The 56,252-nt window shown below is 67.4% G+C and carries 51 protein-coding genes, 1 tRNA gene and 1 pseudogene (2 of these 53 only partly in view); 28 read left to right on the top strand and 25 right to left on the bottom strand.

Going from position 1 to position 56,252, the window contains the following annotated elements; all coding sequences use genetic code 11:
* The 9 genes in view from V7S63_RS08115 to V7S63_RS08075 are tightly spaced (at most 18 nt apart) and all read left to right on the top strand, a layout consistent with a single transcriptional unit that may run on beyond the window.
* Positions 1–684 carry the 3' portion of an FAD binding domain-containing protein gene (locus tag V7S63_RS08115; RefSeq protein ID WP_336529847.1) on the top strand. Its footprint begins 138 nt before the window's first position, so only the last 684 of its 822 coding nucleotides appear in the window; the start codon falls outside the window, past its left edge; its stop codon occupies positions 682–684.
* Between the two features lie 10 nt (positions 685–694).
* Positions 695–1,177 carry a (2Fe-2S)-binding protein gene (locus tag V7S63_RS08110; protein WP_091838479.1) on the top strand — a complete coding sequence of 161 codons (483 nt, stop codon included), beginning with the start codon at positions 695–697 and terminating at the stop codon, positions 1,175–1,177.
* 11 nt (positions 1,178–1,188) lie between these two features.
* Positions 1,189–2,952 carry a xanthine dehydrogenase family protein molybdopterin-binding subunit gene (locus V7S63_RS08105; RefSeq protein WP_336529846.1) on the top strand — a complete coding sequence of 588 codons (1,764 nt, stop codon included), beginning with the start codon at positions 1,189–1,191 and terminating at the stop codon, positions 2,950–2,952.
* A 1-nt stretch (position 2,953) separates the two neighbouring features.
* Positions 2,954–3,997, top strand: coding sequence for a xanthine dehydrogenase family protein molybdopterin-binding subunit (locus tag V7S63_RS08100; RefSeq protein WP_336529845.1), 1,044 nt, complete (start codon positions 2,954–2,956; stop codon positions 3,995–3,997).
* Between the two features lie 4 nt (positions 3,998–4,001).
* Complete coding sequence (locus V7S63_RS08095) at positions 4,002–4,886, top strand: AAA family ATPase (RefSeq protein ID WP_336529844.1); 885 nt, start codon at positions 4,002–4,004, stop codon at positions 4,884–4,886.
* Positions 4,883–5,998: a vWA domain-containing protein gene (locus V7S63_RS08090; RefSeq protein ID WP_336529843.1), complete on the top strand. Its 1,116-nt coding sequence runs from the start codon at positions 4,883–4,885 to the stop codon at positions 5,996–5,998. Before V7S63_RS08095 ends, V7S63_RS08090 begins: the two co-directional genes overlap by 4 nt.
* Complete coding sequence (locus V7S63_RS08085; protein WP_336529842.1) at positions 5,995–6,876, top strand: amidohydrolase family protein; 882 nt, start codon at positions 5,995–5,997, stop codon at positions 6,874–6,876. Before V7S63_RS08090 ends, V7S63_RS08085 begins: the two co-directional genes overlap by 4 nt.
* Positions 6,877–6,894: 18 nt before the next feature.
* Complete coding sequence (locus V7S63_RS08080) at positions 6,895–7,743, top strand: N-acyl homoserine lactonase family protein (protein ID WP_126111056.1); 849 nt, start codon at positions 6,895–6,897, stop codon at positions 7,741–7,743.
* Between the two features lie 12 nt (positions 7,744–7,755).
* Positions 7,756–9,390 (top strand): isochorismatase family protein, encoded by a 1,635-nt coding sequence (locus tag V7S63_RS08075; RefSeq protein ID WP_336529841.1) that lies wholly within the window; start codon positions 7,756–7,758, stop codon positions 9,388–9,390.
* A gap of 21 nt (positions 9,391–9,411) precedes the next feature.
* On the opposite strand, the gene V7S63_RS08070 is transcribed toward V7S63_RS08075, so the two are convergent.
* The 4 genes from V7S63_RS08070 to V7S63_RS08055 form a co-directional block, all read right to left on the bottom strand.
* Positions 9,412–10,083 carry a GDSL-type esterase/lipase family protein gene (locus V7S63_RS08070; RefSeq protein ID WP_336529840.1) on the bottom strand — a complete coding sequence of 224 codons (672 nt, stop codon included), beginning with the start codon at positions 10,081–10,083 and terminating at the stop codon, positions 9,412–9,414.
* A gap of 82 nt (positions 10,084–10,165) precedes the next feature.
* Complete coding sequence (locus V7S63_RS08065; protein ID WP_336529839.1) at positions 10,166–11,020, bottom strand: ABC transporter permease; 855 nt, start codon at positions 11,018–11,020, stop codon at positions 10,166–10,168.
* Positions 11,017–11,970 (bottom strand): ABC transporter permease, encoded by a 954-nt coding sequence (locus V7S63_RS08060; protein ID WP_336529838.1) that lies wholly within the window; start codon positions 11,968–11,970, stop codon positions 11,017–11,019. Before V7S63_RS08060 ends, V7S63_RS08065 begins: the two co-directional genes overlap by 4 nt.
* A 65-nt stretch (positions 11,971–12,035) precedes the next feature.
* Positions 12,036–13,616 (bottom strand): ABC transporter substrate-binding protein, encoded by a 1,581-nt coding sequence (locus V7S63_RS08055; RefSeq protein ID WP_336529837.1) that lies wholly within the window; start codon positions 13,614–13,616, stop codon positions 12,036–12,038.
* A gap of 148 nt (positions 13,617–13,764) precedes the next feature.
* On the opposite strand from V7S63_RS08055, the gene V7S63_RS08050 reads away from it, so the two are divergent.
* Positions 13,765–14,682 carry a LysR family transcriptional regulator gene (locus V7S63_RS08050; protein ID WP_336529836.1) on the top strand — a complete coding sequence of 306 codons (918 nt, stop codon included), beginning with the start codon at positions 13,765–13,767 and terminating at the stop codon, positions 14,680–14,682.
* 30 nt (positions 14,683–14,712) lie between these two features.
* Here the strand turns inward: V7S63_RS08050 and V7S63_RS08045 are convergent, their stop codons facing one another.
* A complete protein-coding gene (locus tag V7S63_RS08045) occupies positions 14,713–15,606 on the bottom strand; it encodes a LysR family transcriptional regulator (RefSeq protein ID WP_336529835.1) in 894 nt (297 codons plus the stop codon).
* Positions 15,607–15,777: 171 nt separating this feature from the next.
* Here V7S63_RS08045 and V7S63_RS08040 point away from each other — a divergent pair, with 171 nt between their 5' ends.
* The gene (locus V7S63_RS08040) at positions 15,778–16,872 is read left to right on the top strand and encodes a YeiH family protein (protein WP_336529834.1); all 1,095 of its coding nucleotides are present in this window, start codon (positions 15,778–15,780) and stop codon (positions 16,870–16,872) included.
* A 328-nt stretch (positions 16,873–17,200) separates the two neighbouring features.
* On the opposite strand, the pseudogene V7S63_RS08035 reads toward V7S63_RS08040, so the two are convergent.
* A pseudogene (locus V7S63_RS08035) lies at positions 17,201–17,608 on the bottom strand (amino acid ABC transporter permease); the annotation flags it as partial.
* A gap of 38 nt (positions 17,609–17,646) precedes the next feature.
* Here V7S63_RS08035 and V7S63_RS08030 point away from each other — a divergent pair.
* The gene (locus V7S63_RS08030) at positions 17,647–18,096 is read left to right on the top strand and encodes an RrF2 family transcriptional regulator (RefSeq protein ID WP_100959541.1); all 450 of its coding nucleotides are present in this window, start codon (positions 17,647–17,649) and stop codon (positions 18,094–18,096) included.
* 120 nt (positions 18,097–18,216) lie between these two features.
* On the opposite strand, the gene V7S63_RS08025 is transcribed toward V7S63_RS08030, so the two are convergent.
* The 5 genes from V7S63_RS08025 to V7S63_RS08005 all read right to left on the bottom strand — a co-directional run bounded on the left by V7S63_RS08025 (position 18,217) and on the right by V7S63_RS08005 (position 23,670).
* Positions 18,217–19,224, bottom strand: coding sequence for a DUF2891 domain-containing protein (locus V7S63_RS08025; RefSeq protein ID WP_336529832.1), 1,008 nt, complete (start codon positions 19,222–19,224; stop codon positions 18,217–18,219).
* 464 nt (positions 19,225–19,688) lie between these two features.
* Complete coding sequence (locus V7S63_RS08020; protein WP_336529831.1) at positions 19,689–21,221, bottom strand: hypothetical protein; 1,533 nt, start codon at positions 21,219–21,221, stop codon at positions 19,689–19,691.
* A 1-nt stretch (position 21,222) separates the two neighbouring features.
* Complete coding sequence (locus V7S63_RS08015; RefSeq protein WP_336529830.1) at positions 21,223–21,972, bottom strand: ABC transporter ATP-binding protein; 750 nt, start codon at positions 21,970–21,972, stop codon at positions 21,223–21,225.
* A 383-nt stretch (positions 21,973–22,355) separates the two neighbouring features.
* Positions 22,356–22,430: transfer RNA gene (locus V7S63_RS08010), tRNA-Glu, on the bottom strand.
* 121 nt (positions 22,431–22,551) lie between these two features.
* Positions 22,552–23,670: an alkene reductase gene (locus V7S63_RS08005; RefSeq protein ID WP_336529829.1), complete on the bottom strand. Its 1,119-nt coding sequence runs from the start codon at positions 23,668–23,670 to the stop codon at positions 22,552–22,554.
* Positions 23,671–23,849: 179 nt separating this feature from the next.
* Here V7S63_RS08005 and V7S63_RS08000 point away from each other — a divergent pair, with 179 nt between their 5' ends.
* From V7S63_RS08000 to V7S63_RS07970, 7 genes are all read left to right on the top strand, one after another.
* On the top strand, positions 23,850–24,650 hold the full coding sequence (locus V7S63_RS08000) for a ComF family protein (protein WP_336529828.1): 801 nt from the start codon (positions 23,850–23,852) through the stop codon (positions 24,648–24,650).
* A 47-nt stretch (positions 24,651–24,697) separates the two neighbouring features.
* On the top strand, positions 24,698–24,958 hold the full coding sequence (grxC, locus tag V7S63_RS07995; RefSeq protein ID WP_091836122.1) for a glutaredoxin 3: 261 nt from the start codon (positions 24,698–24,700) through the stop codon (positions 24,956–24,958).
* Between the two features lie 10 nt (positions 24,959–24,968).
* On the top strand, positions 24,969–25,832 hold the full coding sequence (locus V7S63_RS07990; protein ID WP_336529827.1) for a carbon-nitrogen hydrolase family protein: 864 nt from the start codon (positions 24,969–24,971) through the stop codon (positions 25,830–25,832).
* 66 nt (positions 25,833–25,898) lie between these two features.
* Positions 25,899–26,390: a DUF1178 family protein gene (locus V7S63_RS07985; RefSeq protein ID WP_336529826.1), complete on the top strand. Its 492-nt coding sequence runs from the start codon at positions 25,899–25,901 to the stop codon at positions 26,388–26,390.
* Between the two features lie 204 nt (positions 26,391–26,594).
* Positions 26,595–26,993: a MarR family winged helix-turn-helix transcriptional regulator gene (locus V7S63_RS07980; RefSeq protein WP_100959549.1), complete on the top strand. Its 399-nt coding sequence runs from the start codon at positions 26,595–26,597 to the stop codon at positions 26,991–26,993.
* Between the two features lie 47 nt (positions 26,994–27,040).
* Positions 27,041–28,354 carry an MFS transporter gene (locus V7S63_RS07975; RefSeq protein ID WP_336529825.1) on the top strand — a complete coding sequence of 438 codons (1,314 nt, stop codon included), beginning with the start codon at positions 27,041–27,043 and terminating at the stop codon, positions 28,352–28,354.
* Positions 28,355–28,368: 14 nt separating this feature from the next.
* The gene (locus V7S63_RS07970; RefSeq protein ID WP_336529824.1) at positions 28,369–29,061 is read left to right on the top strand and encodes an SDR family NAD(P)-dependent oxidoreductase; all 693 of its coding nucleotides are present in this window, start codon (positions 28,369–28,371) and stop codon (positions 29,059–29,061) included.
* Positions 29,062–29,068: 7 nt separating this feature from the next.
* On the opposite strand, the gene V7S63_RS07965 is transcribed toward V7S63_RS07970, so the two are convergent.
* Positions 29,069–29,740: an RraA family protein gene (locus V7S63_RS07965; protein WP_336529823.1), complete on the bottom strand. Its 672-nt coding sequence runs from the start codon at positions 29,738–29,740 to the stop codon at positions 29,069–29,071.
* Positions 29,741–29,771: 31 nt separating this feature from the next.
* Positions 29,772–31,004, bottom strand: coding sequence for an aminotransferase-like domain-containing protein (locus V7S63_RS07960; protein WP_336529822.1), 1,233 nt, complete (start codon positions 31,002–31,004; stop codon positions 29,772–29,774).
* Positions 31,005–31,196: 192 nt separating this feature from the next.
* On the opposite strand from V7S63_RS07960, the gene V7S63_RS07955 reads away from it, so the two are divergent.
* The gene (locus V7S63_RS07955; protein WP_336529821.1) at positions 31,197–33,182 is read left to right on the top strand and encodes a protein meaA; all 1,986 of its coding nucleotides are present in this window, start codon (positions 31,197–31,199) and stop codon (positions 33,180–33,182) included.
* Positions 33,183–33,552: 370 nt separating this feature from the next.
* Entirely contained in the window at positions 33,553–34,557 is a 1,005-nt protein-coding gene (locus tag V7S63_RS07950; protein ID WP_100959555.1) for a trypsin-like serine peptidase, read from the top strand.
* Positions 34,558–34,739: 182 nt separating this feature from the next.
* Here the strand turns inward: V7S63_RS07950 and V7S63_RS07945 are convergent, their stop codons facing one another.
* Together V7S63_RS07945 and V7S63_RS07940 are read right to left on the bottom strand one after the other, a co-directional pair.
* Positions 34,740–35,609, bottom strand: coding sequence for an urea carboxylase-associated family protein (locus tag V7S63_RS07945; RefSeq protein ID WP_442896437.1), 870 nt, complete (start codon positions 35,607–35,609; stop codon positions 34,740–34,742).
* Positions 35,610–35,681: 72 nt separating this feature from the next.
* A complete protein-coding gene (locus V7S63_RS07940; protein WP_336529820.1) occupies positions 35,682–36,365 on the bottom strand; it encodes a J domain-containing protein in 684 nt (227 codons plus the stop codon).
* Between the two features lie 287 nt (positions 36,366–36,652).
* Between V7S63_RS07940 and V7S63_RS07935 the strand changes: the two genes are divergently transcribed.
* Entirely contained in the window at positions 36,653–36,916 is a 264-nt protein-coding gene (locus tag V7S63_RS07935; protein ID WP_091837072.1) for a BolA family protein, read from the top strand.
* Positions 36,917–36,919: 3 nt separating this feature from the next.
* Here V7S63_RS07935 and V7S63_RS07930 read toward each other — a convergent pair whose 3' ends face one another.
* The 5 genes from V7S63_RS07930 to V7S63_RS07910 all read right to left on the bottom strand — a co-directional run bounded on the left by V7S63_RS07930 (position 36,920) and on the right by V7S63_RS07910 (position 41,872).
* Positions 36,920–38,113, bottom strand: coding sequence for an MFS transporter (locus tag V7S63_RS07930; protein WP_336529819.1), 1,194 nt, complete (start codon positions 38,111–38,113; stop codon positions 36,920–36,922).
* A gap of 61 nt (positions 38,114–38,174) precedes the next feature.
* Positions 38,175–39,344, bottom strand: a complete 1,170-nt coding sequence (locus V7S63_RS07925; RefSeq protein WP_091837074.1) for an acetyl-CoA acetyltransferase — start codon at positions 39,342–39,344, stop codon at positions 38,175–38,177.
* A gap of 220 nt (positions 39,345–39,564) precedes the next feature.
* The gene (locus V7S63_RS07920; protein WP_091836147.1) at positions 39,565–39,951 is read right to left on the bottom strand and encodes a DUF4087 domain-containing protein; all 387 of its coding nucleotides are present in this window, start codon (positions 39,949–39,951) and stop codon (positions 39,565–39,567) included.
* Positions 39,948–40,901, bottom strand: coding sequence for a glycoside hydrolase family 19 protein (locus V7S63_RS07915; RefSeq protein WP_336529818.1), 954 nt, complete (start codon positions 40,899–40,901; stop codon positions 39,948–39,950). The genes V7S63_RS07920 and V7S63_RS07915 overlap by 4 nt, the downstream gene beginning before the upstream one ends.
* 68 nt (positions 40,902–40,969) lie before the next feature.
* Positions 40,970–41,872: an EamA family transporter gene (locus V7S63_RS07910; protein WP_336529817.1), complete on the bottom strand. Its 903-nt coding sequence runs from the start codon at positions 41,870–41,872 to the stop codon at positions 40,970–40,972.
* Positions 41,873–42,058: 186 nt separating this feature from the next.
* Here V7S63_RS07910 and V7S63_RS07905 point away from each other — a divergent pair, with 186 nt between their 5' ends.
* The 4 genes from V7S63_RS07905 (at position 42,059) to V7S63_RS07890 (ending at position 46,887) form a co-directional block, all read left to right on the top strand.
* Positions 42,059–43,612 carry a D-alanyl-D-alanine carboxypeptidase family protein gene (locus V7S63_RS07905; protein WP_336529816.1) on the top strand — a complete coding sequence of 518 codons (1,554 nt, stop codon included), beginning with the start codon at positions 42,059–42,061 and terminating at the stop codon, positions 43,610–43,612.
* 14 nt (positions 43,613–43,626) lie between these two features.
* Positions 43,627–44,535: a DMT family transporter gene (locus tag V7S63_RS07900; protein ID WP_336529815.1), complete on the top strand. Its 909-nt coding sequence runs from the start codon at positions 43,627–43,629 to the stop codon at positions 44,533–44,535.
* 15 nt (positions 44,536–44,550) lie between these two features.
* Complete coding sequence (locus V7S63_RS07895) at positions 44,551–45,681, top strand: CobW family GTP-binding protein (protein ID WP_336529814.1); 1,131 nt, start codon at positions 44,551–44,553, stop codon at positions 45,679–45,681.
* 120 nt (positions 45,682–45,801) lie between these two features.
* Positions 45,802–46,887 (top strand): GNAT family N-acetyltransferase, encoded by a 1,086-nt coding sequence (locus V7S63_RS07890; RefSeq protein WP_336529813.1) that lies wholly within the window; start codon positions 45,802–45,804, stop codon positions 46,885–46,887.
* On the opposite strand, the gene V7S63_RS07885 is transcribed toward V7S63_RS07890, so the two are convergent.
* From V7S63_RS07885 to V7S63_RS07875, 3 genes are all read right to left on the bottom strand, one after another.
* The gene (locus V7S63_RS07885) at positions 46,859–48,475 is read right to left on the bottom strand and encodes an acyl-CoA synthetase (protein ID WP_336529812.1); all 1,617 of its coding nucleotides are present in this window, start codon (positions 48,473–48,475) and stop codon (positions 46,859–46,861) included. The genes V7S63_RS07890 and V7S63_RS07885 overlap by 29 nt on opposite strands.
* A gap of 124 nt (positions 48,476–48,599) precedes the next feature.
* On the bottom strand, positions 48,600–49,664 hold the full coding sequence (locus V7S63_RS07880; protein WP_336529811.1) for an ABC transporter substrate-binding protein: 1,065 nt from the start codon (positions 49,662–49,664) through the stop codon (positions 48,600–48,602).
* 185 nt (positions 49,665–49,849) lie between these two features.
* Entirely contained in the window at positions 49,850–50,323 is a 474-nt protein-coding gene (locus V7S63_RS07875; RefSeq protein ID WP_336529810.1) for an Lrp/AsnC ligand binding domain-containing protein, read from the bottom strand.
* 113 nt (positions 50,324–50,436) lie between these two features.
* Here V7S63_RS07875 and putA point away from each other — a divergent pair, with 113 nt between their 5' ends.
* Positions 50,437–53,529, top strand: coding sequence for a bifunctional proline dehydrogenase/L-glutamate gamma-semialdehyde dehydrogenase PutA (putA, locus tag V7S63_RS07870; protein WP_336529809.1), 3,093 nt, complete (start codon positions 50,437–50,439; stop codon positions 53,527–53,529).
* 156 nt (positions 53,530–53,685) lie between these two features.
* Here putA and V7S63_RS07865 read toward each other — a convergent pair whose 3' ends face one another.
* Both V7S63_RS07865 and V7S63_RS07860 read right to left on the bottom strand, forming a co-directional pair.
* Entirely contained in the window at positions 53,686–53,949 is a 264-nt protein-coding gene (locus V7S63_RS07865; RefSeq protein ID WP_100959565.1) for a hypothetical protein, read from the bottom strand.
* Positions 53,950–54,268: 319 nt separating this feature from the next.
* Positions 54,269–54,613: a hypothetical protein gene (locus V7S63_RS07860; protein ID WP_336529808.1), complete on the bottom strand. Its 345-nt coding sequence runs from the start codon at positions 54,611–54,613 to the stop codon at positions 54,269–54,271.
* Between the two features lie 866 nt (positions 54,614–55,479).
* Between V7S63_RS07860 and V7S63_RS07855 the strand changes: the two genes are divergently transcribed.
* Positions 55,480–56,252, top strand: partial view of an ATP-dependent nuclease gene (locus V7S63_RS07855; protein WP_336529807.1) — the start only. The gene runs 934 nt beyond the window's last position; only the first 773 of its 1,707 coding nucleotides appear in the window; it begins with the start codon at positions 55,480–55,482; its stop codon lies off the right edge, out of view.

The following is a 56,252-nucleotide window of genomic DNA, read 5'->3' as shown; positions in this document are numbered from 1 at the left end:
GTGCGCGTCACCGATCCGGCCTTCCGCCAGATAAGCGCTGGCGGCGCCCGCATCGAACTCGGCGCCGGGGTGACCATGGCGATGGTGCTGGCCAATCGCGAGCTCGCCTTTTTGCATGCCGCGGCGCGCGCCATCGGCGGCCCGGCGGTCCGGACGATGGCGACGATAGGCGGCAATCTCTTCGCCGCGGCGCCCTATGGCGACTTCACAGTGGCACTGCTGGCGCTCGATGCGCAGGTCGTGCTGCAATCCGGCTACGGCTCGGGCCGGGCGGTGGCTCTGGAGGATTTCCTCAGCGCCCGCGAGCGCGGCGGCCAGGGGCTGGTGACGGCTGTGCAGTTCGCCCGGCCGCAGAACCCGGCCGAGTTCCATTTCCGCAAGATCAGCCGGGTGAAGCCGAAGGGCATCTCGCTGCTCTCGATCGCGGCGCATCTGCCGCTTGCGGGCGGCCGGATCGCGCAGGCGCGCGTCGCCTATGGCGCGATGGCGCCGACCCCGATCCGCGCCCGCGGCGTCGCGCGCGCGCTCGACGGCAAGCCGCTCGACCAGAGCGCGATCCAGGCGGCGAAGCAGGCGGCGCTCGAAGGTTGCCGCCCGGCGACCGACGCGATCGCCAGCGAGTGGTATCGGCGCGAGATCCTCCCCGTCCATCTCGGCCGGCTGCTCGCCGGCGAGCCGCGCTGAGGAGGCGCCGATGGCCAAGCTCCCCATCCAGTTCCGCCTCAACGGCAGCGACCGCGCCACCTTCGTCGACCCGGCGAGCAACCTGCTCGATACGCTCCGGCGCGGACTCGGCGATTTCGGCCCGAAATATGGCTGCGGCCAGGGCACTTGCGGCGTCTGTACCGTGCTGGTCGACGGCGAGCCGCAGCTCGCCTGCTTGACCCTCGCCGTGTCCTGCGAGGGTCGCCAGATCGAGACCACCTCCGGCATGGCCGATGGCCCGAACCTGCACCCGCTGCAGGACGCCTTCATGGATCATTTCGCCGCCCAATGCGGCTTCTGCACGCCGGGCATGCTGACCGCGGCGCGGGCCCTGCTGGCGAAGAACCCGCAGCCGAGCCGGGAGGAGGTCGTCGAGGCGATCAGCGGCAATATCTGCCGCTGCACCGGCTACGAGCCGATCATCGCCGCTATCCTCGCCGCGGCGAACGCGCCCGGCGCGCGCCGGGCTTGAGGGAGGCCGTCATGCTAGAACTCCGCAAGGACCTCTTCGCCGACGAGCGCGACGACAATCTCAACGTCATCGGCAAGGGCGTGCAGCGCCAGGACATGCCGGGCCATGTCACGGCGCGCACCCGCTTCTTCGACGATCACGCCTTCGACGGCATGCTGCATCTCAAGGTGGTGCGCAGCCCGCACCATCATGCCCGCATCCGTTCGATCGACACCTCGGCGGCCGAGCGCGCGCCCGGCGTCAAGCGCGTGCTGCGCGGCGCCGACGTCCCGGTCAACAAGAACACGCTGCTCAGCCTGATCAATTTCGGTAAGGACGACGAGCCCTCGCTGGCGGTGAGCAAGGTCAGTTACAAGGGCGAGCCGGTCGTCGCGATCCTCGCCGACAGCGAGGCGCAGGCGCTGGCCGCGCGCAAGCTGGTGCGCATCGACTACGACCCGCTTCCGGCCGTCTTCGATGTCGAGGAGACGCTGAAGCCTGGCGCGCCGGTGGTCAACGAGACCTATCCCGGCAACTACTTCGAATATCACGAGCGCTTCGACCATCAGAAGCTGCGCTTCGGCGACGTCGAGCGCGGCTTCGCCAGCGCCGATATCGTGATGGAACATCGCTACCAGATGTCGCCGATCGAGCACGCGCCGACCGAGACCAATGGCTCGATCGCCGCGCCCGAACAAAACGGCCGCTATGTCGTGCACTCCTGCGCCCAGGGCCTGTTCTTCGCGCTGGGCACGACCGCCAAGATCGTCGACGTGGAGTCGAACCAGCTACATTTCATCGGCGGCACGGTCGGCGGCGGCTTCGGCGGCAAGGTCGACTCGCTGACCGAGCCGCTCGCCGTGCTCGGCGCCATGCTGACCGGCCGCCCGGTGCGCTTCGTGCTCGATCGCGAGGAGGAGATGCTCTACGGCTCGCCGCGCGGGGCCGAGCGCATCTACATCAAGGACGGATTGATGCGCGACGGGCGGATTGTTGCCCGCCATATCCGCAGCTATTTCGACGCCGGCGCCTATACGCGCCTGTCGAGCTACGCCGCGATCAAGTGCACGGCGCATGTGCCGGGGCCGTACTGGATCCCCAACGTCGCCTCCGACATCTACGTCTCCTACACCAATCGCTGCCCCTCGACCGCGATGCGCGGCTTCGGCGTCACCGCGGTCGACTTCGCGCTCGAGGTCCAGATGGACCGCCTCGCTGAGGCCGCCAGCATGGACCCGATGGAGTTCCGGATTCTCAACGCCTATCGCGATGGCGACATGAAACCGCATCGGCGCGCCGCCAAGAACACGGCGCTGGTCGAATGCGTGCAGGTCGCGGCCGAGAAGGCGAACTGGCCGCTGTCCGAGCAGGCGAAGCGGGCGTCTTCGCTGATCGGCGGCGGCGCCGGCGAGCGCGCGCAGATCCCGGCGACCCAGCTCGATGCCCGCGGCCAGATCGGCCGGCCGGACACGCGCAGCGGGCCGGTGACGCAGGTTCTGCCTGCTGGGACGAGCCGGATCGCGCCGAGCAAGCAGCCGGTGATGGAGGGCGCGCGCGACGGCCGCGCGACGCCGACGCAGGTGCCGCGCTACGAGCCGCAGCGGCCGGCAGCGCCACCGCCACCTCCGGCCTACCAGCCGGCGCCGCCGCCCTATCAGCCGGCCAGTTCGTATTCGCCGGCGCCCGGCCACCAACCGGCGAGCCCGCCGCCTGCCTCGCCACCGCCGGCCGCACCCGCGCAGACCCAGCATGGCGCGGTGCGGTTCTCGTCGGTCTTCGGCACGAGGAGGCGCTGAGATGGCACGTCACGAAGGCCGCGGCATGGCCTCGGTCAACTACCCGATCGGCATGAACCTGGGCGGCGATCCGAGCCAGGCGCTGATCCATTCCAACCCGGACGGCAAGTTCACCGTCGCGCTCTCGGCGATCGATCTCGGCCAGGGCATGAAGCAGGTCTCGCGCCAGATCGCGGCCGAGACGCTCGGCGTGCCCATAGAGGATGTGTATGTCGACACCGCCGACAGCGACACCGGCCCGCACGACATGGGCTCCTTCGCCTCGCGCGGCACGCACCGCATGGGGAACGCCATCATCGTCGCCGCCCGCGAGGCCCGCGGCGTGCTGCTCGAAGCGGCGGCCGAGGAGCTCGAGGTCAATGCCGCCGACCTCGTCACCGATGGGCGCGGCAACATCCATGTCCGCGGCGCGCCCTCGCGCAGCATCACGGTCAAGGCGACGGCGCAGGCGGCGCAGTTCAAGCAGGGCAAGACCATTGCCGGGCGCGGCATCTTCCTGATCCCGCTCTCGGCGGTCGATGCCGAGACCGGCGAGATGAACCCGAACACCGCCTTCGCCCATGCCTGCCTCGTCGCGGATGTCAGCGTCGACGACGAGACCGGCGAGGTCGAGGTGCTCCGGATGACCAGCGCCTACGAGCTCGGCCGCGTCATCAATCCGCGCATGGTCGAGCAGCAATTGGTCGGCGGAGCCTGGATGGGCATCAGCCACGCCCTCTATGAGACGCCAGAGCCGTACTATCCCAGCCCCGACCACGGCCCGCGCGACTTCAACGAATACCTGATGCCGGGACCGGGCGATGTCGCGCCCTATCACGTCACGGTGCTGGAGCGACCGGCGCCGGACGGCCCGTTCGGCGGCAAGGGCCCGGGCGAGATGTGCGCCAACCCGGTGCTGCCGGCCATCGCCAACGCCGTCTACAACGCCGTCGGAGTCAGGGTCGACGAGTTGCCGATCACGCCGGAGAAGATCCTGCGCGGTCTCAAGGCCAATGGTGGCGCCAAGCCCGGTCCGCGCCGCGGCGGCCCGGTGAACTGGCGGTGACGCGATGGCGCTGAGGACGACCGTCGCCGGCATTTCCAGCCCCGAGGACCTCGCCGAGGCCCTGCAGGCGGCGATGTATCTCGCCGATGACGGCATCGCGACGGCCGGTTACCTCTCGCTCGCGCTCGGCAAGCCGCTGCTGCTCGAAGGCGCACCCGGCGTCGGCAAGACCGAGGCCGCCAAGGCGCTCGCCGGCATCCTCGGCCGCCAGCTCATCCGCCTGCAATGCTTCGAGGGCATCGATGCGGCCGCCGCGCTCTACGAATGGAACTATCCACGCCAGATGCTCGCCATCCGGCAGGCGAAGGACGGCGAGCAGCTCGACATCTACCGCGACGATTTCCTGATCGAGCGGCCGATGCTGACGGCGCTGCGCCGGCCAGACCAGGTCGTGCTGCTGATCGACGAGATCGACCGCTCCGACCATGAATTCGAGGCCTTCCTGCTCGAATTCCTCTCGGATTTCTCGATCTCGATCCCCGAGCGCGGCACTTTGCGCGCGCCCGAGCGGCCGGTGGTGATCCTGACCTCGAACCGCACCCGGGAATTGCACGAAGCGCTGCGGCGGCGCTGCGTCTACCATTACATCTCCTATCCCGAGCCCGAGCGGGAGGCGCAGATCATCATGCTGCGTTCTTCCGCCGTCGCCGAGGGTACGGCCCGCGCCGTCGTCCATGCGGTCGGCCTGCTGCGGCAGGAGCCGCTCGCCAAACCGCCGGGTGTCGCCGAGGCGGTCGACTGGGCCGAGGCTGCGACGGCGCTGGCCCAGAGCGGCGCTCCGTGGCCGGAGGCCTTCCGCCGCTCGCTCGGCGCTGCGATCAAGGACGAGGAAGACCTCGCCCATCTGCGCCCGCGCCTGCCGCTCTTCATCCCTGGGCTGGCGGCATGATCGCGCCTCTGCCCCCTGCCATCCGGCTTTTCGTCGCCTTCCCGGCGCTGCTGCGCGAGCACGGCATCGCGGCCGCGCCCGAGCAGACGACCAGCTTCCTGATGGCGATCGAACTGCTCGGTCCGCGCAGCGTTGAAAATATCCGCAAGGCCGCGCTTGCGACTCTTGCGCCCCATCCCGAGCAGCGCGCGCTCTTCGATGCCCTGTTCGACTTCCATTTCCTCGGCGGCGCCCTGGCCGAGCCCGGCGACGATGATTTCGCGCCGGACGAGGACATGTCCATCCAGGAGGATTCCGGTTCGCGCGAGGTGCTGATCGGCGACGAGGCCAACGAGACCGGCCAGGCCGCGACCGGCGCGGAAGCCCTCTCGATCCGCCAGCTGAAGCCGCTCGACGACAGCGAGACCTTGCGCCGCTTCGGCCGGGCGCTGCCGGCCGCCCTGCCCCGTAGGCGCGGCTATCGCCACCGGGCTGCGCGACGCGGGCCGATGGTCGATCTTGCCCGCAGCCTCAAGGATGCGATCCGCCATGACGGCGAGGTGATGAGCCTGAAGCGGCTCAAGCGCGAGACGCGGCCACGGCCGATCCTGCTGCTGATCGACGTCTCCGGCTCGATGAAGCAGCGCAGCGACGCCAATCTCGCCCTCGCCCATACGATCGTCCACGCGACCCGGCAGGTCGAGGTCTTCACTTTCGGCACCCGCCTCACCCGCGTAACGCGGGCGCTGCGACGCAAGCGCCGCGAGCAGGCGCTTGCGGAAGCATCCGGACTCGTCGCCGACTGGGATGGCGGCACCCGCATCGGCGATGCGCTCCAGGCCTTCCTCGCCGTGCCGCGCTTCGCTGCTTACGCGCGCGGCGCGGTGGTCGTCGTGCTCTCGGATGGCCTCGAACGCGGCGATCCCTCGGCGCTGGTCACGGCGATCGCGAGGCTGGCGCAGCGCGCCCACCGCATCGACTGGCTGACGCCCTTGGCGGCCGATCCCGGCTACCGGCCGGAGACCGAAGCGCTCCGGCTGATCGCGCCGCGCCTTGCCAGCCTGTCGAACGGCGGCAGCACGGCGCGGATCTGCCGGCACATCCTGTCACTCGGAGGCTCGCTGGCGGCATGACCGGTCTCGTCGATTCCCATTTCCACATCTGGCGGCAGGCCGATCTGCCCTGGCTGCTCGGCCCGATGCAGCCGCGCATCTTCGGCCCCTACGAGCCGATCCGGCGCGACTATCCGATCGCCGAATATCTCGGCGACTGCCGGCCCGCGGGCGTGACGCAGGCCGTCTATGTCCAGGCCAATTGGGCGACTGATCGCTATCTCGACGAGGTGACTTACGTCTCGCAGGCCTCGGAGGAATCCGGCTTCCCGATCGCCATCGTCGCCTATGCCGACATGCTGGCCGCGGATGTCCGCCCGCAACTCGATGAGCTTGCGCGCAACGCCCGGGTGCGCGGCGTGCGCATGCAACTGCACTGGCACGAGAACACGCTCTACCGCTTCGCCAGCGGACCCGATCTCGCCCGCGATCCCCGCCTGGTCGCCAATGTCGGGCGGCTGGCGGAGTATGGCTTCAGCTTCGACCTCCAGGTCTTCGCCGGCCAGATGGCGGGCGCGGCCGAGCTCGCCGCCGCCTGCCAGAACGTGACCTTCGTGCTCCAGCATGCCGGCATGCTGGAGGACCTGTCGCCGGACGGCATCGCCGCCTGGCGCGAGGGCATGACGCTGCTCGCAGCCCAGCCCAACATCGTGAGCAAGCTGTCCGGCCTCGGCACCTTCCTGCGCCGGAACGATCCAGAGGCGATCGCCTTCATCATCGGCGAGACGCTCGCGCTGTTCGGACCGGAGCGCTGCCTGTTCGGCTCGAATTTCCCGATCGAAAAGCTCTGGACGTCCTATGCCGAGCTGGTCGACGCGCATCGCGCCGCCGTGCCGCAAGCCGCGCAGGAAGCCGTGTTCAACGACACCGCGAGGCGGGTCTACCGCCTCGGCCGATAATCAAAGGGGAGGACGTTCATGGCCCTCGAAATCAAGATCCTCGACTATGGCGACATCGAGCTGGAATCGAGCTTCCTCGTGCTCGGCCGCGATTGCGGCCGCACCCGCCGCGTGCCGACCTATGGCTTCCTGATCCTCGGCGGACCATGGCCGGTGGTGGTCGACACCGGCTACCGCCACAACCAGATCATGGAGAGCCTCGGCATGCGCGGCCTCCAGTTCCACGAGAACATGATCGAGAACCAGCTCGCCAAGCACGGCGTGCGAATGGGCGACGTGCGCTATGTCATGCACACCCATCTCCATATCGACCATGCCGGCAAGGACGAGCTCTTCCCGATGAACACGACGGTGCTCGTCAATCGGCGCGAGCTCGAATACTCGGTCTCCGGGCTGATGCACCCACAATACCCGGCGCCCGACATCAAGCACCTGATCGACCGGCTGCACACGCGCGATGCGCTGCGCTTCGAAGACCTCGAACTGTCGGGGATGATCGAGCTCTTCCCCGGATGCTATCTCGAGGCCGCCGGCGCCCATACCGAAGGCTCGATGAACGTCCATGTCGACACCAATGAAGGGCGCGCCATCATCTGCGGCGACGTGATCTACGATTTCAACGACCAGATCGTCTCGCCCTTCCATGAGTTGCACGCCAACGAGCCGCGCACCACCGGCAATCACGGCGTCTCCAAGCGCGAGGAGAAGGCGGCGATCAAGAAGCTGCTCGCCAACGGCGCCTTCCTGCTGCCGGTGCACGACAAGCCGGCGAAGATCGCCCATGGCCAGGTCGTCGGCCGCATGGACATGGCGGTGCCGGGCCCTGTCGTGCAGTCGCTGCCGGCGCGCAACTGGTTTGCGGCCTGACGGAGGTCGCCCATGACCACTCACACCGCCGTCCAGCCCGGCTTCGCCGACCTGATCGACCTCTGGGCGCCGGTCCGCCAGCTCGGCACCGGCTTCGAATTCTCGGAGGGGCCGATCTGGCATCCGCAGGAGCAGCATCTGCTGTTCTCGGACATGCCGGGCGACGTTCGCCGCCGCTGGGACAGGAACGGCGTGCGCGAGGTCAGGCGGCCGGCGAACAAATGCAACGGCATGACCTATGATGCCGGGCTCGACCTGATCGTCTGCGAGCACGCGACCTCTTCGCTGGTGCGCGAGCGGCCGGACGGCCGGCGCGAGGTCATCGCCTCGCATTTCGAGGGCATGGAGCTCAACAGCCCGAACGACGTCGTGGTGAAGTCGGACGGATCGATCTATTTCTCAGACCCCTGGTATGGCCGCATGCCGGTGTTCGGGGTCGAGCGGCCGCGCCAGCTCGGCTTCCAGGGCGTCTATCGTATTCCTCCGGAGGGTGGCGCGCCGCAGCTGCTGGTCGATCGCTATCTCTTCGACCAGCCGAACGGGCTCTGCTTCTGCCCCACGGAAGACCGGCTCTTCGTCAACGACACCGTCCAGCACAATATCCGCGTCTTCGAAATCAAGCCGGATGGCCGGCTCGGCCCCGGCCGCATCTTCGCCACCGGCATCGTCGGCTCCGAGCCCGGCGTCCCCGACGGGATGAAATGCGATGCGCAGGGCAATATCTGGGTGACCGGCCCCGGCGGCGTCTGGGTCTATTCGATCAAGGGCGAGCTGATCGGCAAACTGCGCGTGCCCGAGCTCGTCGGCAATCTGACCTGGGGCGGACCGGACTGGCGCACGCTCTTCCTCACCGCGAGTCATTCGCTCTATGCGGTCGAGACCAAGGTCGGGCCACGCCTTGAGCCCTACATGAAGGCGGGTACGGCCGGCGCCGGGAGTTCCAGCCATGGCCGCGCTGCGGCAGAGCGACCGGCCGCACACGCCAGCTCCGCCGCTTCCGTCTCGGCAAACGGCACCAAGAAGGCCGCCTCCGGCTACCAGCTCGATCCGTCGCGCTGCGCCCTGATCATCCAGGACATGCAGAACGACGTGGTGATGGAGGGCGGCGCCTTCGCCAGTTCGGGCTCGCCGGAGCATTGCAAGCAGCAGAACGCGATCGCCAACGGCGCCCGCCTCGCACAGGCGGCGCGGGCGCGCGGCATCCCGGTGATCCATGTCTGGTTCATCGTCGAGGCCGGCGCGCCCGGCGTCACCATGAACGCGCCGTTGTTCGAGGGGCTCGCCGATGCCAAGGCGCTGGTGCGTGGGACATGGGGTGCTGCGCCTGTGCCCGGCCTGGAGGCACAAGGCGGCGACCATGTCGTCGAGAAGCAGCGCATGAGCGCCTGGGAGGGCACGCGGCTGGAGACCGTGCTCAGGGCGCTCGGCCGCGACATCGTCATCGTCACCGGCGCCTGGACCAACATGTCGATCGAGCACACCGCCCGCACCGGCGCCGACAAGGGCTATTTCATGCTGGTGCCGGAGGATGCCTGCTCGACGATGAACGCCGAATGGCACACGGCCTCGGTCAACTACGCCATGCAGAACGTCTGCGTCGTGACGGATGTCGACGCGGTCATCGCGGCGACGGACGCAGGGGCGTAACGGCTGCCATCAGGCAGGCGATCAACTCGCCTCTTCGCTGGACAGCCCCACGGCACCGGCAAGCACGCTCGCCCAGAGCGCATAGCCCGCCGCATTCAGATGGACGCCGTCGGCCTCGTAGTAGCGTCCCATCGGCCGACCGTTCCGCCCGATCAGGCAGCTGCCGACATCGACATACCCACCAGCCTGATCGCCTGCGTGGCTGTCCCTGAGCATCGCGTTGAAAGCGTCGAACTCGCCGGCATGGAGCCAGCGTCCGGGGCTCTGCTTGATCGAGAGGCGGTGGATCGGGATGCGGCCGAACTTCTCCCGAAGCCGCTGCGTCAGCCGCTCCAGTGCTTCAAAGGCCGAGCCGGCGTCGAGCCCGTCATTGGCGATGTCGTTCTCGCCGAAATAGAGCACGATCCGCCCGGGCTCGACGAGATCGAGCAGAGCGTCGCAATAGCGCAGGCCGCTCTCGGCGGTGCCGCCGCCGAAGCCGAGATTGGCGACCTCGAGCGAGCCGAAATCCTCGGCCATCCGATCCCAGTAGCGGAAGGAGGACGAGCCGAAGAAGACGACCGGCTTGCCGGCGAAGCGCCGGCGCATGATCTGGCCGCGTACGGCGAGCACGTCGTCGTCATAGCGCGTGGTGGTCCATTCCGCCGCCACGAGCGACGGAGCAACGGGAGAGATCGAGGGATGCCGGTTCACGGAACGGGCCTCATGAGCAGGGAAAGGCGGCAGGAAAGCCGGTGATTACCAAGATCCGGGGGAGCGCCTCGACGGGTCCTCATCATGCCCTCCTCCCCGAAAGGCGAGGGTCGATGCGCTCGCGCAGGGCGTCGCCGAGCACATTGATCGCGATCACCAGCAGCGACAGGAACAGGCCGGGAAAGGCGATGATCCAGGGCGCCACGCGGAAGAACTGGCGGCCGCCGGCCATGACGTTGCCCCAGCTCGGCAGGTCCGGCGAGATGCCGACGCCGATGAAGCTGAGGATGGCTTCGGCGAGGATCGCCGAGGCGCAGACGAAGGTCGCCTGGACCACCAGCGCCTCGGTCGCATTCGGCAGGATATGCCGCCGCAATATGCGCGGCGTGCTCGATCCGATCGCGATCGCCGCGTCGACATAGGGCATCTCGCGCAGGCTCAGCACCACGCCGCGCATCAGCCGCGCCGTCCGCGGGATTTCCGGCACGCTGATCGCGATCATCACGGTCAGGAGTCCGCCGCCGAGCAGCGACGCCAGCGCGATCGCCAGCAGCACGCCCGGAATGGCCATCAGCCCATCCATGATGCGCATCAGCACCGTGTCGGCCAGTCGGACATAGCCGGCCACGAGCCCGATCAGGCCGCCGGCCAGCAGCGTCAGCACGGAGACGCCGAGCCCGACCATGAGCGAGGTCCTGGCGCCCGACAGCGTCCGCACGAAGATGTCGCGGCCGAGATTGTCTGTCCCGAACCAGTGGGGCGAGCCGGGCGGCTGCAGCGCCTCGCCCATGTTGAGATCGCTGCTGTAGCCGAGGATCGGCGGCGCCAGCAGCGCGCAGGCTGTAACCATCGCGACGATGGCGAAGCTCAGGCCGATCACGACCGTCGACGCCTTGAGGGAGCGCCCGGCGCGGGCCGTCTGCGGCTGCGCGCTCATGAGCGCATGTCCTGCCGGATGCGGGGGTCGAACAGCGCATAGCTGAGATCGACGAGCAGATTCACCACGACCAGCACGAAGGCGAAGACCAGCATCACCCCCTGCACAACCGGATAGTCGCGCGACAGGATGGCATCGACGGTCAAGCGCCCTATCCCCGGCAGGTTGAAGACGGATTCGGTGACGACCACTCCGCCGAGCAGGGCGGCGAAGGAGGTGCCGACGACGGTCACCACGGGCACGCCGATATTCTTCAGCGCATGCGTCGCGACCACCTTGCGCTCGGGCAGCCCCTTGGCCCGCGCGGTCCGGATGTAGTCCTCGGACAGGACGTTGAGCAGCGTTGCGCGCGTGATCCGGGCGACGAGCGCGGCGAAGAGCAAGGTGAGCGCGACGGTCGGCAACGTCAGGCTGCGCAGGCTGTTCCAGAGGCCGCTCGCCAGCGGCCGATAGCCCTGCACCGGCAACCACCCGAGCTCGATCGCGAAGACCTGCATCAGCGCATAGCCGATCACGAAGACCGGGATCGAGAAGCCGGCGACGCAGAGCGCCATGACGACATAGTCGGTGACCAGGCCGAGGCGCCGGGCGGCGAACACGCCCGCCGGCACCGCGACGAGAACCGACAGCAGCGTCGTGGTCAGTGCCAGCATCAGGGTCGGCTCGGCCCGCTGCAGGATCATCGTCGAGACGGGTCGGCCCGAATAGACGGACACGCCGAGGTCGAACTGCGCCAGTTGGTGCAGATAGATCAGGAATTGCACCACCAGCGGCTGGTCGAGATGCAGCCGCTGGCGAATCTGCGCGATCTGCTCGGCGCTGGCATTGTCGCCCGCCATCGCCGCCGCCGGGTCGCCCGGCCCGATATGCAGGAGCATGAAGACGACGACCAGGACCGTCAGCATGACTGGTAGCGTCGCCAGGAGCCGCGAGAACAGAAAGCGCGCCATGAGCAGACCTTGAAGGCACGGGCCGGATATTCACCCTGGCCCGCCGAGCAGGAGATGCGGCAGGATCAGTCGGACTTGCGCACGTTCCAATAGGTCAGGGTCGGCCCCGCAACGAAGCCCGACACGCTTTTGCGCCAGGCCGAGAGGTCGTTGAACTGCCCGAGCGGGATATAGGTCACGATCTCGTTCGAGCGCGCCTGCATCTCGACCGCGATCGCCTTGCGCGCGGCGTCGTCGGAGGCCAGCAGGAATGTCTGCCAGAGCTCCTGCAGGGGCTTGTCGCAGGGCCAGCCGACGAAGGCCTTCTCGCAGGCGCCGGTGACGTAAGGGTTGGTCAGCGGGTCCATCAGCGCATCGCCGGCAAAGCCGGTGATGAAGACGTTCCAGCCGCCCTGCTTCGGCGGATTCTTGTTGGTGCGGCGCGTGAACATCGTCGCCGTGTCCATGTGCACGTCCTCGACGGTAAAGCCGGCCTTGCGCATCGCATTGACCATCACCGTGCCGACGTCGCGCTGGACCTTGGCGTCCATCGGATGGAGATAGACGATCGGCGTCCCGTCATAGCCGGCCTCCTTCAGCAGAGCCTTCGCCTTCTCGAAGTCCTGCTTCATGAAGCGCTCGCTGCCGACATCGGTCTCGTAAGGGCTGCCGCACATGAACAGCGCCGGGCAGAGCTGGTAGAGGTCCTTGCGGCCGCCGAAGACGGCCTGCATCGAATCCGACTGGCTGATCGCGTATTGCAGGGCCTGCCGGACCTTCACGTTGTCCATCGGCGGCTGGGTGTGGTTGATCACCACCTGGAAGTTCTTGCCGAGGATGGGCGCCTTGGCGACCTGGATCGACTTGTCCTTCTCCAGCACCGGCAGCATTTCGGCCGGCACCTCGGCGACATAGTCGATCTCGCCGGCCAGTAGCGCGTTGACCGCGCTGAGATCGTCGCTGAACTGGATGCGCTCGATGCGATCGACCCCCGCGGTCTTTCCGCCGGCAAGACCGCTCGGCGCCTCGCCGCGCGGCTTGTAGCCCCCATGCCTGGCGACGACGAACTTGACGCCCGGGACCCACTCGTCCGGCAAGAGCTTGAACGGACCGGAGCCGACGAACTCCTTCAGTTCGGTCGTCGCCGGCGTCCGGGCGAGCCGCTCCGGCATGACGAACAGCGGATAGGCGGTCATGCGGGCGAAGCCGTCGATCAGGCGGGCGAAAGGCTCCTTCAGCCGGACCTCGAACGCGGTCGCATCGATCGCCCTGATCACGTCGAGCCGCTTATCGATCTCGGCCCCCAGGCTGTCCTTCTTCATCCAGCGCTCGATCGAGGCGATGCAGTCCGCAGCCGTGACGGGCTTGCCGTCATGGAAGGTCAGGCCCTGGCGCAGCTTGAAGACATAGGTCTTGCCGTCCTCGGAGAGGGTGTGGCTCTCGACCATCTGCGGCTGGGCGCGATAGTTGCCGTCGAGCGAAAACAGGGTGTCGTAGATCAGATAGGCCATGTCCCGGACCGGATAGGCCGAGGTGAAGAGCGCATCGAGCTGCTTGATGTCGCCGGTGTTCTTGATCTTGAGAACGGTTTCGGCCCTGGCTGGGCCGATGGACGCCGCAAGGCAGAGCGACCCGGCCAGCCAGGCCGCCATCACGGTTCTCAGCATCGTCTCTCTCCCGGCATGTCCCAGTGCCGCCCGGTGCTCGCCGGGCCTGTCGTTGTGCGCCGAAGCTAGCGAAGCTTGCCGCTTGCACCTAGGCCCGGAGTTGTGTTTCAGATATAGCAAATTGTTATATCCGGAAGGCATAACCGGAGTGAAGCTGCGGCAGCTCAAGAACTTCCTGGTGATCGCCGAGACCGGCAGCCTGATGAAGGCCGCCCTGCATCTGGGCGTGGCGCAGCCTGCGCTCAGCCGGGACCTGCGCCTGCTGGAGGAAGAGCTCGCGACCCGCCTGTTCCACCGCGACGGGCGCGGCGTCTCGCTGACGCGCGACGGGGCGGCGTTCCAGGCTGCGATCGCCCCGCACATCGCCGGGCTCGATGCGGCGAAGCAGGCCCTGGTCGGCCGGCGCCCCGGCCATGCCGGCTCGATCCGCCTCGCCTGGACCGGCACGATCAGCATCCCGCTGGCGACGCCGATCATTTCGGCCTTCACCCAGCGCTTTCCCGAGACCGAACTGCACGCCCGCGGCGGATCGAGCCTCCAGATCGCCGAATGGGTGGCGCGCGACGAGATCGATATCGGCATCTTCAATTCGGAGCGCCCGGCGAACGGGGCGCTCGTCGAGACGCTGGCCCTTGCGCCCCTGTTCCATGTCGCGCGGGCCAAGGGGCCGGTGCCGCCGACCATCACCTTCGCGGAAGCCGCCGCCGGCCCCCTCTTCGTCCACAGCCGGCAGAATGCGCTCGGGCGCATCGTCGAGGCCTGCGCCCGCGAGCACGACATCCCCTTGAAGATCTATGCCGAGGTCGACGATTTCCTGGCGGTCCGACCGATGATCGAGGAGGGGCGAGCGGCGGCGATCGTGCCGCGCAGCCTGCTCTCCGGCGACGACTCCACAAGGCTCGCCGTGCGGCGCGTGACGGAGCCGGAGCTCACCTTGTACTTCCACCTCGCCGTCTCAAAGGTGAAACGCAGCCGCCCCGCCGTTCTGAGCCTGGCGGATGTGATCAGGTCCGCGGTTGCTGGTGCAACCCAGGCCGGGCAGTTCGACGGCGAGTTCCGGAATTGAATCGATACGATATCCGTGGGCCAGAGCGAGCTACCGAGCCGCAGGCTCCTCGGCGAGCAGCGCGCGAAAAGCCTGCGCGGGCCGGCCGACATAGCGTTCCTTGTGCCGCAGCATGACGAAACGGCGGGACGGGATGTCGGTGGCGACCTCCGCAAGCAGGCCCGAGCGCAAGGCGTTGGCGACGACGAGCCTCGACATCAGCGCTGCGGCGGATCCTGCATCGACGGCGGTACGCACGGCTTCGTTGGCGGGCAGCTCCAGCAGGACGTCGAGATCGGCGACCGAACGACCGGCGCCGGCGAGAACCGCTTCGAGAGCTTGCCGGGTGCCTGAACCGGGCTCGCGCAGGACCCAGCGGCTTTCGACGAGCTCCGCTGGAGCGACGCGCTCCTTCCCCGCCCAGGGATGGCCGGGCGCGACGACGATCGCGAGGTCGTCTTTCGCGACAGTCTCCTGCGCCAGGAGCGGGTCGTCGATCTCGCCTTCGACGAAGCCGATATCGGCGAGCCCATCATGGATGGCGGCCGCGACCGTCTCGGTATTGCCGATCACCAGCGGTGTCTCGATACCCGGGTGCCGTACCCGAAACAGAGCGAGCCTCCGCGGCAGCCAGTAATTGCCGACCGTCTGGCTCGCCGCCAGGGACAGCCGCCCGCGCTTCAGCCCTGCAAGATCCGACAGGACACGCTCGCCCGTCGCAGCGCGTGCGAGGATCGCGCGAGCCTCGTTCAGGAACAGGCGCCCGGCATCCGTCAGCACGATCCGGCGCCCGACGCGGTCGAAGAGCTTCACGGCATGGCGATGCTCGAGCGCCGCGATCGCCGCACTCGTCGCCGATTGCGTCAGGTTCAGCTCCGCGGCAGCGCGCGTGACATGCTCGCGCTCGGCCACCGCGACAAAGATGCGAAGCTGTTCAAGCGTCATGAGCGCCGACCATTCCACGCCCGGACAGGCTCTGACCGGCCTAAATTTCAGACCGCCAGGGGGCTCGGCGAAGACTGATCGATACTATCGATCGAAACAAGCGAAACAACACGTTGGATCGCTTAAGCAAACAAGGTCAAAAGCCGGCACATCGCATTGCCGGGTATCGTGATGACCCCTGAAAGCCCAGATCGGACCGGTTTGATTGCCCGCATAGCCTCGGGCGCAAAGCGCATCGGCCCGGGCCTGCTGCTGTGCCTGGCAGTGTCGGTTGTCGCGCTCGCCGCCGAGCATCTCGAAGCCCTGTTCTTTGGGCGCGCCTGGCTCGAAGCGCTCGTCCTGGCGATCCTGTTGGGAACCGCGATCAGGACGCTCTGGAAGCCCGACAGCCGCTGGCGCTCCGGCATATCCTTCTCGGCGAAGACGCTGCTGGAGATTGCGGTCGTGCTGCTCGGCGCTTCCCTGAGCGCCGCCACCGTCGCCGCCACAGGCGGCCCGCTGCTCCTCGGCATCGCCGCCGTCGTCTTCCTCGCAATCGGCCTGAGCTATGGCATCGGCCGCCTGCTGGGGCTGTCGAAGCGCATGGCGATCCTCGTTGCCTGCGGCAATTCCATCTGCGGCAATTCGGCGATCGCCGCCACGGCCCCGGTCATCGGCGCAGATGGCGAGGACGTCGCCGCCTCGATCGCCTTCACCGCGGTGCTCGGCGTCGTCGTCGTGCTCGGCCTGCCGCTCCTGATCCCGATGCTGGGCCTCAGCGTCCATCAGTTCGGCATCCTGTCGGGCCTGACGGTCTACGCCGTTCCCCAGGTGCTCGCCGCCACGGCACCGGCAGGCGCCGCCGCGATCCAGATCGGCACCCTCGTCAAGCTGGTGCGCGTGCTGATGCTGGGACCCGTCATCCTCGTACTCTCGCTGCTGTCGAGCCACTTGCGCGAGGAGCCCGGCAAGCCGACCGGGCAGATCGCGGCAGAGCGTCCCGCGCCGCGCCCGGTCGGGATCCATCGCCTCGTGCCCTGGTTCATCGTCGGCTTCGTGGTGATGGCGGCGTTTCGCTCGGCCGGGCTCATTCCGGCGGTTCTGCTGCCGCCGCTGGCTACCGTCGCGAACGTGTTGACGATCGTCTCGATGGCGGCGCTCGGGCTCAGCGTCGACATCCGGTCCGTCGCCCAGGCCGGCCCGCGCGTCACCGCCACGGTCGTCCTCTCGCTGCTCGCGCTCGGGGCGATCTCGCTCGGCCTCATCCGCCTGCTCGCCGTGTCCTGAGCCCGGCCCGTCAGCATGAGGTTCGCGAGGAACTCGTCAGGACAGCAAATGCGCTTGCCGTCGCGATGAGAATGATGGCCAGGAAGGCCATGACCGCGCCGATCCCGAAATTCGCAGCGATCGGCCCCGTGATGCCACCATAGGAACCTGCGGCGGAAGCGCCGGCAGATGGATTGGGGTATGGCGGCCGGGCATTTGCGCCCCCTCCGGTAGATGCGGCGAGCAGCTAGAGTATTGTCGAGCGAAGTGGGCAACGGTTCGCGTGTGGACAACGCGATAAACCAAGAGCCTGGAACATGTCCGCGATTCAAGGAACTGCGGAATTGCTCTAGCGGCCGATCCGCATCCGCTGGCCTGCTGCCAACCTTGCCTCCAGCCAAAGGCTGTATCTGGAGGCGCAAAAGCAGACGATGAAGTAGACCATGGCCGCGAAGACATAGGCTTCCCGGTAGAAGCCGAGCCAGTTCGGGTCCGTCGCCGAGACGCGCGCCGTGTTCAGGAAATCGAACATGCCGATGATGATCACCAGCGTCGTATCCTGGAAGATGCCGATCGCCAGATTGACAAGCGGCGGGATCACCGCGCGCAGTGCCTGCGGCAGCACGACGAGGCGCATCGTCCGCCAATAGGACAGCCCCAGCGCCTTCGCTGCCTCGTATTGGCCCGCCGGCACAGCCTGCAGGCCGCCGCGGACGACCTCAGCGAGATAGGCGGCGACGAACAGAGTCAGCGCCAATAGATCGATATACTGTACTTCTAAGCGGGGGACAGGCAGTGCTGACCAACAAGGGCAAATACGGCATCAAGGCCATGGTCCACCTCGCCCGGCTCGATGCCGGCGAGACCGCCCAGATCGCCGAGATCGCGCAGCGCAACAACATCTCGAAGAAGTTTCTCGACGCGATCCTGCTGGATCTGCGCAATGCCGGCATGCTGCGCAGCAAGAAGGGGCCGGGCGGCGGCTACGCATTGGCGAAACCAGCCCGGACCATCAAGGTCGGAGCGGTCATCCGGGCCCTGGAAGGGCCGATCGCGCCGATCGATTGCGCCAGCCAGTCGGCGTTCAAGCCGTGCCAGGATTGCGGCGACATCGAAGCCTGCGTCGTCCGCGGGGTGATGCGGGAGGTCCGCGACGCCATGGCGGCGGTCGTCGACAACACGACGATCGCCGATCTCGTCGGCCGAGCAGCAGCCCACAAGCCCGAGATCGACTTCGCGATCTAAAATCTGTTTCGTTAGGGCCCGAGGCGAAGCGCGCCACCGCACACTTGGATAATCCATAAAATCAGCAGATGGCTTGAGTACAGCGGCCCGTCGCCGATATGCGGCCTTTTCCGCCCTGCTTCAGGCCTCCAGCGCCAGCACTGCGAAGCTCGCCAGCCAGTGCTCGCCCATATAGTCGCCGGCGATATGCGGCATGCCGGCTGCCAGATGCCGGTCCGCGGTCTCTTCGGCGATGGCGCGGCGCGCATCACTCTCCGGCAGCGCCGAGGCAATCGACCGCCAGCACCAGGCGCGGCTGAGATTGAGGCCATCAAGATGAGCGATCTTGCCGTCGGAGCGATCGGTCACGGTCGCCGGCCGGAACAGGGTCGCGGGCTCGCGCTGCGCGATGCGGGGCAGGAAGCGGTCGAACCAGGGCAGGAACTCCTCCGCCGGCAGCAGGCGGCGCATGCATTCGGCCTCGATCAGCGCCGAGGACTGGAAATCGTCGCCGCTCGGCTCGCCCCAGGCCGGGCAGTCGGCATCGGCGCCATACCAGCGCCGGCCGGTCTCGCCGAGCAACGCGGCGAGATCGCGGTCATCGCTGACGACGGCGTAGTCCATCGCCATCCGCAGTCCGAAGGCCGTGTTGAAATGCGTGCCGACCCGCACCGGATAGGTGGCGAGCGGCAGGAAATCGCGGAAGCGCTGTGCGAAGATCTCGGCCAGCGGCCGCAAGCGCTCCGACCAGCGCCTGTCGTCGTGAAGCGCAAGCTCCTCGGCGAGCTTCAGCAGCCAGCCCCAGCCATAGGGGCGCTTGAAGCCGCGCGCCGTCGGAGCCGCCAGATAGGCGCACTCGACCGCGATCTTCTCGGCAACGAACTGCTCGTCAAAGAGCGCCCGGATGTCGGCTGCAACCGGCAAGTCCGGAAAGAGCCGCAGCAGCCGCGCCAGCATCCAGTAGCTGTGGACGCAGGAATGCCAGTCATAGCTGCCGTAGAACACCGGGTGCAGCTGGCTCGGCGTCTGGGCGTCCTGCGGACCGGCCAGGGTGTGGTCGGGCTTGTTGGGGTATTCGCGCCGGACGTGCCCGAGCGCGATACTCGCAAATCTGGCCGCCAGCTCGGGCGTGAGAGTCGATTTTGCCATGACTGGTCCTTTCTCGCTGGCGGCCTTCCGGCCTGCCTCAATAGCTGGTTGCTGACAAGGCTCGCCAGAAGCGCCTCAGATGCTGGCGATCAGGCCGCCATCGACGCGAATGACGCTTCCGGTGATTTAGGAGGAACTGCGGCGCCGCTCCCTGATCGATGACGACTATGTCGGGGGCAGCTTCCGCGCCAACCTTGAACTGCCAGCGCTTTCGGCTGAAGCGGAATCGCTTCCACATGCCAGGCAGGCCGGACGGCAGCTGGCACCATGAGCTTTTTGCGGGTGGCCCCGCGAGGGGCAATCTTCCAAAAGCTCAGACTGGGGACAATGACGTTCCCATGGAGAGCCAAAGAGCCAAGCGAAGACAATGGATGGCGGAAAATGGAACGGGTGAGAGCTTCACCAAGCCATGGGGCTGATTTTCAACCCGACGCCGGCACACGGAAATCCTGACAGTCCCCTGCTCAGGCTGCCGTGCGTGGGCGCGCCACATAGAGCGCTCCCATCGTTGCAACGGCCAGGAGCGCGCCCAGGATCGCCGCCAGATAGTCGCCCTTAAGCAAGGGCCAGACTGCGACCGCAACCATCGTCAGGGCCAGAAGCTCTATGAGGGTCACGGAGATGGGACTCTTCATGCGCCGCCTGATCATGCCGATTCTCGCCACCCTAGGCTGATGCCAGATGTTGACGAAGATGCCGCAGGCGATGGCGCACGCAACGCCGAGCAGACTGACCAGACCGGCCCAGGCATCGAACATCAGCAAGAGCATCAGCGGCGGTGCAGCGAACATGACTGCAAGCCAGGATACGGCGCCAAAACGGGCGCGCTCGCGCACGCGGGGGTCCAGCGGTGCGGTCAAGGCAAGTTCGGCTGCTTCGTCTGCCGACATCGCGATCCAGGTCAGCCCACCGGCAATCTGGCCACACAGAACGATCAGCACCGGCACGAGCGCCGAGGCATCACTCACCCCGCTCGCGACCCGATAGACTGTTATGACGGCGATCGGGATCAGAAAAATGCATTGCATCAGGATCTGCGACAACAGCCACGGATCGCGCAGAATGATGCGCCGTTCCTTGAGCATCAGGACAGCCACTGGTGACGCTCCGAAGGATGCGCGACTACGCCTAGCGCGAGATTGAACTGCAGACGCCGATCCTGCTGCAAGGACCGCATTGCGCACAAAGCTTTCGGCAAGGCCGGTGAACATCAGCGCGGCCATCAGCGCAGCGCAGGCAATCACGGCCAACAGGGCCAGGACATCGCCCGTCACGGCGCGAGCAGGCAGCATCGCCAATTGCCAGACAGGAGACCGAGGGTTGGCCACATAGTCCGCGACGAGGGCGTCCTTTGGACCTGGCCCGAAAATCGCGTCCCACTGTACCATCACAAGCACCAGCAGGCCGGCCAGCGCCGCCGCCACTTGCGCCGCGACGCGCGTGCTGCGGATACCGATAAGGCGAACCAGGCCCATTGCCAGTCCGATCGCGATGGCCGTCGCGCTGAGCGCAAGGGCCAGGATCAGGGGCAGGCCCGCCAACCAATGAGGTCCTCGCTGCACCGCCAGCAGGATCAGCATCGGCGCGCCATAAAGACCGGCTTTTGTCAGCGTGAAACCAAAGACGTTGAGGGCCCTGACCAGCAGCACCGTTTGCGGAGGCAGCGGCGCGGAGAACACCAGATCATAGTCGCCGCGCGCATAAAGCGCATAGGCGGCTGAATCGAGCGCGGCTGAGATCATGAGGACGAACAGGAAGGCAAGATTGATCGTCAATGTGATCTGAAGGCGCGGATCGGCAGGGTCCAGTTCGCCGGCCGTCGTCAGCAGAAGGTGCGACACGCCGAAGATGATCGTGCAGACCACAGCCAGTACGCCCGCGATGCGCCAGGGACGCATTGCCGTTTTCGGGCCTGCCATGTCGGCAATGCCGCGCAATGCCAGACGGGCCTCGAGCGCCAGCACGGCGCGGGTTGCACCGGACACAAGGGCCTTCATCTCAGGCGGCCTCTTCGCGCCCGACGACATCGAGGAAAACATCTTCGAGGGTAGACCCCTGGGAGGTGCCACCATTGCGCAGTTCGGTCATCGTACCCTCGCAGACCAGCCTGCCATTGCGAATGATACCGATGCGGTCACTGAGCCGTTCAGCGACTTCGAGGATATGCGTGGTGAGGATCACCGTCACGCCGGTTGCGACACGGTCCTGAAGCAACTCCTTCACGTGGCGCGCCATCGACGCATCGAGGCCTGTCAGCGGCTCGTCGAGGATCAGCAGCTCGGGTTCGTGAATCAACGCGCCGGCAAGAGCAACCTTCTGGCGCATACCCTTGGAAAAGCCCTCGCAGCGCTGATCTGCGACGCGGGTCAGGTCGAGGGTCTCAAGCAGGGCGCCGCGGCGCAGCTTTGCGACCCTTTGCTCGACTTGCCAAAGGCCAGCGACAAAATCGAGATATTCGACAGGCGTGAGCTTGTCATAAACCATCGGTTCATCCGGGAGCCACGCCACCACACGTTTTGCCGCAACCGGATCACGCAGGCGGTTGATCCCGCAAATGCTGATCTCGCCCACATCCGGAGAGAGCAGCCCTGCGACAATCCTGAGCGAGGTGGTCTTGCCCGCCCCGTTCGGCCCCAGCAATGCGTAGAGCTCGCCGCGCCGAACGCTGAGATCGAGGCCGTTGACAGCAGTGAAGCCGCCGAAGCGCTTTACCAAACCGCGAACAACCAGAGCATCATGGCCACTCATTCGAACGCTCCCGTCATTGTGGGGCGTTATGCGGCATCGCTGGTGACCTTCGGGTTAAACTGATACCCTGCGAATAGCGCTGGCTCGCTTGTCCGAACAGCTCGGAGCCGTTCTGCGGCCGGTTTCGTGGACACCGAGATGAGATGTTTCATGAAGCCGGAGGTGCCTGCAGCCAGCGCCCGCGGTGGCATAGCGCTGTGAGCTGCCATTCGACACCGGCTCAGCAGCGGACATCCGCCATCAGGATGAGCCCGCAACCGGATTCATGACGGCTCTCTCGGCACGGTTTCGCTGCTCACATATGCCACGATGTGTGACAGCCCGAGCTAAGGAAACCGTTGATTTGTCTGGAGTTTAAGCCTTTCAGGGGCTTATCTGGCCGATGGCGCTCCCATGGGGAATCGAACCCCAGTTTTCGCCGTGAGAGGGCGACGTCCTGACCGCTAGACGATGGGAGCAGCGCGGCAAGGCCGTCCGTATAATCGGCGCCGGCCCGCGCCGCAAGCCCCTCCGTGCAGCCGAAGCCGAAAAACCTGCGGGCAGGATGAAGCACCGCCCGCAGGGACTTTCCCTCTCGCCTCAGCCGGCGGCGTGCGAGCGCTCGGCCTGCGCCAGCGCCGGATAGTCGGTGTAGCCCTTGGCGTCGCCGCCATAGAAGGTCGCGACATCCGGCGTGTTGAGCGGGGCGTCGAGCTTCAGCCGCTCCGGCAGGTCGGGATTGGCGATGAAGAGCCGGCCGAAGGCGATAAGGTCGGCCTCGCCCTTCTCCACCGTCTCGATCGCGAGTTCGCGGGTAAAGCCGTTATTGGCGATGTAGGCGCCGCGGAAGGCCTTGCGCAGCGCCTGGTAGTCGAACGGCAGATAGTCGCGCGCATCGCGGGTCGCGCCCTCGACGACATGGATGAAGGCGATGCCGCGCTTGTCGAGTTCGCCGACGAGATGGCCGAACAGTGCCTGCGGATCGCTATCGCGGGCATCGTTGGCTGGGCTTACTGGCGAGATGCGGATGCCGACGCGCTCCTTCGGGAACACCTTGCTCACCGCATCGACCACCTCCAGCGTCAGCCGGACGCGGTTCTCGATCGAGCCGCCATAGGCGTCCTGCCGCTGGTTCGAGCCGTCGCGCAGGAACTGGTCGAGCAGGTAGCCATGGGCGCCGTGCAGCTCGATGCCGTCGAAACCGGCCGCCTTGGCGTTCTCAGCCGCCCGGACGAAATCGGCGACGATGCCGGGGATCTCGTCGAGACGGAGCGCGCGCGGCTCGGACACCTCGGCGAAGCCGCTCTCGATATAGGTCTTGGTCTTGGCCAGCACGGCCGAGGGCGCGACCGGCGCCTGGTTGCCCGGCTGCAGCGAGACATGGCTGACGCGCCCGACATGCCAGAGCTGCGCGAAGATCGTGCCGCCGGCAGCATGCACGCCATCGGTCACCGCTTTCCAGCCGGCGACCTGCGCATCGCGATAGATGCCGGGCGTCCAGATATAGCCCTGGCCCTGCTGCGAGATCTGCGTCGCCTCGGTGATGATCAGCCCGGCGCCGGCGCGCTGGCGGTAATACTCGACATTGAGCGCGTTCGGGGCATCATCGTGCTTGTTGGCGCGGTTGCGCGTCAAAGGCGCCATCACGACGCGGTTCTTCAGCTCGAGATCGCCGAGGCGGAACGGCGTGAACAGCTTGGCGGAGGAGGCATGGCTCATCGTGGCGATCCTTGTCGCGAAACGGCCGCAAGGCCGGGGGAAGCATCCATGGCGCCGGTCGCCGTCAAGCGGGCCGGAGCCGTCGCAAGCAAGATAGGCAAGATGGCAGGGAATGGCAGGGGCCGCCCTGCCCCGCTCACGAGAAAGCGAAGATGCTCTCTTCGCGATAGCCGCCGCGCATGAGCCTTTCCGAAAATCCAGAAAAGACGGGAAAAACCGTCTCCCTGCGCTGGCTCCAGCGCGGAGGCGGCTGGCTGCGGACGGGCGTCACCAGCGCCATAGGCCTGGTTTACCCGCCCTCATGCGTCGGCTGCCGGGCGGCCACGAGCGAGGCGCAGGGGCTCTGCGCCCAGTGCTGGGCAGGGCTCGGCCTGATCGAGCGGCCCTATTGCGAGCGGCTCGGCACGCCCTTCGAGGTCGATCTTGGACCGGGGCTGGTCTCGCCGGCGGCGATCGCCGACCCGCCCGTCTTCGCAAGGGCGCGCGCCGCCTGCCGCTTCGACGGCACCGCGCGGGAGCTGGTGCACCGGCTGAAATATGGCGACCGGACCGAGCTGTCCCTGATGCTGGGGCGGATGATGGCGCAGGCCGGCCGCGAGCTCGTCACTGATGCCGATCTCATCGTCCCCGTGCCTCTGCATCGCTTCCGGCTATGGACGCGGCGTTTCAACCAGGCGGCGGCGCTGGCCGCGACCATCGCCGGGCAATCAGGAAGACCATGCGCGCCGCAAGCGCTTGCCCGCGTCAAGCGCACCAGGCAGCAGGTCGGGCTGACCAGGGCGCAGCGCGCCGACAACCTGCAGGGCGCCTTCAAGGTCCTGCCGGCCATGCGCCCGCTGGTCGAGGGACGGCGCATCCTGCTGGTCGACGACGTGCTGACCACCGGCTCGACCGTCAACGCCGCGTCGCGCGCCTTGCTGCGCGGCGGAGCGAGTGCGGTCGACGTATTGACCTTCGCCCGGGTCGTGACGGAAGCGTGACGGCTCCCTATATTGCGATGCGAAGATAGTCTTTGCAGGATAGGCCGATGCCGCAGGTCACGATCTATACCACGGGCTGGTGCCCCTATTGCCATGCCGCCAAGGCGCTGCTGACGAAGAAGGGCGTCGCTTTCGATGAGATCGGCGTCGACGGCAAGCCGGAGCTGCGCCAGGAGATGACGGCTAAGGCCGGCGGGCGGACCAGCGTGCCGCAGATCTTCATCGACGGACGTCATGTCGGCGGCTGCGACGATCTGCACGCGCTCGATGCGCGCGGCGAGCTCGACCCGCTGCTGAAGGCCGCCTGAGGAGAGCCCGATGACCGCCCCACGCTTCACCGCCGCCTGCGTCCAGATGCGCTCGACGCGTGATCCCCTGCGCAATCGCGACGATGCGGTGCGCCTGATCCGCGAGGCGGCGGCGGCCGGGGCGCAATTCGTCCAGACGCCGGAGGTCACCAATCTCTGCGAGCGCGATACGAAGCGTTTGCGCGAGATCAGCCAGGACGAGGATAGGCACGAGGTGCTGGCCGGACTGCGCGACGCAGCGCGCGGGGCCAGGATCTGGCTGCAGATAGGCTCGCTCTCGGTCAAGGCCGGCGAGAAGATCGCCAACCGCGGCTATATGATCGATCCCCAGGGCGAGATCGTCGCGCGCTACGACAAGATCCACCTTTTCGACGTCGACCTGCCCAATGGCGAGACCTGGCGCGAATCCAACACCTTCACCGGCGGCGACCAGGCGACCCTGGTCGAGACGCCCTGGGGACTGGTCGGGATGTCGATCTGCTACGATGTCCGCTTCCCCTATCTCTACCGCGCCGAGGCCGAGGCCGGCGCCTTCATGCTGACCGCGCCGGCCTGCTTCACCCGCCAGACCGGCGAGGCGCATTGGCAGGTGCTGCAACGGGCCCGCGCCATCGAGAACGGCGCCTTCATGGTCTCGGCGGCGCAGGGCGGCCTGCACGAGGACGGCCGCGAGAGCTATGGCCATTCGATCATCGTCGATCCCTGGGGCCGCGTGCTGGCCGAGGCCGGCAACGAGCCCGGGCTGATCATGGCGCAGATCGATCTGGCTCTGGTCGCGGACGCCCGCCAGCGCATCCCGACCCTGCGCCATACCCGCTCCTTCGCGATCGCGACGCGCAAGAGTGAAACGCCGCAGCTCGATGCGGCCGAATGAGCGTGAAACTTGCCGGTGGACGGCTGCGTCCCTATCTGCTGCCCTCACCGCCGGCTTTGAGTTGAGATGATCCGTTACACCCTGATCTGCGACAATGCCCACGAGTTCGAGAGCTGGTTCGCGAGTTCCGCCAGCTTCGACGAGCAGGCGAAGCGCGGCTTCGTCACCTGCCCGGTCTGCGACAGCGCCAAGGTCGAGCGTGCGGTGATGGCCCCCGCCGTGGCCCGGACCGATCGCGGCCCGCGCCCGGCAGAGCCAGCGCCGGAGGCTACGGCCCCATCGCCTGCCCCCGTCCCCTCCCCGGCACCGCAGCCAGCGGCCTTGATGGGCGAGAAGGAGATGGCATTTCGTGCCATGCTGACGGCGCTGCACGAGCATGTCGCCGCCAACGCCGAACCTGTCGGCAAGCGCTTCGCCGAGGAGGCGCTGAAGATCCATCACGGCGAGACCGAGAACCGCGCCATCTATGGCGAGGCGTCCGCTGAGGACGCCCGGATGCTGCACGAGGAAGGCGTCGAGTTCCTGCCCCTGCCGCGCCTACCGGAAGGGCGGAACTAGCTCCCTGCTGCATTCCTAGGATCGAGTCATCCCGGGCGACCGAAGGGAGACCCGGGATCCATTCCGGAACAAATCCGATGATGGTTCCGGCATGGATCCCGGACCGCAGCCGCTGCGCGGCTTTTCCGGGATGACACCCGAAGGCTCATGTATTCGGCGTTCGCCTCTTGCGCTCCTCTCATAACGGGCATATACCCGCAACCCATGTCGGTTCCCTGCATTTGCACCACGCTGCGCTCCGCCTCCCGCCGGATGATCGCCTTCTATGACGAGACGATCGCTCCGGTCGGGGTCAACATCGCGCAGTTCAGCCTGATGCGTTCGATCGCAAGGGTCGAGCCGGTGACGCTGACCGCGCTCGGCCGCCGGGTCGAGCTTGATCGCTCAACCGTCGGCCGCAATGTCCGCGTGCTCGAGAAGATGGGTCTGGTCGAACTTGGCCGCGGCGAGGACCAGCGCGAGGCCACGGTCACCCTGACCGAGGCCGGCCATAAGGTTCTGGAAGATGGCGCCCCTCTGTGGGACGGCGCCCAGAAATCGCTCGACGACCGTCTCGGCGTCGAATTCATGCGGCAACTGCACACCGCGCTCGATTCGCTCTGATTTTCTGAAGCATAAACGGGTATATACCCGCAAAGAAGGGGCCTTTCATGCCGACCGATCTCGCAGAACCAGTTCAACCTGTCGGCCTCGCCGCCGCGTTCGCCCGGCGCGGCATCCATTATGGCTGGGCCGTCGCGGCGGTGACCTTCCTGACCATGCTGGTCACCGCCGGCACCGTCGGCGCGCCGGGCGTGTTGATCCTGCCGCTGCAGAAGGAGTTCGGCTGGGCGACCTCCGAGATCTCCTCGGCGCTGGCGGTCCGGCTGCTGCTGTTCGGGCTGATGGCGCCCTTCGCCGCAGCCTTCATGAACCGCTTCGGCGTCCGCCCCGTCGCGCTGGTCGCGCTCAGCCTGATCGCGGCGAGCATCATCGGCTCCTTCTTCATGACGCAGCTCTGGCAGCTGGTGCTGCTCTGGGGCTTCGTGCTCGGCTTCGGCACGGGCCTGACCGCCATGGTGCTCGGCGCCACAGTCGCGACGCGCTGGTTCGTGCAGCGCCGCGGCCTCGTCGTCGGCCTGCTCACCGCCAGCACCGCGACCGGCCAGCTCGTATTCCTGCCCTTGCTCGCAGCTCTGACAGAGCAGGTCGGCTGGCGCGCTGCCATGACCTTCGTGCTCGGCATGATCGCGCTTGCGGCGGTCGGCATCCTCGCTCTGATGCGCGACCGGCCTGCCGATGTCGGCCTTGCCCCGTTTGGCGCAACGCAGATCGTGCCGGCCCCGGCGCAAGCCGCCAGCCTCGGGGCGATGCTCGCCTCGCCGATCGTCGCTCTGCGCGACGCGGCGAAGACCAGCACCTTCTGGATCCTGTTCGGCACCTTCTTCGTCTGCGGCGCCAGCACCAACGGGCTGGTCCAGACCCATTTCGTCGCGCTCTGTGGCGATTACGGCATGGCGGCGGTGACGGCGGCGAGCGTGCTCGCAGTCATCGGCATCTTCGACTTCCTCGGCACGGTCGGCTCCGGCTGGCTCTCGGACCGCTATGACAGCCGCTGGCTGCTGTTCTGGTATTACGGCCTGCGCGGGCTCTCGCTGCTGTTCCTGCCCTTTACCGACTTCTCCTTCTACGGCCTCTCGATCTTCGCGATCTTCTACGGGCTCGACTGGGTCGCGACCGTGCCGCCGACGATCAAGATCGCCGCCGACCGCTTCGGCGAGAAGGCGACATTGGTCTTCGGGTGGGTCTTCACCGGCCACCAGCTCGGCGCCGCCTTCGCCGCCTATGGCGCCGGCTTCAGCCGCACCGTCTATGACAGCTACCTGCCGGCCTTCTTCATCGCCGGCGCGCTCTGCCTCTTTGCCGCCGGCTTCTGCATCATGATGCGCGGCGGCGAGGCCAAGCCGATCCCAGCAACCGCCTGAACGGAGACCTCGCGATGACCTCCCTGTCCTATCGCAGCGCCCTGATCGTCGGCGCAGGCTCCGGCATCAGTGCGTCGGTCGCCCGCGCCCTGGCGGCGCAAGGCGTCAAGGTCGGCCTTGCCGCCCGCAATACCGAGAAGCTCGCCGCGCTCGCAGCCGAGACGGGCGCTGCGACCTTCCAGGTCGATGCGTCCGATCCGACTGCAATCGCCAATCTGTTCGAAGCAGCGGACGCTAAGATCGGCGAGCCCGACGTGGTCATCTACAACGCTAGCGGCCGCCTGCGTGGGCCGATCGCCGAGCTCGATCCCGCGGCGGTCGCGCAGGCGCTCGCCGTCACCGCCTATGGCGCCTTCCTGGTGACGCAGCAGGCGGCGAAACGCATGCAGCCGCATGGCCGCGGCGCCATCCTGCTGACGGGCGCGACCGCCGGCATCAAGGGGTTTGCGCTGTCGGCGCCCTTCGCCATGGGCAAGTTCGCCTTGCGCGGCCTTGCCCAGAGCGCTGCGCGCGAACTCGGGCCGAAGGGCATCCATGTCGCGCATCTCGTCATAGACGGCGCCGTGCGCAGCAGCCGCCACCCCGATACGAGCGACAACACGCTCGATCCGGACGCCATCGCCCAGAGCTATCTCGACGTGCTCCGGCAGCCGCGCAGCGCCTGGTCGCTCGAGGTCGAGCTCAGGCCCTGGGTCGAGAGCTTCTAGAGGCCGGTCAGGCCTTCTCCATCGGCGGCACCTTGAAGGTCTCGACCGTCGAGGCACCGCCGGCGAGCAGCGCCTCCCATTCGGCCTCGGCCTTCACCCGCGCCAGGCACGGCGCGAGCTTCGCCTCGACCAGGCCATGAGGCACGAAGACGAGGCCGTCATCGTCGCCGACGACGAGGTCATGCGGCTGGACGGCGACGCCGCCGAAGACGATCGGCCCGTTGACGATCCCGCGCTCCATGGAGGATGGGCCGCGCGGCATGATCCAGCGAGAGAAGAAGACGAAGTCCGGCCATTGCGACACCGGCCCGACATCGCGCACCGCACCGTCGACCACGACGCCGGCAATGCCCTTGCGCCGGGCGGCACCGCCAAGCAGGTCGCCGATCATCGCCGCATCCTTGCGCCCGCCGGCAGCGACCACGATGACATCGCCGCGCTCGGCCACGTTGATCGCATGATGCACCGGCCCGTAATCGGCCGGCTCGCACCAGGCGGTGATCGCCTGGCCGACCAAACGCTTGCCCGGCGCGAAGGACCGGGTCGGCCGGATGGCCGGATCGGCATGGCCGATACCCCCGAGCTGGTCGGCGATCACCGAGCTCGGCACCGCCTGCCAGGCGTCGATGAGGGCTTGCGGCAGGCGCGGATGGGCGGGCGTGACGAGACGGGTCGGCATCGGCGTTTCCTCGGTTTTTCTTTAATTCAACTCAGGCCGCCCGGCCGGTCCGCTCGGCGAGCAGGCGGCGCACCGCCCGCTCCAGCCGAAGCACACCCTCGACCAGCACCTCCGGCGGCGAGCGGGTGAAATTGACCCGCATCGCGCTTTTCAGGCCACCGGACGGGTCGAATACGCTCGACGGCACGAAGGCGACGTTCTCGGCCAGAGCGTGAGTGTAGAGCGCATCGGTGTCGATCGCCTCGTCCTTGGCCCGCATCCAGACGAACATACCGCCCGGCGGCACCTCCCACTCGAACCAGTCGGAGAGATGCGTGGTTGCCGCGGCGCAGAGCGCATCGCGCCGCTCGCGATAGGTCGCGACGATCTTCGGGATGTGCTGCGCCTCGAAATTGCTCTCGATCATCTCCAGCGCGATCGCCTGCGTCAGCAGGCTGGAGGCGATGTCGGTCGACTGCTTGGCCAGCGCCAGCGTCGCAATCAGCGAGGCCTCGGCCACGACCCAGCCGACGCGCAGGCCCGGCGCCAGGCTCTTCGACAGCGTGCCGAGATAGATCACCGGCCCGGCATAGGCACCGTTCGGATGGCGCTGCGCATGGTGGGCGAGAAGGCTCGGCCCGGCCGGCCCGTCGAACTGCAGCGGCAGATAGGGGTCATCCTCGAGCAGCCAGGTCCCGGCCGCCTCGACCTTGTCGAGCAGGGCAGCGCGCTGATCCTGCGGCACCAGCACGCCGGTCGGGTTGGAATAGTTCGGCACGGCATAGACGAACTTGGCCTGGCGCAGCGCCGCATCCTGCCCAGGCGCCTCCAGGCTCCAGTCGAGCCTCTCATAGCGCGGCATGCGCGGGCGCCAGGCGTCGAGCGCTCCGAGATAGGTCGGGAACTGCGAGAGGATCAGCTCGCCGGGGTCGACCAGCGTTTTGCCGACGAGGTCGAGCCCCTGCATCGCGCCCGTCGTCAGAAGCACGTTCTCAGATCCGAAGCGGCGCCCGGTCGCGGCGCTGAAGCGCTCGGCGATCGCCGCCCGCAGCGCCGGCAGCCCCTCGATCGCCCCGTATTCGAGGATCTGCGTGCCCCAACGCGTCAGCGCCCGCTCCTGGGCGGCAGCGATCGCCTCGACCGGATAGATTTCGGAGGCAGGCAACCCGCCGGCGAGGCTAACGACATCCGGCCGCCCGCCGATCGCCATGAACTGCTGGGTTATGCTGTTGCCGGTCGAGAGCCAGCTGGCGAAAGCCGGCCGCGGCGAAGGAGATTGCGTCATCGAAACTCTGCTGAAGACAAGGTCGCGCGACGCTATAGGCCCGCGCCGCGGCAAGAAACCCGCTTGGACGCATGGCCGGGCGCCTTATCCGAACGTCTGGCGCGACTTCCGCGAACCACTGGCGTTATCTTCGCTGCAGTGCAACAATCGAGATTGCACGAGCACGGCAAGACGGCACGGCAGGGAGCGACCATGAACGCGATCGATCCGCTTCGGAATCAGGCCCAGCGCGACAAGCCCTGGATCTTCCGGACCTATGCCGGCCATTCCGACGCGTCCGAATCGAACAAGCTCTACCGGACCAATCTCGCCAAGGGCCAGACCGGCCTCTCCGTCGCCTTCGACCTGCCGACCCAGACCGGCTACGACCCCGACCATGTGCTCTCGCGCGGCGAGGTCGGCAAGGTCGGCGTTCCCATCACCCATCTCGGCGACATGCGGGCGCTGTTCGACCAGATTCCGCTGGCGCAGATGAACACCTCGATGACGATCAATGCGACGGCGGCCTGGCTGCTCTCGCTCTACATCGCCACCGCCGACGAGCAGGGCGCCGACCGCGCTGCCTTGCAGGGCACCACCCAGAACGACCTCGTGAAGGAATACCTGTCGCGCGGAACCTATGTCTTCCCGCCGCGCCCCTCGATGCGATTGACCACCGACATCGTCGTGTTCACGGCGCGCGAACTGCCGAAATGGAACCCGACGAACGTCTGCTCCTACCATCTGCAGGAGGCCGGCGCCTCCCCGGTGCAGGAGCTATCCTTCGCCCTGGCGACCGCGATCGCCCTGCTCGAGTCGATCAGGGCCCGGCCGGAGGTCGCGCCCGACGAGTTCGGCAGCGTCGTCGGCCGCATCTCCTTCTTCGTCAATGCCGGCATGCGCTTCGTCACCGAGCTCTGCAAGATGCGGGCTTTCGTCGATCTCTGGGACGAGATCACGCTGAAGCGCTTCAGCGTCCTGGAGGAGCAGCATCGCCGCTTCCGCTATGGCGTGCAGGTCAACTCACTCGGGCTGACCGAGCCGCAGGCCGAGAACAATGTCTACCGCATCCTGATCGAGATGCTGGCGGTGACGCTGTCGAAGAAGGCCCGCGCCCGCGCCGTGCAGCTCCCGGCCTGGAACGAGGCGCTCGGCCTGCCCCGCCCCTTCGACCAGCAATGGTCGCTGCGTATGCAGCAGGTGCTGGCCTACGAGACCGACCTGCTCGAATTCGGCGACATCTTCGACGGCTCGAAGGAGATCGACGCCAAGGTCGAGGAACTGAAGGCGGCCGCGCTGGAGGAATTGGCGAAGATCGACGCCATGGGCGGTGCGCTCGCCGCGGTCGAGAGCGGCTACATGAAGATGGCGCTGGTCGAGAACGGCGCGCGCCGCATCGAGGCGATCGAGCGCGGCGAGCAGATCGTCGTCGGCGTCAACAAGTTCACCACCAGCGAGCCCTCGCCGCTCTCGGCCGGCGACGGCGCCGTCGTCACAGTGCCGGATTCGGTCGAGACCGAGGCGGTGGGCCGGCTGAAGGCCTGGCGGGCCGCGCGCGACGGCATGGCGGTAGAGGCCGCACTCACCGAGCTCGCCAGCGCGGCGAAAGAAGATCGCAACGTCATGCCGGCCTCGATCGCCTGCGCCAAGGCCGGCGTCACCACCGGCGAATGGGCGCAAACGCTGCGCGAAATCTTCGGCGAATACCGCGCCCCGACCGGCGTCGACACCACCAAGCTCGGCGACGACGCCGGGCTCGCCACCGTCAAGGCCGCCGTCGCCAAGGCGACCGAGCGGCTCGGCCGCCCACCTCGTTTCCTCGTCGGCAAGCCGGGGCTGGACGGCCACTCGAACGGCGCGGAGCAGATCGCGGTGCGTGCCCGCGATGCAGGCATGCAGGTCTCCTATGGCGGCATCCGCCAGACGCCCGAGGAGATCGTAACGCAGGCCAGGGAGACGCAAGCCGACATCATCGGGCTTTCCATCCTTTCCGGCTCGCATCTGCCGCTGGTGCGCGACGTCACCGCCCGGCTGCGTGTTGCCGGCATGGACGTTCCCGTCGTCGTCGGCGGCATCATTCCGCCTGACGACGAGAACGCGCTGAAGAACATGGGCGTGGCGCGCGTCTATACGCCCAAGGACTTCGCCCTCGACGGCATCATCGCAGACGTCGCCGGGCTCTCGGCGAAGAAGGGCTGAGGGCTAGGATCATTGAGTTCGCAATAGGTTAGGGGCTCGACAGCAATCATCTTCATCCCGGACAAGCGGCGTAGCCGCGCCGATCCGGGATCCATTCTAGAGCCTTTCCGAAAGAGGTTCCGGAATGGATCCCGAGTCTCCCTCTGGTCGCCCGGGATGACCAACGCTTTTTAAGGCGGGACAAGCGCATGACCCGACCGGCGTCCCCAGCTCTCCGCCGGCGCGAAAAGAGCTCAGGCTTCCCCAAGCGCGTGCGGATGATTATCGTCCCGAAACCGCTCCGATTGTCGCCATAGTCCTGGCGCTGATCGGGCTGGAAGGCGGCAGGCGGCAGGGCCGCAAGGGATTCGCTGAGGAGAGGAATGAGCGCATGCCCGCATGGCTGCAGACCAATTTGACCGGGACCAACATCCGCGCCGCCTTCATCGGCGCCGTGGGCCTTGCCCTGGCGGGGCCCGCCGCGGCTCAGACGATGGGCTTCGACCCCAGCGATTTCGGCAAGGTGAGCATGCCCCGGCGCCAAAGCACCGGCGACGCCGCCACCCACATCGAGAACAACAAGGGTGCCTTCGAGCCGATCGCGGAGCTCGACCAGCGCGACCCGCTCGCCAGGATGGCCAAGCCCGTCGGGCGCATCGACATCCTGCTGAAGGACAACAAGACCGGCAAGCAGTCAGGCGCCCATTGCACGGGTGAGTTGCTCCCCGGCGACTATGTCCTCACCAACCATCACTGCCTGCCGCAGAGCGGCGAGATGACACCGGTGCGCGCCATCATCGTCATGGATTTCCTGACGCAGGATGGAAAAGGCGCCAAGGTCTTCGAGCTCGACCCCAAGCCCGTCGAGTTCAATGCCAATCTCGACTACGCCATCGCCAAAGCGAAGGGCAATCCGACCGCGACCTATGGTTCGGTCAAGCTCGCGGCGACGCCGACCGGCGGCGCGCCTTCGCTGATGGTGATCCACCACCCGGCAGGGCGGCCGAAAGTGATGAGCCGCTTCCGCTGCATGGCGACCCGCCAGCAGGGCGACGCAGCCGAGATGCGCCATCGCTGCGACACGCTCGGCGGCTCGTCGGGCTCGCTGCTCTACAACGCCGGCAATGCGGGCGTCGCGCTGCACAAGCAGGGCGGCCTCGCTCCCAACGACCCCAATAGCTACAACACCGCGACCAGCATGACCGCACTGCTCCAGGCCAGCCCGCTGCTGCGCAAGATGGCCGGCGCGGGCGGGCAGGCCCCGGCCGCGGACGGCGGCGGCGCGGTCGCCTCGGGCGGCGGTCAGGACGACCAGCCGAGCTCGACCGAGCGCAGCAGCGTGCGCGGCTCCGACAATCTCGACACCGACGGGATGAACTCGCTGCTGAAGAACTGAAGCGGGTTCGTCATTCCGGGGCGCCTTGGAACGGCGAACCCGGAACCCATGACCACGACGATTCTCCAGCGCGTCATGCTCGCCCTTGTGGCGAGCATCCACGTCTTGAACATCGAGTTCGATCAACGAAGCGAAGACGTGGATGGTCGGGACAAGCCCGACCATGATGGAAGGGGCAGGCGTCAGCCCTGCTCGCCGTGGCTGCGCCCGTAAGGGCTGCGCGTCGGCGGGTGCCAACCCGCGAGCGCGGCAGGATCGGCCTCGTAGATCTCGACCTTGAGCGGATGGCAGACGGCGACGTCGCTCGAATGGGTCTGGCCGCAATCGCCGCCCGGACACGCCGAGATCGCCCCGAGCAGATCGATCTCGGCGAAGAATTCGAGGAAATCGCCGGGCCGGACCGGGCTCGCCTTCATGAAGTACTGCTGCGTGTCACGGGTGAAGCCCGTGCACATGAAGACGTTGAGCACGTCATGGACGTGATGTTCGACCTCACGTGCCGGCAGCCCCCTTGCCTGTCCCAGCGCGCGGGCGAGGTTCGAATGGCAGCAATGATGGTAGTCGCCGCCATCGCCGAGCAGCCGGTGGGTATAGGGATCGCAGCGCGTGCCGATCACGTCGTGCACGCCGGCGCCATCCTGGTCGAAGCCGTACCAGCCGAGCGTGTCATGGGTGATCGTCGCCATCGGCCGCAGATGCGGCAGGTTGCTCCAGAGCCGGTCGCCCAGTCCGACATGTGTCGCGTGCAGGGCGCGCGTCTTGCCGCTGAAGAAGCGCTCGTCGAGATCGTCCGCGTTCCACAGATTGAGGTCGCCGACCTGCGGCCCCTCGATGCTGACGACCCGAAAGAAGTGGCCCTTCGGCACGCGGAAACTGCCGGCCTCGCGCGGCGGCACAATGATCTCGTCGCACTTGGTCAAGGTCCGGCGGGCACGCGCCAGCATCGCCATGTCGGCACCCGGCAGGCTGCCATTGGGGTAGACCACGACCGGCGGCTTGCGTCGACGGTCCTCCGCATCGGCGGGGGCGATCACCTGCGAATCCATGGCCATGACGTGCTCCGCCGACTGATATGTCCGCGGTTTTCTATCGGGACCGACGAGCCCGGTCCAGACTGCGACATGTCAGGCCAGCCCGTTGCTCTTCAGCGTCTGGTAGGCCTTGAGGATTTCCTGCAGCCGGCCTTCGCGTGAGCGGTCGCCGCCATTGGCATCGGGATGGAAGCGCTTCACCAGCTCCTTGTAGCGCGCCTTGATCGCGGCGCGGTCGGCGCTCTCGTCGAGGTCGAGCGTCTCCAGCGCCTTCTTAGCGAGGACACCGACTCTGGGCTCGGCCCGTTCCTGCTGGCGGCCGGCGCGGCCACGGAACAGGTTGAAGGCATCCTGCATCTCCGGCCCGCCGGCCTCGCGCCCGCGCTGCGCCATCCGCGCGGCGCTGGCATTGACGCCGAGCTTCCAGGTCGGCCGGTGGCCGATCTCCTCCTGCTTCGCATAGGCCGCGAGCGCCTCGTCGTTCATGCCGGCGAAGTAATTGTAGGTGGCGTTGTAGGCCTTCACATGCTCGAGGCAGAACTGGAAGAACTTGCCTTCCTTGCCACGCCCCATCGGCGCGCGGAACTCGCCCGCCTTCGTGCAACCCGGATGGTCGCAAAGACGCGCATCTGCCTCGACCACCTCTTCCGCCTCGGAAGGGCCGATCCTGATCCGGTCGAAAAGGCGCGAGCTGAAGTTCATCGTCTCATGGTTATGCGGGTTGAACGCTGCGCCGACAAGCCGACCGCCGCGCGGATCGCTCCGCGCCTGCAGCAAGCCGATCGCCTTGGCGGCAGCTTGACCCTGATTGCTTAAGGAACCCGGTTCAGCCGAAGCGGCCGGGATGCCCCCTAGATAGTATTTCCACGCTTCAAACTCAACGGCCGCACGCCGCATCGCCCCCGGTCGCGAGTGCGGGCTTCGACATGAGAGCCCGGAGAATTCGGCTCCAATGAGGCAGCGCTGCCCAAGCTCGATCTTGACCGTCGAGCGCGAATGGGTGTTCTCGCCACCAAGGGGCGTCAGCGCTCCATCTCCTCACGAAAGAAGCATCCATGCCGACCATGGCCGACCGGATCGCCGGCAAGCTCACCGCGCAGCTGGCACCGGAGCATCTCAGGGTGATCGACGAATCCCACCAGCATCATGGCCATGCCGGCTGGCGCGAGGGCGGCGAGACGCATTTCCGAGTCGAGATCGTCTCGCCCGCCTTCTCCGGCAAGAGCCGGCTCGAACGCCATCGCCTGGTCAACGCCGCGCTCTCCGAGGAACTCGCCGGCAGCGTGCACGCACTGGCGATCGCGGCGCGTGCCCCGGGCGAGGCCTGAACCTCAGGCCGCCTTGCGCTCCGGCGCAGCCAGATAGATCGCGGTCGAGACCAGCAGCAGCGCCGCGAAGCCCCAGTGCATGTTGGCGAAGGCGAGTGCGGCATCGCGCCCATCGGCCCGCTGCGCCGCGACGAACCAGCCGGAGCCCCACTGGATCAGCCCCGCCCCGGCGATGAACAGGAAATTGACGAAAGTCATGCCGCGCCCGACCAGATGCGCCGGGAAGAACTCGCGCGCATGCGCCATCAGGATCGCATAGGTGAAGCCTGTGCCACCAACGATCGCAAAGAGCAGGATGGCGCCGGCCAGCGACTGCGCACCGATCACTGCCAGGAGTGCGAATCCGATACCCGTAGCCACGGTGCCCCAGGCGACCAGCGCCTTGCTGCGGCCCGCCCGCTTCTGCAACGCGCCATAGACGAAGGCGCCGACGACCATCATCGTTGCCATGCCCAGCGCGGCATGGCCGGCGGCGATGCCATCGAGCCCGTGCACCTGCATCATGTAAGGCGCGATCCAGAGCCCCCGCGCCGTCGCGATGATCGCGTAGCCGACGAGAGTGATCGGCGCGAGCAGCCAGAGCGGCCCGATCGCTGCGATGCTCTTCAGCCCCTGCAGCAGCCCCTCATGCTTGCCCGAAGCGTCGGTGACCTCAGGTGGATCGCGCACCAGCACTGCTGCGAGCACAGTTGCGAGCAGGAAGGCCACGGCGAAGGCGAGCATGGTCGGGCGCCAGCCATAGGCTTGGGCCGCCAGCGCCAAAGGCGCAGCACCGACGAGATTGCCGAGTGAGCCGAGGCCGATGAAGATCGAGGTCAACAGGCCGAAGCGTGCCGGCGCCTGCGTCCGCGCGAACAGATAGAGCGACGACATGAAGATCGGCGAGCAGCCGATTCCGACCAGCGCCATCGCGGCTGTGGCGGTATTGGCGCTGCCGGCCTGCGCGAACAGGAAGGCGCCAACGCTGCCGACCGCCATGGTCACCGCCACCGTCCGGCGCGGACCGATTCGGTCGAGCGCCCAGCCGACCGGGAACTGCGCCAGCGCAAAAGCCATGAACCAGGCGGCGCCGAGCATGCCGAACTCGGCCGGCCCGATGCGCAGGTCGCCCATCACCGGCGCGGCGATCACGCTGAGGAACGAGCGATAGAAGATCGACAGCACATAGGCCGGCAGCAGCGCGAAGAAGATGATCACGCCGCCCCTCCGGCCAATTTCTGGATGACCGCCGACGTGAGTTCGCCGGCAGCCCCTCGCCTCACTTCACCCGCTCGAGCACCGAGACGTAGTTGGCGACGGCAGCGCCACCCATGTTGAAGATGCCGCCGAGGCGGGCATCCTTCACCTGCATGCCCTCCGGCGCCTCGCCGACGAGCTGCATAGCGGAAAGCACATGCATGGAGACGCCGGTCGCGCCGATCGGATGGCCCTTGGCCTTGAGGCCGCCGGAGACGTTGACCGGCAGCTTGCCGTCCTTCTGGGTCCAGCCTTCCTTGATGGCGCGGGCGCCATCACCTTCCTTGGTCAGGCCCATCGCCTCGTATTCGATCAGCTCGGCGATGGTGAAGCAGTCATGCGTCTCGACGAAGGAGAGATCGTCGAGCGCGACGCCAGCAGCGGCCAGCGCCTGCTGCCAGGCGCGCGCGCCGCCCTCGAACTTCAGGATGTCACGGCGTGACAGCGGCAGGAAGTCCTGGACATGGGACATGCCGCGGAAGCCGACGGCGCGGCGCATGCTCTTGGCGGTCTCCTCGTCGGCGAGCACCAGCGCGGCGGCGCCGTCCGAGACCAGCGAGCAGTCGGTCCGCTTCAGCGGGCCGGCGACGTAAGGGTTCTTCTCGCTCTCCTCGCGGCAGAAGGCGTAGCCGAAATCCCTGCGCATCTGGGCATAGGGGTTGTCGACGCCGTTCTTGTGGTTCTTCGCAGCGATCATGGCGAGCGCATCCGACTGGTCGCCATGGCGCTGGAAATAGGACGAGGCGATCTTGCCGAAGACACCGGCAAAGCCACCCTGAACGTCGCTCTCCTGCGCGAGATAGGAAGCCTTCAGCAGGTTTTTGCCGATCTCCGGGCCGGGCGTCGTGGTCATCTGCTCGACGCCAACGACCAGCACGACCTTGGCCGCTCCGGCCTTGATGGCACGCACGCCCTGATGGACGGCTGCCGAGCCGGTGGCGCAGGCGTTTTCGACGCGGGTCGCCGGCTTGAAGCGCAGCGCCGGGTCAGCCTGCAGCACGAGCGAGGCGGTGAAGTCCTGGGCCGAGAAACCGGCGTTGAAATGCCCGAGCACGATTTCGTCGACCTGGTCGGCGGTGATGCCGGCATCGATCAGCGCGTCGGTGGCGACGCGCACGATCAGGCTCTCGACGGTCTCGGTATCCTGCTTACCGAAAGGCGTGTGGGCCCAGCCGACGATTGCAGCGCTCATAGCCATCTCCTGGTTGATGTGCAGATACACTACATCTGCCTCCACGCACCCGTGGCCACAAGCCATCAAGCGCGCATTCCTCCTGTGCGAGGAAAGGCCAACGAAACCGGGCGAAGTCAAGCGGATCAAGAGCCCGCGGCGAGCGAGCGCCGACCGGCCCTGCGGTCAGGACATGACGAGATGTCGCGCGACCCCCTCGCGCGACTTCCGACCCGCAAGGCTAGCGCAGCGTCTTTTCGACCTCCGACAGTGCCTTGTCCTTCCGGCACGCAGCCAGCGGGCGCGCCTTGGCCGAGACGATCTCGATGACGTTCTTCTCCTCGGCGTCCACCTTCACCGTCATGCAGGCGCAGCCATAGCCATAGCTGCCATTGCCGCTCTTGCGCCATTCGCCCGCCTTGTAGGGCGGCGGCCAGTCGCCCTTCGCCTGATGCCCGCCCTGCACGGCGATCGTCCACTCCCCGTCCCTGTCGTAGAGCGAGGCATTGCCCGGGCTCGGATTGTCGAGCCAGCCGCAGCGCTGCGCGCTGCCTGGCTGCTGCGCCATGGCGACGCCGGCCGCAAAGATGAGGGTGGCCGCAGCAGCGGCCACTGACCGGCCGATCATTGAAAGAACCTCGACTGGCTGGTGAACCGGGCTCCCGGCAGCGGCATGCCGGCGAGGCTGGAATCGATCGGTGGCGCGAAGGTGATGGGCCGGTTCGGTCCGGCCGCCAGCAGCACCGCCTCGAACACTTCGGCGATCGCAGCGATGTCCTTGGCGTGGTCGGATCCGTTCACCATGGCGCGCGCGCCTACATAGTTGCGGGACTTGCCGCTGAAATAGGTCGAGAACTTCCGGCCATTGGCGAACCCATCGCCGGTGAGCATGCCATGCGACATCACCGCATAGGCGATGGCGGGGGTCTTCACCAGTTCCGGGTCGAGCAGCAGATTGAGCCCCTGCCCGATCGCGGCGCCGGTCGTGGCATAATTCGACCACCAGGTCAGCTGGACATAGCCACGCCCGAAATAGGCGAGCTCGGTGCCGGTATCGTCATTGTAGGCCTTGACCGCGGCGCCGCCATCGACAGTGCCCATCTTGGCACCCTTGGTCAGCTTCGAGATCGCACCGCTTGCGGTGATCTTGAACTGGTCGCCATCCTGCTCGGTGACGCGGACGCTGCCATCGGCGAGCGTCGCGACCTTGACCGGCTCGTGATATTTGCGGCCCTTGCCATGGCCGACCTCGTCGACCGGCGCCATCGTCATCAGCCAGGCGCGACGCTTCAGCATCACCGCATTGCCGGCCTTGTCGACCAGCGGCTTGCCCTTCTTGTTCTTGGCCTGGACGAACTGCGTGACCGGGCTCGTCGTCTCCCAGGCGACGGTCGCCAGCATATAGGCCGCCCAGCGGATATCGGTGATGCTGGTGTCCCTGTTGATCAGGCGGAGCAGCACCAGCAGGTCGGGAATCGCATTGGCGTTGTAGCGCGGCTTCTTGCCGAAACGGTCCCGGAATTCCCGCTCGAAGATGCGTTCGTCGTAGGTTCCGACGTAGTGATAGGTAACCGCCATCATCCATCTCCATGGGCCCGTCGATGCGGGCGTAAGGAGCGACTGCGACAAATAAGTGGCTCGGTTTTTTAAATCGCCAGCAGCAGTAGAGCGCCAACGCCGGCGACGATCATCGCCATGCCCAAGAGCTCGCGCCAGCTCGTGCCTTCAGAGAAGATCCGGCGCGAGGCGATCTGCGCCAGCGGCACCTCGACCAGCGCAAGCGTGCGGACATTGGCCGCCGTGGTCAACGAGAAGCCGAGGAACCAGCATTGCGAGGCAGCAGCGCCGAGGAAGCCGGCAGTGAGCGAGCGACGCCAGTTGCGCAGGCTGAGGATCAGCGCCGGACGGTTGGCGACGAGCATGTAAAGCGTCAGGAGCAGGGTCTGCAGCGCCAGGCCAAGAGCGAGGATCGTCGTCGCCCGCATCAGGAAGTGCCCTTCCGGCAGCGTCTGGATCGCCCCGCGGAAGCCGATCGCCGACAGCGCGAAGGCGGCGCCGGCACCGATCCCGAGCGCAGCCGGCCGCATCCCTGCCGCGCTGAGCTTGTCGCCCGGCTTCCACGACATCAGCACGACGCCGGCAGTGGCCACGACTATCGCCGCGAACTTCGGCCAGCCCAGCGCGTCGCCGAGCAGCGCCGCCCCGAACAGCGCGACCTGCACCGGCTCGGTCTTGGTGTAGGCTGTCGTCACCGCGAAGGAGCGCTCGCGCATCGCCGCCAGCATCAGCGCGGTGGCGAGAATCTGCGTCAGCGCACCGAAGACGGCGAAGCCGAAGGCACGCAGATCGGGCATGGGCGGCCGGGCGCCGCTGGCGAGGCAGACCAGAACGAGGAAGAGCAGCGCGAAGGGCAGGCCGAACAGGAAGCGCACCTGCGTCGCCCCGACGACGCCGATCACCTCGGTCAGCGAGCGCTGGGTCAGGTTGCGCGCGGTCTGGAGCAGCGAGGCGGCAAGCGTCACCGGTATCCACAGAAGGCTGAAGCTCACGCGCGGAGGTCCCGTAGAAAGAGCACCGCATTGCTTTGGACCGCCACGCCACGCTAGGCAAATCACCCGATGAAGGGTAGGTATGCGTCATGAGCGAGGCAGGATTGTCGCCCGCCGTCTCGAAAATGCCTCAAGCGTCGCGTTGAAGCCCCAGGCCCCCGCCAAGACAGGTTCAGACCTCAGCCGATGATCTCATTCCGTCTCGCCGCCGGCGCCACGCTCGCCTCGCTCCTCGCTGCCGCCGTCCCGGCGCAAGCCGGCACCAGCATCGTGGTCGACGCCTCGAGCGGCGCCGTCCTGTCGAGCGAAAACCCGACCCAGGCCTGGCATCCGGCCTCCACCACCAAGATGATGACGCTCTATCTCGCGCTCAAGGCCGTGCGCGAGGGCAGGATCGGACTTGAGACCGCGATCCCGGCCTCGAAGCTCGCCGCCAGCCAGCCGCGCGTGAAGGTCTACATCAAGGCCGGCCAGGAGATCACGCTCGACAACGCCATGCGCATCATGATGGTGAAGTCGGCCAACGACATCGCCTATGTCATCGCCGAGGGTGTCGGCGGCAATGTCGAGACCTTCGTCTCGATGATGAACGCCGAGGCCCAGCGGCTCGGCATGAACGACACGCATTTCGTCAACCCGAATGGCTGGCACCATCCTGACCAGCAGAGCAGCGCCCGCGACCTCGCCGTGCTCGCCATGGCCCTGATGAGCGAATTCGGTCGCTACTCCGATTACTGGAACACCGGCGCGGTCCAGCTCGGCAAGCAGGTGCTCAACAACACCAACGGGCTGGTCGGCCGCTATTACGGCGTCAGCGGCATGAAGACCGGCTTCGTCTGCGCCTCCGGCTTCAATGTCGTCACCACCGCCACGCGCAATGGCCGCACGCTGATCGCCGTCGTGATGGGCGCCAGCTCCGGTGCGGAGCGCACCGTCAAGGCAGCGCAATTGCTCGACGACGGCTTCGGCAAATGGGGTGGCTTCGGCGGCAGCGTTACCGGCATGCCGTCCGGCAATGGCGGGCGTGCCTACAGCATCTGCGACAGCGTCCGCCGCGGCGGCCACGCGCTCGGCGACGACGCCGAGACATCGGGGCCGATCAGCTTCATTTCGACGAACAGCGGCGTCGGCGGCAATGCCGAGGGAACCTCCGACCGCTTTGCCGCGGCAGTGCCGCAGGCCGGCTCCTCCGGCTCGGTGCTGACCCGCGCGCCCTCCGGCCGCATCACGCTCGGCCCCCGCGCCAAGTTCGAGCCGATCCAGGTCTCCTTCGGCCGCACGCCGGGCTCGGCTTCGGCGCCGCTCGCCGCCAATGTCGTGGCCAGGCCCGACACTCAGGTCGCGCGCGAGACGATCCAGCCGGGCGCGCCCGTCGCCGCCGGGCTCGTCGCCGGCAACCGCACCTTCTCGCGCAATGGCGCGATCCCGCCGGCCTCCTCCGCCTTCGCGCCGGTCGCGCCGACGCAGGAGGAGACGCCCGCTACTGCGGCGCTCGGCTCCGGCCCGATGCGCCTGCAGGGCGCGGTCCAGCCCGGCGCCGCGACACCCGCCAGCCTGCGCCCGGGCGCAGCCGCCGGAATCAAGGCCGCGAACAAGCCGGCTGCCAAGCCATTGCTGACCAGGTCGAAGCAGGAAAAGGCGGAGCCTGCCAAGGCCAAGCCGAGCCAGGCGCAGGCCAAGCCGCTGGCGAAGCCTGCGGCCCGCCCTGGGACGAAGCCCGCCGCCAAGCCTGACGCCTGACCCGTCCGGCTGACATGCACGAGCGCGGCGCCTCCTCGGCCCAGAGCGGCCTCGCGCTGGCGCTCGGCTCCGCCGCCGCATTCGGCACCAATATCGTCAGCGCCCAGCTCGCCGGCCATGCCGGATTGAGCGGGCCGCTCATCGTCTTCTACCGCGTCTTCCTGATGCTGGCGCTCGTCATCGGCGCGACGCTGATCTGGCGCGCCAGCCTCGTCGTGCCGCGCCGGCGCTGGTCGGCGCTCGCCCTGTTCGGCCTGAGCACGGCGCTCACCGCCTGCGCCTATCTCTCCTCGGTCGCCTTCCTGCCGATCACGGTGGCGGCCGTGGTGTTTTATACCTTTCCCATCCTGATCGTTCTCGCCGAGCCGTTCCTCACCCCAGCCCGCTTCAGCCTCGACCGGGTCGTGATCGCGCTTGTCGCCTTTCTCGGCGTCGCCATGGTGGTCGGGCCCGACTGGCACGGGCTCGACCCGCGCGGGCTGGCTCTCGCGCTCGCCGCCAGCGTGCTGGCCGCGGTGCAGTTCTTCTCGGCAGCGCGCTGCGCCGACACCGGCACCATTCCAAAACTGTTCTGGTCGCATCTCGTCATCCTGCCGGTGACGCTGGCGATCCTCGCTCTCACCGGCCTGTTCCAGCTGCCCTCGGCGCTGCTGCTCGCGCCGGTCGCGGTCGCGGTGACGATCGGTGGCTATCTGATCGGCTTCCTGCTCCAGGTGATGGCGCTCGCCCGCGTCGCGCCCGGCCCAGCTGCGCTCGCTTTCTGCGCCGAGCCGGTCTTCGCCGTCGCGATCGCCGCAGTCTTCCTCGGCGAGCGCGTCGGCGCGCTGCAATATGCCGGCGGCGCCCTTGTCGTTGCCGCGATCATCGCCAATGTAATATTGGAACAAAAGCGAGCCCGCCGATTGGCTGCGGTGGCCGTGTAGGGAAACTGACCACCGATGTCCGAGCAGTCCGTCCGCCCCGAACCGATCCCGCTGACGCTGCTGACCGGCTTCCTGGGCGCCGGCAAGACCACCCTGCTCAACCGTCTGCTCAAGGACCCGGCACTGGCCGACACGGTCGTGCTGGTCAACGAGTTCGGCGAGATCGGCCTCGACCACCTCTTCGTCGAGGGCATCGAGGACGGCATGATCCTGCTCGCCTCGGGCTGCCTGTGCTGCACCATCCGCGACGACCTGATCGTCACGCTCGAGGATCTGCTGCGCCGCCTCGACAATGGCCGCGTCGCGCCGTTCAGGCGCCTGGTGATCGAGACCACCGGCCTCGCCGACCCTGCGCCGGTCCTCAATGTGCTGATCAACCACCCCTATCTCGCCATGCGCTTCAGGCTCGACGGCGTTGTCACGCTGGTCGACGCGGTCAACGGCATGGCCACGCTCGACGCCCACCCCGAGGCGCTCCGCCAGGTCGTCGCCGCCGACCGGCTGGTTCTGAGCAAGACCGATATCGCGACCGACGGCGCAGCGGTCGCGGCGCTGCGCAAGCGGATGGGCGAACTCAATCCGGGTGTTGAAATCCTCGCGCCCGAAGCCCCTGCCGAAGCGATCATCGGCGCCGGCCTCTACGACATCGCCGAACGCCCGGACGACTTGCGCCGCTGGCTCGCGGCGGAAACGCTGGGCGGCGATGATCACGATCATGACCACGATCATGGCGACGCCGACGGGCACCACCATCATCACGGCGGGGATGGCCATCATCATCACCACGACGTCAATCGCCACGACGCCAGCATCCGCGCCTTCACCCTGACCGCCGAGGCGCCGATCCGCGAGGCGACCTTCGACCTGTTCTGGACCCTGCTGCGCTCAACCCATGGCGCAAAGCTGCTGCGGCTAAAGGGGCTGGTCGCCCTCGCCGAACACCCCGAAGGCCCGCTGCTCGTCCATGCCGTCCAGCAGATCCTGCACCCGCCGGTGCTGCTGCCGACTTGGCCCGACACCGACCATCGCTCCCGCCTCGTGCTGATCGTGAAGGATCTGGAAGAAGAGACGGTGGCCCGGCTCTGGTCGGCCTTCCTTGGCCGTCCCGCGCCAGTCCGGTCAGAGCATCATCACCACCACGCCTGACCGGCTTACACCGGCCCGCTTCTTGGTTCGTCACGCGCAGACCCTGTCCCGCCCCGCGCCCACGTGCCGATCCGGCACGGAAGCGCACCGAAGCGGGGCGAGCCGCGAAAGGGCTGCGCCATGCCGAACCTCGCTGCATTCCCGGCTGCGCCGGACGAGACCGTGCCGAAGACTGCCGTCTCCAGCCCGGCCGGCCTGACGATCGAGCGCCGCCCGCTCGCTGCCTGCGCCGCCATCGAGGCCGAATGGCGCGACCTCGCCGGCCGCGCCATCGAGCTGAACCCGTTCTGCGAGCCCGATTTCGCGTTGCCCGCCGCGCAGCATCTCGTCGATTTCCGAGACGTCTCCGTGCTGCTGTTCTGGGATGGCCCCACCGCGCCACGCCGCCTGCTCGGCTTCGTGCCGGCCCGCCTCAGGCGCAGGCTGCTGGGCCAGGACGAGCTGATCGGCTGGAACAATCCCCGGCTCGGCCTCGCCACGCCGCTGATCGACATCGACCAGGTGGAACGCGTCGTCGCTGCCCTGCTCCACGCGCCTGGCCGCTGGGGCCTCGCCGATACGCAGACCCTGCAGCTGAGCCGTCTCGATCTCGACGGCCCGCTGCTGCACGGCCTGTTGCAGGCAGCCCAGCGCACCAGCCATGCCGCTGCCATTGAGCCGGCCTCCGCACCAGCCTCCCCGGCGACGCCGGATCTCGCGGCCCTGCGTCACGGCCTGTCACGCCATGGCAAGCTCTCCTTTGCCGAATCGGCCTCGCGCCAGGACCTGCGCGACATGGTCGAGCTCCATCTGGCGCTCGAAGCCTCTGGCTCGCTGGCACGCGCCGGCGGCGCTGCGCTTCAGGACATCCGCGAAAGCGCCTTCCTGCGCGCCATGACCCGCAATCTGGCGCGCGGCCATCGCTGCCGGGTCGGCCTGCTGAGCCTCGACGACAAGCCGGTCGCGGGCGCAATCCTGATCGGCAAGAGCCCGCGCCTCTGGCTCTATTCGGGCGCGCAGGACGAGCGCTTCGCCAGCTTCGCCCCGTTGGCCCAGCTCGTCGCCTGGCTCGGCCGCCGCGGCCGCCAGCGCGAGATTCTCGCCGACCTGCCCGGCCTCAACGCCGTCACGCTGTCGCAGCGCCTCGGTGACGTCCGCCTCTCCGTGACGGCGAAAGCTACGCGCCGGACGACGCAGCTCACCCGGCGTCGCGCAGCAGCCGCCTGATGATCTTGCCGGTGGTGGTCATCGGCAATTCCTCGCGGAACTCGATCTCGCGCGGGTATTCATGCGCCGCGAGCCGCTCGCGCACAAAGCTCTGGATCTCCGCGACAAGCTCCGTCGTCGGCGAGTAGCCCGGCTTCGGCACAATGAAGGCTTTGACGATCTCGGTGCGCAGCGCGTCAGGCTTGCCGACCACCGCCGCGAGTGCCACCGCCGGATGGCGCAACAGGCAGTCCTCGATCTCGCTCGGCCCGATCCGGTAGCCTGACGAGGTGATGACGTCGTCGTCGCGGCCGACGAAGCGGATATAGCCCTGCGCATCCTGCGAGCCCTGGTCGCCCGTCGTCATCCAGTCTCCGATGAACTTGGCCTCCGTCGCCTCTGGCTTGCGCCAGTAGTGCAGGAACATCACCGTATCGGGCCGGCGCACCGCGATCTGCCCCTCCTCTTCCGGCTCGCAGATGCTGCCGTCTGGCCGGAGCACCGCGACCTCATGGCCCGGCACCGCTTTGCCGATGAAGCCCGGCTTGACCACCCCGATCGCGGCGCAGGAGGCGAGCACGAGATTGCACTCGGTCTGGCCGTAGAACTCGTTGATCGTCAGGCCGAGCTTCTCGCGGCCCCAGGCCAGTGTCTCGGCGCCGAGCGCCTCGCCGCCCGACGCAACCGTGCGCAGCTTGAGATCATAGCGCCCGCGCGGATTCTCGACTGCGCGCAGCATCCGCAACGCCGTCGGCGGGATGAAGCAGTTGCGCACGCCCAGATCCGCCATCAGCCGCAGTGCTTCATCGGGATCGAACTTGGCCGCCGGCCGCGCCACGATCGGGACACCGTGATGCAGCGCCGGCAGGAGATTGTTGAGCAGGCCGCCGGCCCAGGCCCAGTCCGCCGGCGTCCAGAGCAGGTCGCCAGGCTGCGGCAGGAATTCATGCGGCATCTCCACGCCTGGCAGATGGCCGAGCATCACCCGGTGACCATGCAGCGCACCCTTGGCATTGCCGGTGGTGCCGGAGGTGTAGATCATCAGCGCCGGATCGTCCGGCCCGCTGTCGACCGGCGCGAAATCATCGCTTTCCGCTTCCAGCAGGCGCGCGAGCCCTTGAGCCCGTCCGTCCGGCCCGTCGGCCGAGATCACCAGCTCGAGGTCCGGCAGCGGCTCCTCGATCTGGCCGAGCTTGGCGAGCCCGGCCGCATTGGTGATCAGCGCCTTCGCCCCGCAATCGCGCAGGCGGTAGGACAGCGCGTCGGCACCGAACAAAGCCGCCAGCGGCACCGCAATGGCGCCGAGCTTGTAGGCTGCCATATGTGCGATCGGCACCAGACGACCTTGCGGCAACAGGATCGCGACCCGGTCGCCTTCGCCGACACCGCGCTTGCGCAGCGCATTCGCCAACCGGTTCGACTGCACCCGCAACTCGCCATAGCTGACCGGCACGATCGACCAGTCGGGCTGAACCTCCAAGATCGCGATCTTCCCGGGATCGACCGCGGCCCAGCGATCGCAGCAATCGACGCCGATATTGTAGCGCTCCGGAATGCGCCAGCGGAAAGCAGCGCGCAGGCGCTCATAGTCACGGATGTCGGGAAGCATGCGGCAGGCCCAGGATGACGGATCGAGCATACGCCGGTCAGCGCCCGCTCTTGCAAAAAGCGGCGCACGATATGCGAAGCCGAAAGCCGCTGTCACCTTGGCCTAAGGTCAACTGCCCGGCCGGTCAGAACGCCCGCTCGGCCTCCGCCGGCAGGAAGCCTTCGGCGAAGGCATTGCCGGCCTTGGCCTTGTCCTTGAAGGAGACAGCCAGCCCGATCTGGTCGAGCCCCTTTTGCCAGCGCGCCTTGTCGATGCTGCCGAAGCCGTTCGCCTTGACGCCCGGCGTCATCACATAGTGGTCGAGCGCCATCTTCAGACGCTCCAGCTCGATCTCGGCACGGGCACCGTCATTGCGCTGGAGCACGCCGGCGATCGCCGCCTCCGGCGCGGCGACGACATCGCGGACGCTGCGCGTGATCGCCCGCAGCAGGCCGCGCACCGCTTGCGGCTTCTCCGCGATCAGCTTCGGTGAGACGATCACGGCATTGCCGTAGAGCTCGATGCCATGATCGGCCATCAGCAAGGTGACGATATCCTCGGCCGGCACGCCACGCGCCTTCATGTTGATCACGGAGGTGTGGGCAAAGCCGAAGATCGCATCGAGCTCGCCGGAGGCCAGCATCGGCTCGCGCACGGTGAAGCCGATATTCTCGAGCTTGATCTTGGCGTCGTCGATGCCGTTGACCTTCCTGAACACCGGCCATTGCGCGAAGGCGCCGTCCGCGGCGGGAGCGCCGAGCTTCTTGCCTTCCAGGCTCTTGGGATCGCTGCTGATGCCGCGGCTCTTGCGCCCGACGATCGCGAAAGGCGGCCGGTCATAGACCATCATCACCGCCTTGAGATCGATCGTCGGCTTCTCGTCGCGGAAGCGGATCAGCGTATTCACATCGCCGAAGCCGGCATCGAAGTCACCGCTTGCGACCCGGGGGATCGCTTCACGCGACCCCGTCCCGGGCTCGATCGTGACGTCCAGCCCTTCGTCGCGGAAGTAGCCCTTGTCCAGAGCAGTGAGGAACAGCGCCGCCGGTCCCTCGAAACGCCAATCAAGCGTGAAGCGCAACGGGATGGTGGCAGCTGCGACAGGCGCACTGCGCAAGCCGGCCCAGGCCGCAACACCGGTTCCCGCGAGGAAACGCCCGAACCCGCGCCGGGAGATCGGCGCGCCAGGCAGGGGCATGGCAACGGACATGGCAAACTCCGGAGCGACCATAGCCGACACGGACGCAAGGACCTCTCCGACGGGGCTTACGGAGCACCATACTGGAGACGCAAAGCAACCAAGACTTCCCTAGCAGGCAGGTCAAGCGCCAACACGGCAAGATCGCGGCGAAATCGCGGAAATGGTTACGTTTTTCTGCGGCAGTGCCGCTTGTGTCACAGCGGCAGCGCGCCGTCGGTCTTGACCTCCTCCATCACCGCATAGGTGCGGGTCTCGCGGACGGCCGGCAGCGCCAGCAGCACATCGCCGAGAAAGCGGCGATAGGCGTTCATGTCGGCCACACGGGTCTTGACCAGATAATCGAAGCCGCCGGCGACCATATGGCATTCCAGCACCTCAGGAGCCCGCTTCACCGCTGCCGCAAAGCGCTCGAAGGCGTCGGGCGTCGTCTTGTCGAGATAAACCTCGACGAAGACCAGGAGGTTGAGGCCGAGCTTCACCGGATCGAGCGTCGCGCGGTAGCCGGTGATGAAGCCCTCGCGCGCCAGCCGCTTCAGCCGCTCGCCCGTCGCGGTCGGCGACAGCCCGACCTTTTCCGCCAGCTCGACGCCGGCAGCGCGGCCATCGCTCTGCAGCAGGGCAAGCAGGCGCCGGTCGGTTCGATCGAGAACCGGATTATTCTCTGCCATCTGAGTTTCCAGCGGGATAAATCGCTGCATCTTTGCCGAAATCTCCGTTGATATCCAGCCTCATTGCGATGATTCTGCAGATCATCCCGCCGCCGAGACCCGGAGCCTTCTTCATGGCCGCCCCTGCGCCCGTCTTCCATGCCCCCTATGCCGAGGACGATGCCGCGATCGCCGGTCGCCTGCTCTCCGGCGGCCGCCGGGATCCCCTGGCCAAGGCGAGGATCGACGCCCGCGCCACCTCGCTGGTCGACGCGATCCGCACCCGCAAGGTCGGCTTAGGGGGTATCGAGGAATTGCTGCGCGAATACTCTCTCTCGACCAAGGAGGGCCTCGCGCTGATGGTGCTGGCCGAGGCGCTGCTGCGCGTGCCCGACGCCGCCACCGCCGACCGGCTGATCGAGGACAAGCTCGGCCAGGGCGACTTCGCGCATCACGAATCCAAGTCCGACGCCTTCCTGATCTCGGCCTCGTCCTGGGCGCTCGGCATCACCGCCCGCATCATCCAGCCGGGCGAGACCCCGACCAGCATCATCGGCAACCTCTCGAAGCGCCTCGGCCTGCCGGCCGTACGCACCGCGACGCGCCAGGCGATGCGCGTGATGGGCAACCATTTCGTCCTTGGCCAGACGATCGAGGAGGCACTGAAGCGCGCCCGCTCCGGCTCGGGCAAGCTCTACCGCTACTCCTTCGACATGCTCGGCGAAGGCGCCCGCACGCAGGCCGATGCCGACCGCTACTACGCGTCCTATGCCGACGCGATCGACGCCATCGGCCGCTCCGCCGGCAACGACAGGCTGCCGAACCGCCCGGGCATCTCGGTCAAGCTCTCGGCGCTGCATCCGCGCTATGAGGCGACCAATCGCGAGCGCGTCCTCGCCGAGCTCACCCCAAAGGTGATCGAGCTCGCCCGCCAGGCCAAGACATACGACCTCAACTTCACCGTCGACGCCGAGGAGGCCGACCGGCTCGAGCTTTCGCTCGACGTGATCGCCGCGGTGATGGCCGAGCCTTCTCTCGCCGGCTGGGACGGTTTCGGCCTCGCCATCCAGGCCTATCAGAAGCGCGCCGCGGCGGTGATCGACCACATCGCGGCGCTGGCCGAGACCTATGACCGCCGGCTGATGGTCCGCCTGGTCAAGGGCGCCTATTGGGATACCGAATTGAAGCGCGCCCAGGAGCGCGGGCTGCCCGACTATCCGGTCTTCACCCGCAAGGCGATGACCGACCTCAACTACGAGGCCTGCGCGAAGCAGCTCCTCGCCTTGCGCCCGCGCATTATCCCGCAGTTCGCCACCCACAATGCGCTGACCGTAGCCACCGTCGCCGAGCTCGCCGGCGATGCCGAGAATTTCGAGTTCCAACGCCTGCACGGCATGGGTGAGGCCTTGTATGAGCGCCTGCTGCAGTCGGACGCCGGCTTCGCCTGCCGCACCTATGCGCCGGTCGGCGGCCATCAGGACCTGCTCGCCTATCTCGTCCGCCGCCTGCTCGAGAACGGCGCCAACTCCTCCTTCGTCTCGGTCTCCGGCGATCCCGACGTGCCGGTCGCGACGCTGCTGGTGCCGCCGGCCGACATCATCGGGACGCCGAGCGCAGCCCGCCATCGCCGCATCCCGCTGCCGGCCGAGCTCTTCGGACCGTCGCGCCGCAACTCCGCCGGCGTCGAGCTCGGCGATGCGCAGAGCCTCAGCTCCCTCCTCGCCGAGATCCGCGCCGCTGCCGCCAAGCCCGTGCCAGAGGCGGTGCCGCTGATCGACGGCAAGCCCGGGACCGGTACCGCTCGCGACGTGCTCTCGCCGATCGACGGCAAGCCGGTCGGCCGCGTCACCGAGGGCGATGCCGCGAGCGCCGAGAAGGCGATGGCCGCAGCCAAGGCCGGCTTCCACGCCTGGAACGCGACGCCCGCCCGCAACCGCGCCGCATCCCTGCGCCAGGCCGCCGACCTGATGGAAGCGCGCCGCGGCCCGATCCTGGCGCTGCTCCAGTCCGAGGCCGGCAAGACGCTGGACGACGCCATCGCCGAACTCCGCGAAGCCGTCGACTTCCTGCGCTACTACGCTGCCGAAGCCGAGGCCAAGTTCGCCGTGCCGACCGCCCTTCCCGGCCCGACCGGCGAGGACAACCGCCTGATCCTGCGCGGCCGTGGGCCCTTCGTCTGCATCGCGCCCTGGAACTTCCCGCTCGCGATTTTCGTCGGCCAGGTCGCGGCGGCGCTGGTCGCCGGCAACAGCGTCGTCGCCAAGCCCGCGCCGCAGACCCCGCTGATCGCCGCGCTTGCCGTCCGCCTCCTCCATGAGGCCGGTATCCCCAAAACCGCGCTGCACTTCGCCCCCGGCGACGGCAAGCTCGGCGCCGCCTTGGTCGCGCACAAGGACGTCGCCGGCGTCGCCTTCACCGGCTCGACCGCGACCGCCCGCGCCATCAACCGCGCGCTCGCCAACAAGGACGGCCCGATCGTGCCGCTGATCGCCGAGACCGGCGGCCTCAACGCCATGATTGTCGACGCGACCGCTCTGGCCGAGCAGGTCGCCGACGACGTCGTCCTCTCCGCCTTCCGCTCGGCCGGCCAGCGCTGCTCGGCGCTGCGCCTACTCGTCGTGCAGGAGGACGTCGCCGACAAGATGGTCGAGATGATCGAGGGCGCCGCCCGCGAGCTCACGCTCGGCGACCCGCGTGAGATCGAGACCCATGTCGGCCCGGTGATCGACGCTGCCGCCAAGGAGCGCCTCGACGCCCATATCGCCGCGATGCGCTCGGCCGGCCGCGTGACCTATGCAGGCAAGACGCCTTCCTTGCCCGGCACCTTCGTCGCCCCGCACATCGTCAGGCTCGACAAGGTCGCGGACCTCGCCGCCGAGCATTTCGGCCCGGTCCTGCATGTCGTGCGCTGGAAGGCGGGCCAGCTCGACAAGGTGCTCGCCGAGATCGAGGCGACCGGCTACGGCCTGACCTTCGGCCTGCATTCGCGCATCGAGGCCACGGTCGAGCGCGTCGTCGACCGGCTCTCGACCGGCAACATCTATGTCAACCGCAACATGATCGGCGCGGTCGTCGGCGTGCAGCCCTTCGGCGGCCACGGCCTGTCGGGCACCGGCCCCAAGGCCGGCGGCCCGAACTATCTTGCCCGCTTCGCCACCGAGCAGACGGTGACGATCAACACCGCGGCGGCGGGTGGCAACGCCTCGCTGATCGCGATGGGGGAGTAGCCTCCTTTTCCCATGGCAACCCCCTTCTCCCCTCGGGGGAGAAGGTCCCGGCAGGGGGATGAGGGTGGCTCGACCGGGCGAGCCGTCGACCACTCACCCCGCCTAACGCGGCCCTCATCCCCCCGAGGGGAGAAGGGTTCTCCGCGCCTCCCTTGCCTACTCCGCCGCCCTTGCCGCCGCCTGCTTCAGCCGCGCCAGCGCTTCCTCGGCGCCGGCCTTGACCGCCGGGTCCGTCACCTGCCCCTCGGCCGCGACGCGCTCGGCCAGCGCCGCGACGCTGAACTCAGCCCCGCTGGCGACGAGCTTCAGCACCGCATTCGACAGCACGTTCGGCCAATAGGCCGCGCCGCCCTTGGCCAGCCCCTTGGCCTTGCGGCCCTCGAATTCCTTGGTGAGCTGTTCGGGTGTCTTCCTGGCCATGGCGTCGGGCTTCCGGTGAATCGGGTCTGAGGCGAGCTTATAGCAGCCTGCCGGCAAAGAGCGCGGAACCTCGACGCAAACTCCCTTCCCCCTTGTGGGGAAGGGTCGGGGATGGGGGTGGTGCCGCCTGGCGATCGCTCGCCGGAAAGACGGGTGGCAGCGGCGACAGCACTGTCTTGTTCGAGAGATCGCTCCAGCTTTGCGACCCCCACCCCTGCCCATCCCCACTGATCTCGGGCCTGCCCGAGATCAGCACTCAGAGTGGTCGAAGTCGGGTAGACCCGACTTCGACGCGGGGGAGGGGTTCGCGCCTCGCCTTCTACCCCTCGCCCTGCAGCGGAATCGCCTCGAGCTGCGCCTTGTGCCTGGCGATGCGCCGCTCGGCCTCGTACCAGGCCTCCCTGCCCTCGACGCCCTGGCCGCGCAGGCGGATCGCCTCGTGAAAGGTCGCGCGCATCTCGTCGGAGAGGGCCTGCATGAATTCGCCCGAGCATTGCAGGCTATCGGGCCCGCTACAGGCCTTGGCCCGCCGGCAATCCTTGCGGCCGCAGAAGCGCCAGCACTGCAGCAATGTCGCGAACTGGCGGAGCATGATCGGCCGCTCGCGCTGGAAGCGCTCGAATTCCTCTTTCGTCGCGCCGCGATGGTCGGGATTACGGGGCATGGGTGTCCTCCGATTAGCCCCCTTCTCCCCTCGGGGGAGAAGGTCCGGCAGGGGATGAGGGCGGCACGACCGGGTGAGCGTCTGAGCGTCGGGCTGGACTTCCCTCATCCGTCAGCGCTTCGCGCTGCCACCTTCTCCCCCGAGGGGAGAAGGTGCGCGTCGCGCCTCCCGCGCCCAAGCTTTTCCCCGCCCGCAGGCTCCCCCTGCGGGCGTTGTCGTATCTGAGGGGCAGCGGAGCGCCGCGAGGCGCTGGGTGGTGATCCGCTTCCGTGAGCTACGGAAGCGGCGCGGATGGGTTGAGCCACCATCCGCACGCCCCGTGGCGCTCCGCCAGGCGGCGATTTGAAAGCTCCGGGCCGCGCTTCTGTCGCGCCAGCGTGAGCCAGCGCGGTCTAGCGAGCTCCTCGCGCAGGGATCGTAGTGTCCCCAGGTCGGTTCCCGAAGCCTCCCGGGAGCGAGGCGCAACCCTCGCCCGCAGGCGCCGCACCCACCCTGCCAAACGACATGCCTCCAGTCGGCCGCCCCTCGGGGATGGGATGCGGCGGAGTATACGGGAGGTTCGGAGGGCGGGGATAAGTTTGCGGTCTATTCCCGTCAGGTAGGGGAATGATTGCCACCGCGGCGGCATACCGTTGAAACACCGAGCACTTTTATGGCCGTGGATTATTCGGCCGCGAGCAGTTCACTGAGCTCAGCGCCGCTTTACAGCAGGTTGAAGGCCGCTTCATCCTCTCGCTGAATGACGTGCCTGAGGTGCGCGAGATCTTCGCCTGGGCCTCGATCGAAACGGTCGAGCTCAGCTACCAGGCGGGCGGAGCGGAGCACACGAAGCGGGTGCGGGAAGTGGTGATTTCCAAGGAGCGACAGTGACACATCCTTTACTTCAAGCTCTACAACAACTTGAGGTCGGCATTGGCAGCATATCGTTTGTCGATGGCTCAAAAGTATCTTTGCCGAAGTCCGGCGTCCTCGCGATAATCGGCCCCAACAACACAGGTAAGAGCTCTTGCTTGCGAGATCTGTTTCGTCGCCTGCGCGGTAACCCCGGCGAGCGGTCGCCCGTCAGCTCCATTCAGGTCGACTGGCATCAGGCCGACCACGAGATTGATGCAATTTTCTCCGAGTACAAACAGCCGGATGGCTCGATAGATTTTAATTTTCATGAAGTGACATATGGGACTATCAAACGCTTGCGAGAGGTGAATGGTGCGTCATTAGGACCTGGTCTCGCCGCTCACATCGTCACATATTTGGTGCCCGAAGGCCGTCAGGCCGAGTGTAGCCCACCACCGACGTTCGACGCCCGGGCTCAAACAAGCCCTGGGCATCCTTTTCAAAAAATGTTTCGCGATCCAGCGCTTGAGCGGCGTGTTTCTGATGCCTTCAAGGAAGCCTTTAAGCAGGAACTCGTAGTCCACCGAGCAAATTCGAAAACAATCCCCGTCTACGTGGGCGATCGCCCGCAACGTCAACCAAGCGAGGAGTTCAACTCGCTTGCCTACCTTGATAGGGTCGAAGCGCTCGCCCCTCTGGAAAGCCAAGGTGATGGCATAAGGGCTTACGCCTCGATTGTTTCCCGAACAATTACTGAAAATAGCGCGATCATCCTGATCGATGAACCCGAAGCGTTCTTGCATCC

Origin of the sequence: Allobosea sp. CCNWLY174, assembly GCF_037120455.1 — a bacterium.
GTDB classification, from domain to species: Bacteria; Pseudomonadota; Alphaproteobacteria; order Rhizobiales; family Beijerinckiaceae; genus Allobosea; species Allobosea lupini.
This window is presented reverse-complemented; position numbering and strand designations above follow the sequence as displayed.

Excerpts from the sequence above, each read along its gene's own strand:
- V7S63_RS08110 (WP_091838479.1), top strand. The coding sequence starts at position 695 with ATGGCCAAGCTCCCCATCCAGTTCCGCCTCAACGGCAGCGACCGCGCC.
- V7S63_RS08105 (WP_336529846.1), top strand. The coding sequence starts at position 1,189 with ATGCTAGAACTCCGCAAGGACCTCTTCGCCGACGAGCGCGACGACAAT.
- V7S63_RS08100 (WP_336529845.1), top strand. The coding sequence starts at position 2,954 with ATGGCACGTCACGAAGGCCGCGGCATGGCCTCGGTCAACTACCCGATC.
- V7S63_RS08095 (WP_336529844.1), top strand. The coding sequence starts at position 4,002 with ATGGCGCTGAGGACGACCGTCGCCGGCATTTCCAGCCCCGAGGACCTC.
- V7S63_RS08090 (WP_336529843.1), top strand. The coding sequence starts at position 4,883 with ATGATCGCGCCTCTGCCCCCTGCCATCCGGCTTTTCGTCGCCTTCCCG.
- V7S63_RS08085 (WP_336529842.1), top strand. The coding sequence starts at position 5,995 with ATGACCGGTCTCGTCGATTCCCATTTCCACATCTGGCGGCAGGCCGAT.
- V7S63_RS08080 (WP_126111056.1), top strand. The coding sequence starts at position 6,895 with ATGGCCCTCGAAATCAAGATCCTCGACTATGGCGACATCGAGCTGGAA.
- V7S63_RS08075 (WP_336529841.1), top strand. The coding sequence starts at position 7,756 with ATGACCACTCACACCGCCGTCCAGCCCGGCTTCGCCGACCTGATCGAC.
- V7S63_RS08065 (WP_336529839.1), bottom strand. The coding sequence starts at position 11,020 with ATGAGCGCGCAGCCGCAGACGGCCCGCGCCGGGCGCTCCCTCAAGGCG.
- V7S63_RS08060 (WP_336529838.1), bottom strand. The coding sequence starts at position 11,970 with ATGGCGCGCTTTCTGTTCTCGCGGCTCCTGGCGACGCTACCAGTCATG.
- V7S63_RS08055 (WP_336529837.1), bottom strand. The coding sequence starts at position 13,616 with ATGCTGAGAACCGTGATGGCGGCCTGGCTGGCCGGGTCGCTCTGCCTT.
- V7S63_RS08045 (WP_336529835.1), bottom strand. The coding sequence starts at position 15,606 with ATGACGCTTGAACAGCTTCGCATCTTTGTCGCGGTGGCCGAGCGCGAG.
- V7S63_RS08040 (WP_336529834.1), top strand. The coding sequence starts at position 15,778 with ATGACCCCTGAAAGCCCAGATCGGACCGGTTTGATTGCCCGCATAGCC.
- V7S63_RS08025 (WP_336529832.1), bottom strand. The coding sequence starts at position 19,224 with ATGGCAAAATCGACTCTCACGCCCGAGCTGGCGGCCAGATTTGCGAGT.
- V7S63_RS08020 (WP_336529831.1), bottom strand. The coding sequence starts at position 21,221 with ATGAAGGCCCTTGTGTCCGGTGCAACCCGCGCCGTGCTGGCGCTCGAG.
- V7S63_RS08015 (WP_336529830.1), bottom strand. The coding sequence starts at position 21,972 with ATGAGTGGCCATGATGCTCTGGTTGTTCGCGGTTTGGTAAAGCGCTTC.
- V7S63_RS08005 (WP_336529829.1), bottom strand. The coding sequence starts at position 23,670 with ATGAGCCATGCCTCCTCCGCCAAGCTGTTCACGCCGTTCCGCCTCGGC.
- V7S63_RS08000 (WP_336529828.1), top strand. The coding sequence starts at position 23,850 with ATGAGCCTTTCCGAAAATCCAGAAAAGACGGGAAAAACCGTCTCCCTG.
- grxC (WP_091836122.1), top strand. The coding sequence starts at position 24,698 with ATGCCGCAGGTCACGATCTATACCACGGGCTGGTGCCCCTATTGCCAT.
- V7S63_RS07990 (WP_336529827.1), top strand. The coding sequence starts at position 24,969 with ATGACCGCCCCACGCTTCACCGCCGCCTGCGTCCAGATGCGCTCGACG.
- V7S63_RS07985 (WP_336529826.1), top strand. The coding sequence starts at position 25,899 with ATGATCCGTTACACCCTGATCTGCGACAATGCCCACGAGTTCGAGAGC.
- V7S63_RS07980 (WP_100959549.1), top strand. The coding sequence starts at position 26,595 with ATGTCGGTTCCCTGCATTTGCACCACGCTGCGCTCCGCCTCCCGCCGG.
- V7S63_RS07975 (WP_336529825.1), top strand. The coding sequence starts at position 27,041 with ATGCCGACCGATCTCGCAGAACCAGTTCAACCTGTCGGCCTCGCCGCC.
- V7S63_RS07970 (WP_336529824.1), top strand. The coding sequence starts at position 28,369 with ATGACCTCCCTGTCCTATCGCAGCGCCCTGATCGTCGGCGCAGGCTCC.
- V7S63_RS07965 (WP_336529823.1), bottom strand. The coding sequence starts at position 29,740 with ATGCCGACCCGTCTCGTCACGCCCGCCCATCCGCGCCTGCCGCAAGCC.
- V7S63_RS07960 (WP_336529822.1), bottom strand. The coding sequence starts at position 31,004 with ATGACGCAATCTCCTTCGCCGCGGCCGGCTTTCGCCAGCTGGCTCTCG.
- V7S63_RS07955 (WP_336529821.1), top strand. The coding sequence starts at position 31,197 with ATGAACGCGATCGATCCGCTTCGGAATCAGGCCCAGCGCGACAAGCCC.
- V7S63_RS07950 (WP_100959555.1), top strand. The coding sequence starts at position 33,553 with ATGCCCGCATGGCTGCAGACCAATTTGACCGGGACCAACATCCGCGCC.
- V7S63_RS07945 (WP_442896437.1), bottom strand. The coding sequence starts at position 35,609 with ATGGCCATGGATTCGCAGGTGATCGCCCCCGCCGATGCGGAGGACCGT.
- V7S63_RS07935 (WP_091837072.1), top strand. The coding sequence starts at position 36,653 with ATGGCCGACCGGATCGCCGGCAAGCTCACCGCGCAGCTGGCACCGGAG.
- V7S63_RS07925 (WP_091837074.1), bottom strand. The coding sequence starts at position 39,344 with ATGAGCGCTGCAATCGTCGGCTGGGCCCACACGCCTTTCGGTAAGCAG.
- V7S63_RS07920 (WP_091836147.1), bottom strand. The coding sequence starts at position 39,951 with ATGATCGGCCGGTCAGTGGCCGCTGCTGCGGCCACCCTCATCTTTGCG.
- V7S63_RS07915 (WP_336529818.1), bottom strand. The coding sequence starts at position 40,901 with ATGGCGGTTACCTATCACTACGTCGGAACCTACGACGAACGCATCTTC.
- V7S63_RS07905 (WP_336529816.1), top strand. The coding sequence starts at position 42,059 with ATGATCTCATTCCGTCTCGCCGCCGGCGCCACGCTCGCCTCGCTCCTC.
- V7S63_RS07900 (WP_336529815.1), top strand. The coding sequence starts at position 43,627 with ATGCACGAGCGCGGCGCCTCCTCGGCCCAGAGCGGCCTCGCGCTGGCG.
- V7S63_RS07895 (WP_336529814.1), top strand. The coding sequence starts at position 44,551 with ATGTCCGAGCAGTCCGTCCGCCCCGAACCGATCCCGCTGACGCTGCTG.
- V7S63_RS07890 (WP_336529813.1), top strand. The coding sequence starts at position 45,802 with ATGCCGAACCTCGCTGCATTCCCGGCTGCGCCGGACGAGACCGTGCCG.
- V7S63_RS07885 (WP_336529812.1), bottom strand. The coding sequence starts at position 48,475 with ATGCTTCCCGACATCCGTGACTATGAGCGCCTGCGCGCTGCTTTCCGC.
- V7S63_RS07880 (WP_336529811.1), bottom strand. The coding sequence starts at position 49,664 with ATGTCCGTTGCCATGCCCCTGCCTGGCGCGCCGATCTCCCGGCGCGGG.
- V7S63_RS07875 (WP_336529810.1), bottom strand. The coding sequence starts at position 50,323 with ATGGCAGAGAATAATCCGGTTCTCGATCGAACCGACCGGCGCCTGCTT.
- putA (WP_336529809.1), top strand. The coding sequence starts at position 50,437 with ATGGCCGCCCCTGCGCCCGTCTTCCATGCCCCCTATGCCGAGGACGAT.
- V7S63_RS07865 (WP_100959565.1), bottom strand. The coding sequence starts at position 53,949 with ATGGCCAGGAAGACACCCGAACAGCTCACCAAGGAATTCGAGGGCCGC.
- V7S63_RS07860 (WP_336529808.1), bottom strand. The coding sequence starts at position 54,613 with ATGCCCCGTAATCCCGACCATCGCGGCGCGACGAAAGAGGAATTCGAG.